The sequence below is a fragment of the Streptomyces griseoflavus genome, assembly GCF_014649995.1.
Taxonomy (GTDB): Bacteria; Actinomycetota; Actinomycetes; order Streptomycetales; family Streptomycetaceae; genus Streptomyces; species Streptomyces griseoflavus.
Genome location: NZ_BMUC01000017.1, coordinates 110,099 through 150,928, shown reverse-complemented (window position 1 = coordinate 150,928; position 40,830 = coordinate 110,099). Strand labels below are relative to the sequence as shown.

Genomic DNA, 40,830 nt, shown 5'->3' with positions numbered 1-40,830 from the left:
CACCCCGCGACCCCGAGGACGGCACCACGCCGCCCCCGGGGTCGCCGTGTCGCCGAGGGACGGGCGGAGGTCAGGCCCCGGACGCGTACGGGACGAACGCCCCCCAGGTGTCCGGGGCGAAGGCGATGCGGGGACCCTCGGTGTTCTTGGAATCGCGGACGTGGACGGTGCCGGGGGTGAGGGCGAGTTCGACACACGACTCGCCGTCGGTGCCGCCGCTGTAGCTGCTCTTGAACCACACCAGGTCGGATGCATCCCCGGCGGAGACTTTGCTCGTCATGCCTCTCCCAGCAGTTCCTCGATGAAAGCCAGCGACTCCCTTGGCGGGAGGGCCTGCGCCCGGATGGTCCCATACCGCAGCTCAAGGATGCGGAGCTGTTTCGGGTCGGAGACGGGCCGCCCGTTGAACTTACCGTCGGAGCGCCCCACCGCCGTACCGTCCGGGAACTTCAGCAACTCGATCCTGCCGTCAAGCCCCGGATGCGGCTCGGTGTCCGTCGGCATCACCTGAAGCCGGACGTTGTTCAACCGGCCTGTCTCCAGCACGTGTTCGAGCTGCTGCCGCCACACCGTCGTGCCCCCGACCCGTCGACGCAGCGGCGCTTCCTCCAGTACGAAATGGATCGAGGGGGCCGGGTCCCGCTCGAACACCAACTGCCGAGCCAGCCGAGCCGCCACCATGCGCTCCATGTCGTCCGGCGAGTAGGGCGGTTGCGCCGCACCGATCACGGCGCGCGCGTGGTCGGGCGTCTGCAACAACCCGGCGATGATGTTGCACTCGTACACCCCGATCTCGACCGCCCTGCCCTCCAGCTTCCCCAACTGCCGCACCGTCCTCGGGTACCGGACCTTCTTCACGTCCTCCCAGGCCGCCGCGACGAGCCCGCCCGCCTCCAGGACCTCGTCCGCCCGGTCCAGGAACTCCTGACGAGGGATCCGCTTGCCTCCCTCGATCTTGTAGACCATGTCCTCGCCGTACCCGAGGGCCCGGCCGAAGTCGGCGGCCCGCATCCCCGCCGCCTCACGGCGCAGCCTCAGCTGCCGTCCGACGGTGGTGATGACCGCGACGCCCCACTCGTCGTCCGGGTCCACCTCCCAACCGGGTTCGTCCGCCTCTTCCTTGAGCCGCCCCGCCTCCGCCTCGACCGCCGTCATGCCGCACCTCTCCCTCGGAACCGTCCGTGACGCGCCTGGCGCCCTACCCGTGCCAACCGTCGGCACAGCCACGACAGCACCGGACAACCACCGGACAGTGACGACAGGCACGCACAGAGTGACACCACACGGCCCTGCACGGCCCCCCGTACGACGGGGACGACCCGAAAGGCGACGACATCGTCGTCCCCGGCGGCATGGTCACCCATCAGGTCGTCGTACGCGGCGAGCGGGTCTACGTAGTCCAGATCACGTACTCGGGCTTCTGAACGGCGGGCCGTCACCGCCCCGACGGCCCGGGACGTCTTCGACGGCGAGTGAGCGGTGAGGCCGGACCGGCGTCACCCGCCCGGTCCGGCCTCGCCCACAGGCTAGGAGTGCCCCAGTTCCGCCGACGACTCGTCCTCCGTCGCCGGGACCGAGCCGGAGTCCGGGGACGGGCGGAGGGGGAAGGGGTCCACGCGGGTCTCGTCGATGACCGGCGGGGGCGGCTGCGGGGGCTTCGGCATGACCGCGGCCTCCGAGTGGCCGCCGCAGCCGTACCCCAGGGACACGACGTGGCCGTCGGCCGGGGAGAACTCGTTGGCGCACACGCCGAAGGCCTGGCCCAGGGAGCCGCCGATGCGGGCGAGGAAGCCGCACGACATGCAGGAGGCGGGGGCCGCCTGCGCCATGGGGGTCTTCGCGCCGAACGACTCCTCCCAGCGGTCGGCGGCGGAGTGCAGGCCGTAGCGGGACAGGACGCGGGCCCGGCGCAGGCCCAGTTCCTCGGCGACCGCCGCGATCGTGCCGCGGGCGGGGAGGACGGGCTGGTCGGCGGGGGCGCCGGCCGTCACCTCGGCGTCCTCGGCCTCCACCAGGTCGGCCATCTCCTCGGACACCACCGAGTTCGGCGGCGGCTCCTCCTCGCCGGAGTATCCCGGCTCCAGGCGGAGGTCCTCGGCGTCGGTGGGGAGGAGGTCGCCGGGCCCCATGTCGCCGGGGCGCAGCCGCTCGCTCCACGGCACCCACTCCGGGGCGAGGAGCGCGTCGGGGCCGGGCAGCAGCACCGCCTCGTCGACCGTGACGATCTTGGCCCGGGAGGCGCGGGCGACCGTGACGGCCCAGCGCCAGCCGCGGTAGCCGGGCTCACCGCACCCGAAGTAGTGCGTGACGACCCGGTCTCCCTCGGAGACCATCCCCTCGTGCTCGCCCACGATCCCGGGCGCGGCAACCTCCTCGGCTGCGGCGCGGGCGAGGTCGACCGCCTCGGCGCACAGGCGGTCGGGGGTGCGGCTTCGCGTTGTCGCTGCGCTCACAGGTATCGCTTCTCTCCTACGCCGTCTCACGAGTGCGCCACTCCCAGCGCGGGGGGCGGACGGAGCGGACAGTGGGACCGCGTCGACGTCCGCGCCGCAACGTGCTCGGGCGCGCCTCCATCCATTCTGCGGGATGGCTGAGATACGCACGCTACCTGTTCGCGTGCGCTGGGCCTACACCGACGGTTGTTATGGAGTCCCGCGCGCCGGTTTCCGGGCGCGGCGTCCCGCTTCCGGCAGGGTTTTCCCGCCGGCCGTCCGTCGTCGTCGCGTCCGTGCCGGTCAGGGCCCGCGCGGACCCCCCGGTTCCGCCGTACAGCGGCACCCCGAGTGCCATCCGTGGCGGATACGGCACTATGCACCGGCATCTCGGGGCACTATGACGACGTGGCTACCGCGAGGACACCCCAGGGCGCCACCGGGACCGGTGGGCCCAAAGGGGTCAAGGGAAGCGGCCGACGCCTCGGCACGGGCGGGGCGGGCGGCCGCCTCCGCGCGTGCGGACGCGTCCTGCGTCTGCCCGTGACCGGCACCGCCCGCGGGATCCGCCGGGCGACCCACGCGCACGGCGCCGGGGAGTCCGGACTCGGCAAACTCATCGAACTGCACGGCGTGAACGGCGCCGGCGACGTCATGATCACGGTCGCGCTGGCGTCCACCGTCTTCTTCTCCGTACCGACGGACGAGGCCCGCGGGCGTGTCGCCCTCTACCTGGCCATCACCATGGCGCCCTTCACCCTCCTCGCGCCGGTGGTCGGCCCGCTCCTGGACCGGCTCCCGCACGGCCGGCGCGCCGCCATGGCCGGCGCGATGCTGGCCCGGGCACTGCTGGCCCTCGTCCTGTCCGGCGCGGTGATCACCGGCGGGCTGGAGCTGTACCCGGCCGCGCTGGGCGTACTGGTCGCCTCCAAGGCCTACGGAGTGGTCAGAAGCGCGGTCGTGCCCCGCCTGCTGCCCCCCTCCTTCTCCCTGGTGAAGGCGAACTCACGGGTCACCCTCGGCGGACTGCTGGCGACCGGCATCGCGGCCCCGATCGGCGCGGGCCTGCACCAGATCGGACCGCGCTGGCCGCTGTACGGGGCGTTCGCGCTGTTCGTGACGGGCATGTTCCTGTCGTTCCGGCTGCCCCCCAAGGTGGACTCCGGCAAGGGCGAGGCGGTGGCCCTGCTCGCCGCCGACGAGCAGCACCTGCACGGCCCGCACCGCAAGGCGGACAAGCGCCCGGGACTGCGCACGGTCGGCCCGGCGGTGACCCACGCCCTGGCCGCCAACGCCTCCATCCGCTGCCTCACCGGCTTCCTCATCTTCTTCCTGGCGTTCCTGCTGCGCGAGCACCCGATGTCCGGTCAGAGCGCCGCGGTGTCGCTCGGCATAGTGGGTGTGGCGGCCGGTGCGGGCAACGCCCTCGGCACGGCGGTCGGGGCGGGCCTCAGGTCACGCGCCCCGGAGATCATCATCGTGACGGTGGTGGCGTGCGTGGTGAGCGCGGCGATCGTGGCGGCGGCGTTCTTCGGCGCGGTCCTCGTGGCGTGTCTCGCCGCGATCGCCGGGTTCGCGCAGGCGCTGGCGAAACTGTCGCTGGACGCGCTGATCCAGCGGGACGTGCCCGAACTCGTCCGCACCTCGGCGTTCGCCCGTTCGGAGACACTGCTGCAGATGTCGTGGGTGCTCGGCGGCGCGGTCGGCATCGCGATGCCGCTCATCGGGCCGCTGGGGCTGGCCGTGGGCGCGGCGATCGTCGCGACGGGCTGGCTGACCACGGTCCGCGGGCTGATCCGCTCGGCCCGCCAGGGGCACGCGGGGCAGGCGCGAGTGGCGTAACGCTCCGGCCACGCCGTACCCCCACGTGGGGGGCCGGGCCGACGCGCCCGATAGCCTTCCGCCATGACCACGCTGCAATCCGCTGTGCGACGCCGCCGCGCCGTCGCCGCCGCCGGCGCCGTATCCGCCGGACTGCTCGTCCTGGCCGCCTGTGACAAGCCGACGCCGATGGCCACCATCACGGTGGGCAGCGACTCGGTGAGCTCCGAGGCGACCTGTGGTGGCGAGGACGAGGCCATCAAGGCCGCCGACCTGAACAAGTGCCTCCAGGACAAGGGCATCGACGAGATCACCGTCGACCCCGACGAGACGGTCCGCTTCGGCGTCGACCCGGACGTCGCCGACAAGGGCTGGACCATCCTGATGAACGGTCAGCCGCTCACCGACTCCAGCACCAAGACCTACCGCACCATCCCGGGCAGCGTGTTCTTCAACGCCCAGTACGGCGCCCAGGGCGACTCGACGCTCGTGTCCATCAAGGAGGGCGAGAAGGACACCACGGCCCTGTGGTCCTTCCGCCTGAAGAAGGACGCCTGATCACGTCGTCCGCACGCGTTCTCGTGGCCACCGCGGTCCCCGCCGAGCGGGATGCGGTGGCCCGGGCGTTCCCGGGCCCGGTGGAGGAGATCGTGCTGCCCGGCACGACGGTGCACCGGGTCACCGGCGCGGCCGACCTCCTCGCCGCCGGGGTCGGTCCGGCGCTCGCCGCCGCGTCCACAGCCGCCGCGCTGACCGCCGCCGCCCTCGACGGCCGGCCCTACCGCCTGGTCGTCTCCGCCGGGATCGGCGGCGGCTTCCCGCCGCGCGCGCCCCTCGGCTCCCTCGTCGTCGCCGACGAGATCACCGCGGCCGACCTGGGCGCCGAGACACCCGACGGTTTCCTGCCCGTCACCGACCTCGGCTTCGGCACCGTCACCCACCGCCCGCCCGCCGCCCTGGTCCGGGAGGCCGCCGCCGCGTCCGGCGCGCGCACCGGGACCGTGCTCACCGTGTCGACGGTGACCGGGACCGCCGCCCGGGCCGACGCGCTCCACGCCCGTCACCCGCGGGCCCTCGCCGAGGCGATGGAGGGCTTCGGCGTCGCCGAGGCCGCCGCCGCGCACGGTGTGCCGGTGCTGGAGGTGCGGGCGGTGTCGAACCCCGTCGGCCCGCGCGACCGCGCCGCCTGGCGCATCGGCGACGCCCTGACCGCCCTCACCGAGGGCTTCGGGAAGCTCGCGCCCGTCCTGGAGAGTTGGAATCAGCATGACCAGCATGACCACCAGTGAGCACACCGGCGACCGGCAGCGGCTGCGGATCGCCTACTCCCCCTGCCCGAACGACACCTTCGTCTTCGACGCCCTCGCCCACGGCCGCGTCCCGGACGCGGCCGCCCTCGACGTCACCTTCGCCGACATCGACCTCACCAACGGCATGGCCGAGCGCGGCGAACTGGACGTGCTGAAGGTGTCGTACGCGGTGCTGCCGTACGTCCTCGACGAGTACGCGCTGCTGCCGTGCGGGGGTGCGCTGGGGCGCGGCTGCGGGCCGCTGGTGCTCACCCGGGAGGCGGGCGCGGACCTGACCGGCCGCACCGTCGCCGTGCCGAGCGAGAGGTCGACGGCGTACCTGCTGTTCCGGCTGTGGGCGGCCGATGTCCTGCCCGGCGGGGTCGGCCGGATCGTGGTGATGCCGTTCCACGAGATCATGCCCGCCGTGCGGGACGGGAAGGTCGACGCGGGCCTCGTCATCCACGAGGCGCGCTTCACCTACCAGGACTACGGGCTGCACAAGCTCGCCGACATGGGCGAGCACTGGGAGCGGACTACGGGCCTGCCCATCCCGCTGGGCGCGATCATCGCCAGGAGGTCGCTGGGCGAGGAGACGCTGACCCGGCTCGCCGCCTCGATCCGCACCTCCGTACGGGCCGCCTGGGACGACCCCGAGGCGTCCCGGCCGTACGTCATGGAGCACGCGCAGGAGATGGACCCGGCCGTCGCCGACCAGCACATCGGGCTGTACGTCAACGAGTTCACCGCCGACCTCGGCGAGGACGGCTACGCGGCCGTCCGCGGACTGCTCACCCGCGCCGCGGCCGAGGGACTCGTGCCGCCCCTCGGCCCGGACGCGCTGCGGTTCCCGTAGGTGCCGGGGTCCTAGACGTCGAGCTGGTCGGCGACCGCGCGGAGCAGGCCGGCGATCTTCTTGCCGGCCGCCCGCTCGGGGTAGCGGCCGCGCTCCAGCGACGGCGTGATGTTCTCCAGCAGGGTCGTCAGGTCCTGGACGATGGAGGCCAGCTCGTCCGGCTTCTTGCGCTGGGCCGCCGCGACCGACGGGGTCGGGTCGAGGATGGTCAGGGACAGCGCCTGGTCACCGCGCTGTCCGGCGACCACACCGAACTCCACGCGCTGGCCCGGCTTGAGGGCCTCGACTCCGGCGGGGAGGACCGAGGAATGCACGAAGACGTCGCCGCCGTCGTCACGGGAGAGAAAGCCGAAGCCCTTCTCACTGTTGAACCATTTGACCTTGCCGGTGGGCACGTCTGTCCTCGTCCTCGTACTCGTCGGGAAAACTGCTTCGGAAAACGGCTCGTGATAGCACTCGGGCGGGCCCGATGACCCGCCGGTTCCAAGGCTAATGGTCTTCGGGCCGGTGACAAGACGTCACCGGGTCGTTCCTCTCGCGCAGGAACTACCCTGGTCGGGTGCGTGACAAAACCCAAGCGAATTCCGCAGCGCCCGGCGACGGTCTGGTTCGTGCCGGTGCCCTGGTGTTCATCGTCGGCGCCGTGGCCACTCTGGTCACGGTGGCCCCGCTGTTCCTCGGTACGACGCCCTTTCCGACGTACATGTTCGTCCTGAGCATGCTGATGGGTGTCGGATTCCTGATGGCGGGGGCGGGGGTACTCCGTTCGGTCGCGGCGGGGCGGCGGACGGCGCGGGCGGCCGGTCAGGTGTCCGAGGGATAGTCGGTCAGGTGCCCGAGGGGGAGCCGGTGCGGTAGTCGGAAAACCATCGCGGGAATTCGGTGAGGTCGGTGAGCACCACGTCGGCGCCGGCCTCCCGCAGCTCGGTGGCGTCGCAGGGGCCGCCGGCCACCGCGACGGACAGGGCGCCGGCGGTCCGCGCGCCGCGCACGTCGCCCACGTGGTCGCCGACGTAGACGGCGGCCTCGTGCTCGCGCAGCGCCAGCGCCTTCTGCTCGGCCCACAGCCCGCCGATCACCGCGTCCGGCTCGATGCCGAGGTGGGCCAGGTGCAGCTTGGCGTTGGGTTCGTACTTCGCCGTGACGACGATCGCCCGCCCGCCCGCCTCCCGTACCGCCGCTATCGCCTCACGGGCGCCGGGGAGCGCGAGGGTGGGCGTGATGGCGTACGCCGGGTACATCTCCCGGTACAGGTCGGCGACCTCGTCGACGCGGTCGGCCGGGAACCAGTTGATCAGCTCGTCGCCCAGGGGCGGGCCGAGGCGGCTGACCGCGAGGTCGGCGTCGATGTACGTACCCGTCCGCTCGGCCAGGGCCAGGTAGCAGGCGTGGATGCCGGGGCGGGAGTCGATGAGCGTCATGTCGAGGTCGAAGCCGACGGTGGGCGGGAGGGGCGTCGTGGAGGCCATGCCCGCCATTGTGCCGGGGGCTGCTCGCAGCACGGCCGCGCCGCCCCTTCCCGTCCCCCCCGGGGGCTCCGCCCCGGACCCCGCTCCTCGAACGCCGGAGGGGCTGGAATGCGGCGGAGGGGCTGATCAGCCCAGGTCGGTGGGGGGAGTCAGGGGCGGGGGCGTTGGGAGCGCCAGATCAGGAAGAGGGCCGAGGCGATGGCGGCGCCTCGGATGACCCACGGCCACGTCTCGGTGAGCGCGGCGTTCATGTGGCCCTCGGCGATCGGCTCGCCCCAGCGTCCCTGCGTCCTCCCCCACAGCCACAGCACCCCGCCCGTGAGCGCGAGCCCGGGAATGACGACGACCGCCGCCTTCGACTCCGCCGCGGTGAGCCGCCGTGAGGCGTAGGCGATGAGCCAGCCGAGGATCAGGGCGAACCACTTGCCGAGCACCGCGCCCACGACCAGCAGGCCGGCGGCGAGCAGCAGCAGGGGGTTGCTCCAGCGGCGGGAGGGCAGCCGCAGGAGGCGACGGCGGCGCGGCACCTCGGCCGCCTCCGCCTCCGGCACGTCCGCGGGCTCGGCGGCACGCTCCGGTTCGTCCCTCTCCTTCGCCGCCGGGGGCCGCAGCAGCTCGGGGATCTCCACACCCCCCACGAAGCCGGGCACCTCGTCCCCGACACCGAACGCGCTGGTGTCGACGCGCCACCAGTCGGGCTGGGAGGCGCTGTCCCCGAGTTCGTCCGTACCGGCGCGGTGCGGCGGGGACGGCACGGCGGTCGGCGCGGGGTCCGCCGGCTCGGCCGGGCGGGGCCGCGGCACCACCTTGCGCAGGACACCCTTCGGCCGCTCACCGCGCTCGCGCTGCACCGGCACGACGGCGGGCGCCTCGGGGACGGCGGGAGCCGTGCCGGAGCCGTCCTCCGCCGCCGTGACGACCTCGGTCGGCGTCCCGATGCGGGAGATGATGCGGCGCACCGCGGCCGGCGAGTCGACCACGGCCTTCGCCCGCCGCCGGTCGATCTCGTCGCGCAGCTCGGCGACCAGCCGCATGCGGGCCGCCGACGGCAGCTGCCGCTGCTGCGCGACATCGCCGACGCGGCTCAGATATTCGTAGACGACCCGGTCACTCTCGATACCCACGAAGTCCCCTCCGGGACGGATGCGTTGGGACACCGTCGCCCGACGGTACCGCGAGCGGGGCCGGCCGGCCCAACTCCCGGCACCCCGTGGACGCGGCCAACCGCTAACGTGAACCGGATGAGCACCGAGGAGAAGCCCGCGGCGGCCCCCCGATCCCTCGCCGAGGCCCTTCGGGGGCGGGACGACGTCTCGCTGGCCGCGCTGCTGCGCGGCCGGCCGGACCTCGTCACGCCCGTGCCCACGGATCTCACCCAGCTCGCCACCCGTGCCGGCACCCGCGCCTCGGTGGTGCGCGCCCTGGAGCGGCTGGACCGGTTCACGCTGCAGACCGCGCAGGCACTGGCCGTGGCGCCGGACCCGGCGACGTACGGCGAACTGCTCACGCTGCTCGCGGGGGACGACGGCGCGGGCGGCGCCGCCGACCCGGCGGTGTCCGCCGCGCTGCCGCGCGCGCTCGGTGTGCTGCGCGAGCAAGCCCTGGTGTGGGGCGGTGACGACCGGTTGCGGCTGGTCCGCACGGCGCGTGAGCTGCTGGCGCCGTCGCCGCAGCACCCGTCGCCGACCGGGCTCGGCCCGACGGTGCGGGAGGCGACGGCGGGGATGTCGCCGGGTCGTATCCAGGAAATCGTGGCGACGGCGGGACTGCCGTCCACGCACGACTCGGTGTCCGCGGTGACGGCGCTGACCGCCCTGTTCAGCGACCCGGTGCGGATGTCGGCGCTGCTCGACGAGGCGCCCGCGGAGTCCGTGGAGGTGCTGGAGCGGCTGGTGTGGGGGCCGCCGTACGGGCAGGTGACCGCCGATCCGGCGCCCCGGCTGCGCTGGCTGCTGGACCGGGGGCTGCTGCTGCCGACGGCGCCCGGGACGGTCGTCCTGCCGCGCGAGGTGGCGCTGCGGCTGCGGGCGGGGCGTGCGCACCGGACGCCGGAGCCGGTGCCACCGCCGGTCGAGGCGGCCGCCACGCACCGTCCCCAGGTGGTGGACGCGACGGCGGCCGGGCAGGCCCACACGGCGCTGGCGACGGTCGAGGAGTTGCTGAAGGACTGGCACGAGGGCGGTCCGGCGGTGCTGCGGGCGGGCGGGCTGAGCGTGCGCGACCTGAAGCGGACCGCCGCGGCCCTCGACGTGACCGAGCCGGTGGCCGCGTTCTGGGTGGAACTGGCCTACGCGGCCGGGCTGCTGGCCTCCGACGGGGGTGGGGGTACCTCCCACGCCGTCAAGGCAGTGGGGGACGACGAGCGGTACGCGGCGACACCGGCGTACGACGAGTGGCTGGAGCGGCCGGACGCGGAGCGGTGGGCCCACCTGGCCACGGCGTGGCTGGCGGCGACCCGGTCGGCGGGGCTGGTCGGCGGGCGGGACGCGAAGGACCACAGTCTGTCGGCGCTGGGCCCGGGCCTGGACCGGTCGGCCGCCCCGGAGGTGCGGCACCGGGTGCTGACGCTGCTGGCCGCCCTGCCGGAGGGAGCCGCGCCGGCCACCGGGTCGGTACTGGACCGTCTGCGGTGGGAACGGCCGCCGCGGGGCGGGCGGGGAGGTGCCGTGCCGGCGGAGGGCGGCGCTCGCGGCGCGGTGGGACAGCCCGGCGACGGCGGGCGCGGCGCGCCGGCCGCCGGGGAGGGCGGGGACGACCTGCGGACCCTGCTGGCGCGGTGGGCGCTGTCCGAGGCGGAGATGCTCGGGGTGACCGGGCGGGGTGCCCTGTCCTCGCACGGGCGGGCGCTGATCGGCGCGCCCGCGCCCCGGCGGGCGCAGGAGGCGGAGCCGGCCGGGCCCGGTGACAAGCTGCCCGTCCACCACCGGCCCGCCGCGCCCGCGTCCGTGCCCGCGCCGCTCTCCCCGCCCGAGCGGGCCACCGCCGCCGCCGCGGCCGCCCGGCTGCTCGCGCCGCTGCTGCCCGAGCCGCTGGACCACGTGCTGCTCCAGGCCGATCTGACGGCGGTGGCGCCGGGCCCGCTGGAGCGGCCGCTCGCCGAGACGCTGGGGGTCCTGGCGGACGTGGAGTCGAAGGGTGGGGCGACGGTCTACCGGTTCACGCCCGGCTCGGTACGGCGCGCCCTCGACGCCGGGCGGACCGCCTCCGACCTGCACGCCTTCCTCGCCGCGCACTCCCGTACGCCCGTCCCGCAGCCGCTCGCGTACCTGATCGACGACGTCGCCCGCCGGCACGGGCACCTGCGGGTCGGTGCGGCCTCGGCGTACGTCCGCTGCGACGACGACGCGATGCTGGGCGAGATCCTCGCCGACAAACGCGCCGCCACGCTGGGGCTGCGGCGACTCGCGCCGACCGTGCTGGCCGCGCAGGCCGGCCCGGCCGGGCTGCTGGAGGGGCTGCGCGCGATGGGTTTCGCGCCGGCCGCGGAGTCCGCCGAGGGTGATGTCCTCATCACCCGCGCCGACGCCCGCCGCACCCCGCCCCGCACGCCTCCCGAGCCGGTCCCGGACGGGCCGCCCGTCCCCGACGACACGTTGCTGCACGCGGCGGTGCGGGCCGTCCGCGCCGGCGACCTCGCCGCCACCGCACCGCGCAGACCGGCCGCCGGTGACCGCTCCGGCGGCGGCGAGCCGCCGCGGACGACCGCGGCCGAGACCCTGGCCACCGTGCAGGCCGCCGTCCTCACCGGTGAGGCCCTGTGGATCGGCTACGTCAACGCCGAGGGCGCGGCGAGCCAGCGCGTGATCGCCCCGGTGCGCGTCGAGGGCGGCTTCGTCACGGCGTACGACCACACCGCCGAGGAGGTCCGGACGTATCCGCTGCACCGGATCACGGGCGTGGCGGAGCTGGCGGACGAACGGGACTGACCCGGCCGGTCCGCGGCCGTCCGGGCGCACCGCGCCCGCGCCGGGCCCCGGTCGGTGAACAAGCTCACGCCGTCCCCGTCGAAGCGGCTCGGGCCGCCCGGGGCACCGGTGGCGTGCGATCAGGCAAACTGGACGTTTGGCCGTGCAGTGCCGGCCGCGTCCGTCGCCGAGCCGCAGAAAGGCAGCCGCGCGTGAATGGTCCGCTCATCGTCCAGTCCGACAAGACCCTCCTCCTCGAGGTCGACCACGAGCAGGCCGACGACTGCCGGCGGGTCATCGCGCCCTTCGCCGAACTGGAGCGCGCTCCCGAGCACATCCACACCTACCGGGTGACGCCGCTGGGTCTGTGGAACGCGCGGGCGGCCGGGCACGACGCCGAGCAGGTCGTGGACGCGCTGGTGCAGTACAGCCGCTACCCGGTGCCGCACGCGCTGCTCGTCGACATCGCCGACACCATGGACCGCTACGGCCGGCTCAGCCTGGTCAAGCACCCGGCGCACGGTCTCGTGCTGACCAGCACCGACCGGCCCGTGCTGGAGGAGGTGCTGCGCTCCAAGCGGATCGCGCCGCTCGTCGGCGCCCGGATCGACCCCGACACGGTGATCGTGCACCCCTCGGAGCGCGGGCAGATCAAGCAGACGCTGCTGAAGCTGGGCTGGCCGGCCGAGGACCTCGCCGGTTACGTGGACGGCGAGGCGCACCCCATCGAGCTGGTCGAGGACGGGTGGGCGCTGCGCCCGTACCAGAAGCAGGCCGTGGAGAACTTCTGGCACGGCGGCTCCGGTGTGGTCGTCCTCCCCTGCGGCGCGGGCAAGACACTGGTCGGCGCGGGCTCGATGGCGCAGGCGAAGTCGACCACGCTGATCCTGGTCACCAACACCGTCTCGGCCCGTCAGTGGAAGCACGAGCTGGTGAAGCGGACCTCGCTGACCGAGGACGAGATCGGCGAGTACAGCGGGACGCGCAAGGAGATCCGGCCCGTCACCATCGCCACCTACCAGGTGCTGACGACGAAGCGGAAGGGCGTCTACCCGCACCTGGAGCTGTTCGACTCCCGGGACTGGGGCCTGATCCTCTACGACGAGGTGCACCTGCTGCCCGCGCCCGTCTTCAAGTTCACCGCCGACCTCCAGGCCCGGCGGCGGCTCGGCCTGACGGCGACCCTGGTCCGTGAGGACGGCCGCGAGTCGGACGTGTTCTCGCTGATCGGCCCGAAGCGGTTCGACGCGCCGTGGAAGGAGATCGAGGCGCAGGGCTACATCGCCCCGGCCGACTGCGTGGAGGTCCGGGTCGGTCTCACCGAGTCCGAGCGGCTGGCGTACGCGACGGCGGAGCAGGAGGAGAAGTACCGGTTCTGCTCGACGACGGCGACCAAGCAGAAGGTGACGGAGGCGATCGTCCGGCGGTTCGCGGGCCAGCAGATCCTCGTCATCGGTCAGTACATCGACCAGCTCGACGAACTGGGCGAGCACCTGAACGCGCCGGTGATCAAGGGCGAGACGTCGAACGCCCAGCGGGAGAAGCTGTTCGACGCGTTCCGGGAGGGCGAGATCAGCGTCCTGGTCGTGTCCAAGGTCGCGAACTTCTCCATCGACCTGCCGGAGGCGACGGTCGCGATCCAGGTGTCGGGCACCTTCGGCTCCCGGCAGGAGGAGGCGCAGCGGCTCGGCCGGGTGCTGCGGCCGAAGGCGGACGGGCACAAGGCGCACTTCTACTCCGTGGTCGCCCGGGACACCATCGACCAGGACTTCGCGGCGCACCGCCAGCGGTTCCTCGCCGAGCAGGGGTACGCCTACCGGATCATGGACGCGGACGAGTTGCTGGCCGGGAACTGAGCGGGCGCGTCACCCCTCGGGCAGGTTGAACACCAGGGCCAGGACGACCAGCCAGGGCAGTAGGGAGAGCCCGGCCAGCCAGATACGCGGCACCGACCAGCGGCGGGTCCGGGGCAGCAGCCAGGAGGTGAGCCAGGCGCCGGCCGCGAGGATGCCGCCGAAGAAGAGGGTCCCGAAGATCACGTCCAGGGCGGTCGTCAGTGCCTGCGAGCAGTGGTCGGGTCCGCAGCTGTCGGTCGCCATCACGGACATCGCGCCGAGCAGCACGGCCGCCGGTGCCAGCAGCGCCCCGAGCCCGGTGGCGACGGCGGGTGCCACCCAGGCGCGCGGGTCCCGCTCGGTCCGGTACCGCCGGGCCGGCGACACGGGTGCGGTGTGCTCGTTCTTCATACGGTCAGTGAAGCGGCCCGGTGGGGGGCGGCGCACCGGCGCGGGTACTCAGCGGGGCGCGTGCGCGTACTCAGACGCCGGCGGGGCGGCGTACTCCGACGCGGTGTCGGAGCACGCCGCCCCGGGGGCGGGACACACGGTGCTTTCCTTGCGGGTTCCTCGCAGGTTCCTGGCAGGGCCTCACCGCGGGTCCCGGGCGAACCTGGCGGCCGACCAGAAGTAGCCGAGCACCGCCAGGACCAGGCACCAGGCCACGGCCAGCCAGCCGTGGTGGCCGATCTCCGTGCCGAGCAGCAGGCCGCGCAGTGTCTCGATGGCCGGGGTGAAGGGCTGGTACTCGGCGATCGGCCGGAACCAGCCCGGCATCCCGTCGAGCGGGACGAAGGCGCTGGACAGGAGCGGCAGCAGGATCAGCGGCATCGCGTTGTTGCCGGCCGCCTCGGCGTTGGGGCTGACCAGGCCCATGCCGACGGCGATCCAAGTGAGCGCCAGGGCGAACAGGACCAGCAGTCCGAACGCGGCCAGCCACTCCAGGACCGTGGCGTCCGTGGAGCGGAAGCCGACGGCCACGCCCACGGCGCCGACGAGGATCACGCTCGCGACCGACTGGAGCACGCTGCCGATGACGTGTCCGACGAGCACGGAGCCCCGGTGGATGGCCATCGTGCGGAAACGGGCGATGATGCCCTCGGTCATGTCCATGGAGACGGACACGGCGGTGCCGATCGTGGTGGAGCCGATGGTCATCAGCAGCACGCCCGGCACGAGGTAGGCGACGTACACGGAGCGGTCCGCTCCGCCCATGCCCGCGCTCATCACGCCTCCGAAGACGTAGACGAAGAGCAGCAGCAGCATGACGGGCGTGAGCAGCAGGTTCAGGGTGAGGGAGGGGTAGCGGCGCGCGTGCAGGAGGTTGCGGCGCAGCATCGTGGACGAGTCGCGTACGGCCAGGGCGAGGGTGCTCATCGGGCGGCCTCCGTGGGCTGGTGGGGGACGGCGGCGCCGCCGGTGAGGGCGAAGAAGACGTCGTCGAGGTCGGGGGTGTGCACGGTGAGTTCGTCGGCCTCGACGCCGGCGGAGTCCAGCCGGTCGAGGAGGGAGCGCAGTTCGCGCTGGCTGCCGCCGCTGGGGATCCGGAGGGCGAGGGCCTCGTCGTCCCGGGCCGCCTCGCGCAGGGCGTCGGCGGCGGACCGGTAGCCGGCCGGGTCGGTGAAGCGGAGCCGGACGTGCCCGCCGGGGACGAGCCGCTTGAGTTCGTCGGCGGTGCCCTCGGCGGCGATCCGGCCGTCGTGGAGCACGGCGATGCGGTGGGCGAGTTCGTCGGCCTCCTCCAGGTACTGGGTGGTGAGGAAGACGGTGACACCGCCCGAGACCAGTTCCCGGATGATCTGCCACATGCTGTGGCGGGAGCGCGGGTCGAGGCCGGTGGTCGGCTCGTCGAGGAAGATGATCCGCGGGGCGCCGACGAGGGTCATGGCGAGGTCGAGGCGGCGCTTCATGCCGCCGGAGTAGGTCGAGGCGGGCTTCTTCGCCGCCTCGGTGAGGTCGAACCGTTCCAGCAGTTCGGCGGCGACCCGCCGCCCCTCGCGCCGGGACAGGTGGTGCAGGTCGGCCATCAGCAGCATGTTCTCCTCGCCGGTGATCAGGCCGTCGACGGCGGAGAACTGTCCGGTGACGCCGATCGCCGCCCGGACGGCCTGGGGGTCGGTGGCGAGGTCGTGGCCGCCGACCCGCAGGTCACCGGCGTCCGCGGTGACGAGGGTGGAGAGGATCTTGACGGCGGTGGTCTTGCCGGCGCCGTTCGGGCCGAGCAGGGAGAAGATCGTGCCTTCCGGGACGGACAGGTCGACGCCGTCGAGCACGACCTTGTCGCCGTAGGACTTCCGCAGCCCGTCGGCCACGATGGCCGCACTCCGGGCGGGGGTGTCGCAGTGCATCGTGCGCCCCTTCGGGTCGTTGTTTCTGACACCGGAAACGCTACGTTGCGTTCATGGTTTGGGCAACGCACTTGTTGCACTGTAAATTCGTTTATGCAGTTCAGCGCACGCTTTTCGTTGCAACTACTCTGCACTCTAATGCAACAACGGATGCTCGACCGTTGCAATGAAGTGGGAGTGAACGCTAGGCTGGAGACCTCACGGACCCAGAAGGAGACCGCGGTGCCAGGAGGCAGGCTCACCCAGCAGGAACGCCAGCGGATCGCCCTGGGGCTGGCCGACGGGCTCGCGTACGCGGAGATCGCCAGACGTCTCGACCGCCCCACCTCCACGGTCACGCGCGAGGTGATGCGCAACGGCGGCCCCACCGCCTACCGTGCGGACCTGGCCCACCGCGCCACCGAACGCCGCGCCCACCGGCGCAGACGGCCGGCCGCACCCGGGGAGGCACACGCGCGCCCCGGGGACCACGGACGCGACGCGGAGGCCGTGCGCGCGTACGAGGAGACCCTCACCACGGTCTTCATGGCGTCGGGCACGCCGAGGATGATGGCCCGCATCATGGCGTGCCTCACCCTCACCGACAGCGGCAGCCTCACGGCCGCCGAACTCGCCCGGCACCTCCAGGTCAGCCCGGCGTCCATCTCCAAGGCGATCACGTACCTGGAGAGCCAGGACCTCGTCCGCCGGGAACGCGGTGAGGGCCGCCGCGAGCGCTACGGCTTCGACGAGGACATCTGGTACCAGTCGATGATGGCGAGCGCCCGGTCCACCGCGCAGATCGCCGAGACCTCACGGCAGGGAGTGGACATCATGGGACCCGGCACACCGGCCGCCGTCCGCCTGGAGCACGCCGCCCGCTTCCTCGACTACACCGCCGAGACCCTCGTCCGCGCGGCCGAGCAGGCGCGTGACATCCTCCGCGAACACCCCGGGGCCACCTCGGACGACGGCACGGATCCGCGCCCGGGGCAGGGGTGACCGGCCCGGCCGGTCAGAGGGCGCGCCTACTTGTGGCGGACGCCCGCTTCCTCGCCGTACTCGCCGAGGACGACCACGTCGAAGGCGGCGCCGAGGAACACCCTGACGGCACGCAGGGCGTCACCGAGGCGGTGCGGATGGCTGCCCCCGACCGGGGTCGCGCCGGTCGGCCGGACCGGCGGTGCGGTGGGGTGGAGGGTCGCTGCGCTCATGTCTCCATGGTTGCGCTCCGGCCCCCGGACGGGCATCGGTCGAAGGGACCGATCCGCGGGCTCCCCCCGTACGCCTCCGGGACGACCCGTCCCCCTCAGGCGGGACGGGCCGTCCCCTAGGGGTGCCGGCCCCCATGGGGCAGGCGGTCAGCGGCCGATCGCGTCGAGCTCGGCGAGGTCCTCCCCGGACAGCGTGAGGCCGGCGCCGGTGATGTTCTCCCGCAGGTGCGCCAGCGACGACGTGCCGGGGATGAGCAGGATGTTGGGCGAGCGGTGCAGCAGCCAGGCCAGGGCGAGGGGCATCGGACGGGTGCCGAGCCGGGCGGCCACGGCGGACAGCGCCGAGGACTGCAACGGGCTGAAGCCGCCCAGCGGGAAGAAGGGCACATAGGCGATGCCCTGCTCGGCGAGCCGGTCGACGAGGTCGTCGTCCTGACGGTGCGCCAGGTTGTACAGGTTCTGCACGCAGACGAACGGGGCGATGGTCTCCGCCTCGGCGATTTGCTCGGCGGTGGCGTTGCTCAGGCCGAGGTGCCGGATCAGACCCTGCTGCTGGAGTTCGACGAGCGTCCCGTAGGACCTGGCGAGCGAGCCGGGCCGCGGGCCCTGCGCGTCGCCGAGCCGGAGGTTGACGAGGTCCAGCGACTCCACGCCGAGGTTCTCCAGGTTGCTGTGGACGGCCCGGCGCAGGTCGTCCGGCTCCCGGGCCGGGGGCCAGCCGCCCTGCGCGTCGCGGACCGCGCCCACCTTGGTCACGACGTGCACGGACTCGGGGTAGGGGTGCAGGGCCTCGCGGATCAGCCGGTTGGTGACGTGCGGCCCGTAGGCGTCGGCGGTGTCGATGTGGGTGATGCCGAGACGTACGGCCTCGCGCAGCACCGCGAGCGCCCCGTCGTGGTCGGCCGGCGGTCCCATCACGCCGGGACCGGCCAGCTGCATGGCGCCGTAGCCGAAGCGGCTGACGGTCAGGTCGCCCATCGTCCAGGTGCCGCCGGGAAGGGATGTGGTCGAAGTACTCATGCCCCCACCGTCCGTGCCGCCGGCCGGTCCGCCCAGGTCCCTGCCGTTCCTGGGAGTGACAGGGACAGGGACGGGCGGCCCCGCGCGCCTACCATGAGGCACATGCCTGAGGAGAACCTGCTCGGTGACTACCTCCGGGCGCGCCGGGAGCTGGTGACACCCGAGGACATCGGACTGCCGGCCCACGGGATGCGCCGGGTGCCGGGGCTGCGCCGCGAGGAGGTGGCCATGCTCGCCGGCATCAGCTCCGACTACTACCTGCGGCTGGAGCAGGGCCGCGACCGCAACCCGTCCGTCCAGGTCCTCGACGCGCTCGCCCGGGTGCTCCGGCTCGACGACACCGCCACCGGCTACCTCCACCAGCTCGCCGCGCCGCGCCCCCGCAGCCACCGCCGGCCCCGGCGGCGAGCCGTTCCGCCGGCCACGGCACAGCTGCTCGACGCGATCGGGCTGCCGGCCTTCGTGACGGACCGGACCCTCGACGTGATCGCGGCCAACCCGCTCGCCACCGCCCTGGCCCCGGGCCTGCGGGTGGGGGAGAACCGGCTCCGGTCGTTCTTCCTCGACCCCGCCGAACAGGCACTGCACACCGACTGGGCCCACACGGCGGCCCGCTGCGTCGCCGCCTTCCGCCGCCGGCTCGGGTCCGACGTCGACGACCCGCGGGTCGTCCGGATCGTCGGTGAACTCTCCCTGGCCAGCGACGAGTTCCGCAAGGTGTGGGCGCGCCACGACGTGCGGCCACCGGGCGACGGGCCGATCGGGATGGACCATCCCCAGGTCGGACGCCTGAACCTCACCATGTCGAAACTCGACGTCGACGGCCCCGACGGGATGACGCTCGCGGTCTACCACGCCGAGCCGGGAAGCGAGGACGCCGAACGGCTCGCCCTGCTCGCCTCGCTGACCACGGAACCGGCGCGGCGGCGGACCGACGCGACGGGCGCGCGGCGGGCGGACGACGCACCCGGTGCGCGGGAAGCGGACGACGCGACGCCCCCGCACTGACCGGCGCGGCCACCGGCGGGCCGCCTCGCCCCGCCCACCGCCCCACCCCCGCTCACCGCCCCGTCCGGCGCACAAACCGTTTGGACCGCACCGGCCGCGCGTCCTAGAATCTCCGCTCTTGCCCGCCTCCCCTCACGGAGCGCCGCCGTCCGGACGGAAACCGGCCGGTATTCCGCACCACCCCACCAGCAGGCACCCCGGAGGCACCCCCTTGTCCGCGTCCACGCCCGTCGACGAGCCCACGAGCACCCACGAGGACGACCCGCTCGCCCGCGAACGCTCCCACCTCTCCGCGTCCCGCTCCGCGCTGCGCGCCATGCGCGAGGACGTGGAGGCCCTCGACATCAGCGACGTCACCGCGAACTGGGTCAACGCCGCCGTCCTGCAGCAGCAGATCGAGGACCGCGTCAAGGCACTGGCCGACCTCAGCGACACCCCGCTCTTCTTCGGCCGCCTCGACTACCTGCACTCCCCCGGCGCCGAGCGGGCCGAGGGCGCGCGGGGGGAGCAGTTCTACATCGGACGCCGCCATGTGCACGACGCGGACGGCGACCCGATGGTGATCGACTGGCGTGCACCGGTGTCGCAGCCGTTCTACCGGGCGTCGAAGAAGGACCCGAGGGACGTCGCGCTGCGGCGCCGCTTCGGCTACACCGGCGGCGACCTCACCGCCTACGAGGACGAACACCTCTCCGACCCGGCCGAGGCGGCCACCACCAGCAAGCTGCTCCAGCGGGAGATCGAGCGTCCGCGCGTCGGCCCGATGCGGGACATCGTCGCCACCATCCAGCCCGAGCAGGACGAGATCGTACGGTCCGGCCTGTCCGGCAGCGTGTGCGTGCAGGGAGGCCCCGGCACCGGGAAGACGGCCGTCGGCCTGCACCGGGTCGCCTACCTTCTCTACGCCCACCGCGAGCGGCTGGCCCGCACCGGCACGCTGGTCGTCGGGCCGAACCGGTCGTTCCTGCACTACATCGAGCAGGTGCTGCCCGCGCTCGGTGAGCTGGCGGTCGCCCAGGCCACGGTGGACGACCTGGTGGCGCACGTCGAGGTGCGCGGCGAGGACGAGGCGCCGGCCGCGGTCGTCAAGGGCGACGCCCGGATGGCCGAGGTCCTGCGCCGGGCCCTCTACTCCCACGTCACGATGCCCACCGAACCGGTCACGGTCGTGCGCGGATCGCGCCGCTGGCGCGTCCCCGCGTACGAACTGGAGGAACTGGTGCGGCAGTTGCTGGACCGCGGCATCCGCTACGGCGCCGCCCGCGAAGCCCTCCCGCAGCGCATCGCGCACGCCGTGCTGGTGCAGATGGAGCGGGCCGGCGAGGCGCCGGACGACCGGGTGCAGGACGCGGTGGCGCGCAACGCGGCGGTGAAGGCGGCGGTGAAGACGGTCTGGCCGGCCGTCGACCCGGCGAAACTGGTGCTGCGGCTGCTGGGCGACCCCGACTTCCTCGCCGAGCACGCGGCGGGCCTGCTCGACGAGCGGGAGCAGAAGACGATCCTGTGGGCGAAGCCCGCCCGCTCGGTGAAGTCGGCGAAGTGGTCGTCCGCGGACGCGGTGCTGATCGACGAGGCGGCCGACCTGGTCCGGCGCACGCACTCCCTCGGGCACGTGGTGCTCGACGAGGCGCAGGACCTGTCCCCCATGCAGTACCGGGCGGTGGGCCGCCGCTGCACGACCGGTTCGGCGACGGTCCTCGGCGACCTGGCCCAGGGCACCACCCCGTGGGCCACGCGCAGTTGGGAGGAGGCCCTGCTCCACCTGGGCAAGCGGGACGCCGTCATCGAGGAACTGACGGCCGGTTTCCGCGTCCCGACGGACGTCATCACCTACGCGTCGCGGCTCCTCCCGCACATCGCGCCGGGCCTCACCCCGGTGGCGTCGATCCGCGAGAACCCGGGCTTCTTCGAGGTCCGCCCGTCCCGGGGGACGGACGACGTGGTCGCCGCCTGCCGCGAACTCCTGCGCAACGAGGGCTCGGTGGGCCTGATCGCGGCGGACGCCGGCATCCCGGAACTGGCGAAGGCCCTGACGGCGGCGGACATCACCTACGTCGCCCCCGGCGAGGAGACGACCCGGGCCACCCGCCTGACCCTGGTGCCGGCCTCCCTGGCGAAGGGCCTCGAATACGACTACGTGCTCCTCGACGAACCCCGCGCGGTGGTCGACGCCGAACCCGACGAACGCACCGGTCTCCGCCGCCTGTACGTCACCCTCACCCGAGCGGTCTCCGGCCTGACCATCACCCACACGGCCCCGCTGCCCGACCAGCTGACCTGACCACCACCGCTCCCCGCTCGTCACGGTTGGTCGTGCGGCACGGGTGGGCGGCGGGGGAGGCGTCCCGTGAACGCCGGGCCGCGCGACCCGTCCCCGTCCGGCCCCGGCGCCCGCCGACGAAGGAGCGAACGCTCAGCCCCCCAGCACCCGCCGCCACTCCCCCACGGCCTCCGCCGACACCGGACCGTCCCAGCCGCCCGGCCGGGCGGCCCCGCCGATGTGGAACCCGTCGATCCCCGCCGCCAGCAGCACCGGCACGTGCTCCAGGCGCAGCCCGCCACCCACCAGCAGCTGCTGCTCGTACCCCGGCTCACCCCGGCGCTCCGCCTCCGCGAGCAGCGTCGGCAGACCGGCGTCCACACCCGCGGCCGCCCCGGCCGTCAGATACGTGTCCAGCCCGGGGAAGTCCGCGAGCTGCTTCCGCAGCGCACCCCGGTCGGCGGCGCGGTCGATGGCCCGGTGGAACGTCCACCGGCACCCCTCCAGCGCCCCCGCGACCCGCTCCACCGCCCCCAGGTCCACGCCCCCGTCCGCGTCGAGGAACCCGAGCACGAACTCCTCCGCCCCGGCCTCCCGCATCTCGCCCGCCGCGGCCACCAGCCGCGAGGCGTCCCCCGCGGCGAACCCGTCGGCGAGCCGCAGCATCACCCGCACCGGGATGTCCACGGCCGCCCGGATCGCCGCGACGGTCGTGGCCGCCGGCGTGAGCCCGTCGGCGGCCATGTCCGTCACCAGCTCGAGGCGGTCCGCACCTCCGGCCTGGGCGGCCACCGCGTCCTCGGCATCGAGGGCGATCACCTCCAGGACTGCACGCTTGCTCATGGGACCCCATTCCTCGGGCTCGGTCGTGGCTCGGTCGGCTGCTACAGGACAGACCTGTCCACTACAGGTCTAGTCCAATCCAACCCTACGCCCCGCTCCCCGCCCGACGGCCCCCGGTCGGGCCGCCGCTCAGTCCCCGAAGATGTTCAGCTCCGCCGCCTCCGCCCCCGCCAGCTCGTACGAGGCCCCGTCCACGGGGCGCCCCGCGTACAGCCGGACGAGCGTCGGACCGTCCCCGATGAAGCGGGCCGGGGGGCGCTCCCCCGAGGTGCCGCCCAGCCGCAGCGGCTCGTCGGCGTCGTCGAGATCGGCGTGGAGGGAGAGGTGGCCCTTGAGGCAGGTGACCTGCGCCAGCAGCTCCAGCGCGTACGGCAGCCCCGCGCCCGCGTACGCGCCCTGCTCACCGAGCGCGACCCGCACGTCCCCGGTGTGCACCCACTCGCCCAGCGCGAGGACGTCCAGGACCCCGCCCGCCTTGGCGATCAGCGGCCCGGCCTCGGTCATCCCGCGCTCCAGCTCGTCCACGACCCGGGCGTTCGTCCACTCCGCGCGCTCCGCGATGTCCCGCTCGTTGCTCTCGGGCGAGAACACCCCCCTCTCGAACCGGCTCTCCACCACCCGCGACAGGGCCGCCGAGCAGTGCGCCAGCACATCCCGCACCGTCCAGCCGGGACACGCCGCCACCGGCAGCGCGAAGTCCGCGTCGGCCCGCTGCCGCAACAGCGGGACGAACGCGTCCCGCTCGACGGCCAGCAGCCGCCCGGGCAGTTCCGGGTCTCGCACGTCGTGCACATCCGCAGGAGTCGTCATGTCCAACACGCTAGTGCGAGGAAGGGCTTGCCGGTGCCCCCCGGCACCGGCAAGCCCTCTTCCTTCACCGGAGGCCGGAGGCCGGCGGCGGGCCGCGCGCGCCCGGCGTCGCGAGCCGGTCCGGACGTCCGGAACCGGCGACGGTTCCGGTTCCGCTCATGACGATCACGCCGTCGTGCCCGCCCGCGCTCCGGCCGCCCAGGTGAGGCACCTGGGCTGTCTACGGATACGCAGTCAACGTCCGCCGCTGCTCGGCCGGCCGGGACCCGTGACCCCTCCCGGGGACGGAGGGGCCGAGGGGACAATGGGGCCATGGCCGACACCGAAGCCCTCCGTGCCCGTTTCGCCCGCGCCCTGGAAGGGGCCCGCGGGCCCGGCGGCGGCCCCGACCCGCTGCCGTACGCGGACGACCTGCTCGGGCGCTGGCGGGAACCGCAGCGGCACTACCACACGCTCACCCACCTCACGGCGGTCCTCGACCACGTCGACGAGCTGGCGGACCACGCGGCGGACCCGGACGTCGTACGGCTCGCCGCCTGGTTCCACGACGCCGTGTACCTGCCGGAGCGGTCGGAGAACGAGGAGCGGTCCGCCCGGCTCGCCGAGCGGGCGCTCCCCGAGGCCGGGGTGTCCGCGGACAGGACCGCCGAAGTGGCCCGGCTGGTGCGGCTCACCGTCACGCACGACCCGGCCGACGACGACCGCGACGGCCAGGTGCTGTGCGACGCCGACCTGGCGATCCTCGCCGCGCCGCCGTCGTCGTACGCCGCCTACACCGCCGCCGTCCGCGAGGAGTACGCCTTCGTGCCGAACGACGCGTTCCGTGCCGGCCGGTCCGACGTGCTGCGGCAACTCCTCGCCCTGCCACGGCTGTTCCGCACCCCGCACGGGCAGGAGCACTGGGAGGCCACCGCCCGCTACAACCTGCGCGGCGAGCTGGAAATGCTGTCGACCCCGGCGGCGCCGCCCGCCTAGCCTGCCCCGCATGCGTGCTGTGGGAGCGGAACAGGTGGAGGAAGCCGTCGCGTACTGCGTGACGGCGCTGGGGGCGGTCACCGACCGGAACTGGGAAGAGGTGAGGGCCGGGCGGCTGGAGTGGAGCTGCCGGAGGACGGCGGAGCACATCGCGAGCGACCTCGTCGCCTACGCGGCACAGCTCGCCGGCCGGGCGCAGGACGCCTACGTGCCCTTCGGCTTCGGACTCGACGAGGACACCGGCAACACCGGCGTCCTCCAGGTGATCACCACGACCGGCGCCCTGCTCGCCGCCGCCGTCCGCACCACACCCCGCCCGGTCCGCGCCTTCCACCCGCACCCCTTCGGGCACGCGAACCGTGAGGGCTTCGCCGCGATGGGGGTGGCCGAGGTGCTGCTGCACACCCACGACATCGCCGAAGGGCTGGGCATCGACCACGAACCGCCCGCCGGACTCGCCTCCTTCGTGCTGACCCGGATCTTCCCCCGGGTCCGGCCCGGCCGGGAGCCGTGGCCGACCCTGCTGTGGGCCACCGGGCGCGGCGACCTGCCGGGCCGGGAGCCGGTCACCGGGTGGAAGTGGAGCAACAACCCGGTGCTCGGCGCGGAACGGCTCACCCTGGAGGGCGTCACCCCGGCCACCGCCGCCGATCTGTCCCTCGCGGGCGACGGCGGGTACGACTGGATCGGCGGGGCCGCCGCCGAGGGCACCCGCGAGGGCGCCGGGATCACGGTGAAGCAGTACGAGGAAGGCGCGTTCCACCCCGAGTGGGGCATGTACGTGCTGGTCCGGCGCGAGGACGACCGCGCGGTGGGCGCGATGGGCTTCCACGGCGTCCCCGACGCCGACGGCCGGGTCGAGATCGGCTACGACCTCGTCCCCGGAGCACGCGGCAACGGCTACGCCACCGAGGCGCTGCGCACGCTGTCGCACTGGGCGCTGGATCAGGACGGCGTGCGGACGGTGGTCGCCGTCGTCGAGCGGGAGAACGTGCCCTCGCGGAACGTCGTGGCCCGCGCCGGCTTCACCCGGGCCGGCGAGGACGCGGGGCAGATCACCTACGCACTCCGCGGCTGAGCCGCCGCCGTTCCCTTGCGCCGCCGCAGGCCCGCCGCGTGCAGCAGCCGCACCACCTCGCGGCTGCTGACCTCGACCGCCCCCGCCCGCACCGCGTCGGCGTACCGGTGCCGGGGGATGTCGTAGTGGTCGCGTTCGAAGGCGCGCCGCGGAACGCCCAGCCCGTCGGCGAACAGGTGCAGCTCCGCGTACGAGACGTCGCTCACCAGATGCGACCAGAGCCGGCCGTGGCCCGGCCAGGTGGGCGGGTCGATGTACACCGTCACCGGGCCACCGCTCCGCCCAGTCCGCCGACCGCCGCGACCCTGACGCCCGCCTTGTGGCACACCCAGTGCGGATCGGGGCCTAGTTCCGGCTCCACCTCCAGCGCGTGCGGGTCGCCCGTGCCGCACACCGGGCACAGCGGCCAGCGCCCGTACCGCTCCAGCAGGGCGTCCTGCACGTCCTGGGCGACCAGCCCGGCGAGGAACCCGGCACCCTCCGGCCACTGTTCGACCCACCAGCGCCGGTGCGACACGGAGTCCTCGACCAGGGACACCACGTCCGCCTCGGCGACCTCCCGCGCGACCAGATCGGCCAGCACGAGGGCACGCGCCGCGTGCAAGGCTTGTTCGAGGGTGCCGACCGGGTGGGCGCCGGGTTCGCCGTGGTGCTCGGGGTCCATGCCCCCTATTGTGCGCACTCTTGACCACAGGGCCGGATGAAAATATCTTTCATTTCGTGACCGATGACGTGAAGGAAATTTTCGGAAGCGGCGGCACCGCTCCCGCGCCGCCCGCGCCCGCCGCCCTCGCGGCCAAGGTGCGCACGCTGGCGCCGTCGATGACCCGCTCCATGCAGCGGGTCGCCGAGGCCGTCGCCGACGACCCGGCCGGCTGCGCCGCCCTCACGGTCACCAAACTCGCCGAGCTCACCGGCACCAGCGAGGCCACCGTCGTCCGCACCGCCCGCCTGCTCGGCTACCCCGGCTACCGCGACCTGCGCCTGGCGCTGGCCGGTCTCGCCGCCCAGCAGCAGTCCGGGCGCGCGCCCGCCATCACCACCGACATCGCGGTGGACGACCCGATAGCCGACGTCGTGGCCAAGCTCGCCTACGACGAGCAGCAGACCCTCGCCGACACGGCGGCCGGACTGGACACCGTGCAGCTCGCCGCGGCCGTGACCGCCCTGGCCGGCGCCCGCCGCACCGATGTGTACGGTGTCGGCGCGTCCGGTCTCGTCGCCCAGGACCTCACCCAGAAGCTGCTGCGCATAGGCCTGCTGGCGCACGCCCACAGCGACCCGCACCTCGCCGTCACCAACGCGGTGCAGCTCCGCCCGGGTGACGTGGCGATCGCCGTCACCCACTCCGGGACCACCGGGGACGTCATAGAACCGCTCCGGGTGGCCTTCGAGCACGGGGCGACCACCGTCGCGGTCACCGGCCGCCCGGACAGTCCCGTCACCCAGTACGCCGACCACGTCCTGACCACGTCCACGGCCCGCGAGAGCGAACTGCGCCCCGCCGCGATGTCCTCCCGGACGGGTCAGCTGCTGGTCGTGGACTGCCTGTTCGTGGGGGTCGCCCAGCGGACGTACGACGCGGCGGCGCCGGCGCTGGCCGCGTCGTACGAGGCGCTGGCGCACCGGCACCGGGCGGCTCGCAGGGGCCCGTAGGGCCCGCGCCGTCGTGGTCGTCCGAGTTCGTCCGCGGCCGTCGGCGCCCCACCAGGCGGAGCCGCGTGCCGGCACAGTCCCACGCCCCGGGTCCCGAGCCCCACCCCGAACCGGAAAGTCACCCATGCCTGCTGCCTCCCACCACCGCGACGTCCGCTCCCAGCTGGAGACGCTGACGACCGAGGCGTACCGGCCGGAACTGGCGGACGTCGACCGGCTGCCCACCCTCGACATCGCCCGCCTGATGAACGGCGAGGACGCCGCCGTGGCCGGCGCCGTGGCCGGGCAGGTACCGGTGATCGCCGCCGCCATCGACGCCGTCGCCGAGCGGATGGCCCGCGGCGGGCGGCTGGTGTACGCCGGCGCGGGCACCGCCGGGCGGCTGGGCGTGCTGGACGCCTCCGAGTGCCCGCCGACCTTCAACACCGACCCGGACCAGGTCGTCGGCCTGATCGCCGGCGGCCCGGGCGCCCTGGTCACCTCCGTCGAGGGCGCCGAGGACTCCGAGGAGCTCGCCGCGGCCGACCTCGCCGCGCTGGAGCTGACCGCCGACGACACGGTGGTCGGGATCTCCGCCTCCGGGCGCACCCCGTACGCGATCGGCGCCGTCGCGTACGCCCGCGGACGCGGCGCCCTCACCGTCGGACTGTCCTGCAACCAGGGGAGCGCGCTGGCGGCGGCGGCCGACCACGGCATCGAGGTGGTCGTCGGCCCGGAGTTCCTCACCGGCTCCACCCGCCTCAAGGCCGGCACGGCCCAGAAGCTCGTGCTGAACATGCTGTCGACGATCACGATGATCCGGCTGGGCAAGACGTACGGGAACCTGATGGTCGACGTCCGCGCCTCGAACGAGAAGCTGCGCGCCCGCTCCCGGCGGATCGTCGCCCAGGTGACGGGAGCGGACGACGACGCCGTGGAGCGGGCCCTGGCCGCCACGGACGGCGAGGTGAAACCCGCGATCCTGGTCGTCCTGGCCGGAGTGGACGGCCCCACCGCGGCCCGGCTCCTCACCGAGTCCGGCGGCCACCTGCGCGCGGCGCTGGCGGCGGCGGCCGGCTGACGCGGGCCACGCCGGGATGGATACTGGAGCAGTCCCCCACCCGGAGAACCCACCATGAACCACGCGCAGCTCAAAGTCCTGGGCCGAGCCCTGCGTGTCCTGGGTGAGCACGGCGAGGCACTGTCCGCCGACACCTCGGACACCCGGCTGCACGAAGTGAAGGACGACCTGCGGCGGGCCCTGGACCTGCTGGAGGAGAGCGTCACCACGGCCGCGCCCAGCACCCGCTGCGCCGAGCACCCCACGGGGCCGGTCGACAAGAGCGCCCCCGACCTGTGCCTGCTCTGCGAGACCCGGCGCCGTGCCGCCCGCCGCGCCGAGTTCAACGGCCCCGCACCGCAGGCCCGGCCCGCCGAGCCCGCGCCGTCCCGGTACGGGGTGCGCGGGGACCGGCCGCAGCCGCAGCAGCGCTGGCTGCCGGAGCTGTGGAACGGACAGACGTGGCAGTTGTGCGGGACCCCGCGCCGGGACCGGCGCGAGGCCGAGCTGTTCATCGCGGCGCAGCGGCGCGGGCCCCGCGCCGCCATGGCGTACCGCATCGTGCACGAGTTCACCGACTACGAGGTGCTGCGCGTGTGGGGGACGCCGGTGCGGGTCGACATCGAGCCGATGGGCGGCCTCTGACCCGGCCGGCGGGCTCGGCGCTCTCTCTCGCCCCTCACCGTCCGGCCGGCGAACGGCCGGCGACGAACCGCCGGGACGACGAACGGCCGCCGTACCGGGAAGCCCGGTACAGCGGCCGTCGGCACAGCGGCGGGACCTACACCTTGGAGGCCTCGGCGACCGTCCCGGGCACGTCCCCGCCGGCCGCGGGCGTCGCCGCGACGCGCTGCCGCGGGATGAACGCGGCGATGGCGAAGCCGATCAGCGCGGCCGCCGCGCCGAGCGCCAGCACGGTCCGGAAGCCGTCCTCACTGGGCAGCGCGTACGGGCCGAACCGCGTGGTCATCTGCGCCAGGACGACACCGGCGACGGCGCTGGCCACGGACGTGCCGATGGAACGCATCAGGGTGTTGAGGCTGTTGGCGGCGCCGGTCTCGGAGGCGGGCACCGCGCCCATGATCAGCGCGGGCATCGCACCGTAGGTGAAGCCGATGCCGGCGCCGATGACGCAGGACGCCAGCACGAAGTGCCAGACCTCGTCCATCAGCAGGACGTTCAGGCCGTAGCCGGCGGCGACGACGAGGGCACCGATCATCAGCGTGACCTTCGGGCCCTTGGCGCGGGAGACGAGCGCGGACACGGGGGCCAGCGCCATCATCACCAGCCCCGACGGCGCCATGACCAGGCCGGCCGAGAGCAGGGACTGACCGAGGCCGTAGCCGGTCCGCTCGGGCAGCTGGAGCAGCTGCGGGATGACCAGGGACATCGAGAACATGGCGAAGCCGATCGCCACCGAGGCGAGGTTGGTGACCAGCACCTGAGGGCGGGCGGTGCTGCGCAGGTCCACCAGCGGCTGGTCGACGCGCAGTTCGAAGAAGCCCCAGACGACCAGGACGACCGCGGCCGCCGCGAACAGGCCGAGGGTGGTGCCGCTCGCCCAGCCCCAGTCGGCGCCCTTGGAGATCGCCAGCAGCAGGCATATCAGCCCGGTGGCCATGCCGGCCGCGCCCACGACGTCGAACCGCCCGCCGGTGCGCACCTTCGACTCGGGCACGAGGACCGCCACCAGGACCAGCGCGACGACGCCCAGCGCGGCGGAGGTCCAGAAGAGCGCGTGCCAGTCGAAGTTGTCCGCGATCAGCGCGGCGGTGGGCAGACCGAGGGCGCCGCCGACCCCGAGGGACGCGCTGATCACGGCGGTCGCCGAGCCCAGCCGCTCCGCGGGCAGTTCGTCGCGCAGGATGCTGATGCCGAGCGGGATCACGCCGGAGGACAGGCCCTGCAGGGCACGGCCGACGATCATCGGGACCAGGGAGTCGCTGAGTCCGGCGACGACGGAGCCGACGACCAGCATGGTCATGCTGACCAGCAGCATGCGGCGCTTGCCGTACATGTCGCCGAGCCGGCCCATGACCGGGGTGGCGACGGCGGCGGCGAGCAGGGTGGCGGTGACGGCCCAGGCGGCGTCCGACGCGGAGGCGTTCAGGTACTGCGGCAGCTGCCCCACGATCGGGATCACCAGGGTCTGCATCAGCGAGACCACGATGCCGGCGAAGGCGAGTACGGGCACCACGGCGGCGGGCTTCGGCGGCGGGGCGGTCCCGGCGACGGCGGAGCGGTCGGGCGAGTCGGACATGAAGGGGGGTCTCCGTGATGACGGGGGCCTACTTGACTCAGGCAACTTTATGGAGATTGATTGACTTAAGCAAGTTCAAACCGGGAATGCGGCGCGGACCCCGCACGCCGAAGGGCGGCACCCCCTGTCGGAACAGGGGATGCCGCCCTCGGTCACGCTACGGACGGATCCGATCCTCGGGAGGATCAGAAGTCCATGTCACCGCCCGGCATGCCGCCGCCGGCCGGGGCCGCGGCCTTCTCCGGCTTGTCGGCGATGACGGCCTCGGTGGTGAGGAACAGCGCGGCGATGGAGGCGGCGTTCTGCAGGGCAGAGCGGGTCACCTTCGCCGGGTCGATGATGCCCTCGGCGATCATGTCGACGTACTCACCGGTCGCGGCGTTCAGGCCGTGGCCAACCTGGAGGTTGCGGACCTTCTCCACGACGACGCCGCCCTCGAGACCACCGTTGACGGCGATCTGCTTCAGCGGGGCCTCCAGCGCGAGCTTCACGGCGTTGGCGCCGGTCGCCTCGTCACCGTCGAGCTCCAGCTTCTCGAAGACCTGGGAGGCCTGCAGCAGGGCCACGCCACCACCGGCGACGATGCCCTCCTCGACGGCCGCCTTGGCGTTGCGCACGGCGTCCTCGATGCGGTGCTTGCGCTCCTTGAGCTCCACCTCGGTGGCGGCACCGGCCTTGATGACCGCGACACCGCCGGCGAGCTTCGCCAGGCGCTCCTGCAGCTTCTCGCGGTCGTAGTCCGAGTCGCTGTTGTCGATCTCGGCGCGGATCTGGTTCACGCGGCCCTGGACCTGGTCGGCCGAGCCGGCACCGTCGACGATGGTGGTCTCGTCCTTGGTGATGACGACCTTGCGGGCCTTGCCCAGCAGGTCGATCGTCGCGTTCTCCAGCTTGAGGCCGACCTCCTCGGAGATGACCTCGCCGCCCGTGAGGATGGCGATGTCGCCGAGCATGGCCTTGCGGCGGTCGCCGAAGCCCGGGGCCTTGACGGCGACGGACTTGAAGGTGCCGCGGATCTTGTTGACCACCAGGGTCGACAGGGCCTCGCCCTCGACGTCCTCGGCGATGATCAGCAGCGGCTTGCCCGACTGCATGACCTTCTCCAGGAGCGGGAGCAGGTCCTTGACGTTGGAGATCTTGGAGTTCGCGATCAGGATGTACGGGTCGTCGAGGACGGCCTCCATACGCTCCATGTCGGTGGCGAAGTACGCCGAGATGTAGCCCTTGTCGAAGCGCATACCCTCGGTGAGCTCCAGCTCCAGACCGAAGGTCTGGGACTCCTCGACGGTGATGACGCCTTCCTTGCCGACCTTGTCCATGGCCTCGGCGATGAGCTCGCCGATCTGGGTGTCGGCGGCGGAGATGGAGGCCGTGGAGGCGATCTGCTCCTTGGTCTCGACATCCTTCGCCTGCTCCAGCAGGGCGCCGGAGACGGCCTCGACGGCCTTCTCGATGCCACGCTTGAGGGCCATCGGGTTGGCGCCGGCGGCTACGTTGCGCAGGCCCTCCTTGACCAGGGCCTGGGCGAGAACGGTGGCGGTGGTCGTACCGTCGCCGGCGACGTCGTCCGTCTTCTTGGCGACTTCCTTGACCAGCTCGGCGCCGATCTTCTCGTACGGGTCCTCGAGCTCGATCTCCTTGGCGATGGACACACCATCGTTGGTGATCGTGGGGGCGCCCCACTTCTTCTCGAGGACGACGTTGCGGCCCTTGGGGCCGAGCGTCACCTTGACGGCGTCCGCGAGCTGGTTCATGCCGCGCTCGAGGCCGCGCCGCGCCTCCTCGTCGAACGCGATGATCTTGGCCATGTGAAGTGGTCCCTCCAGGACTGGGGGTGATTCCTTCGGACCGCGCCCGCGCCCGCGACGGACGGCTCGCCGGCCCCGTGGTTCCTTGCCCCACGCGACCCGCGGGCCTCACCGACCCGGTCCTTCGTTGTCACTCTCACCTTCAGAGTGCTAACGCCAATGATTAGCACTCGACCCATGCGAGTGCAAGCGCCTGAGGGGAGTACCCGGGGGTACTCAGCCGCGCGCGAACACGACGGGGCGCCGGGCACGGCGAAGGGCCCGCACTCCCGGGGGAGGTGCGGGCCCTTCGTCGGCAGAAGATGCTTGCGGCAGGTAGCGCGTTCAGGCGCTGAGACGAACCATGTCGGCCTGCGGGCCCTTCTGACCCTGCGAGATCTCGAACTCGACCCGCTGGCCTTCTTCGAGGGTGCGGTAGCCGTCCATCTGGATCGCGCTGTAGTGGACGAAAACATCCGCACCACCGTCGACCGCGATGAAGCCGTACCCCTTCTCCGCGTTGAACCACTTGACGGTGCCCTGAGCCATGCCTAACTCCCCTATTACTGGCCCTTGCACAGATCCACACTTCGCGGACCCGGGTCAGACCTCACCCCCCAAACGGTTGGGGGCGTGCGCCGGAACGCGTCGACCGCGGCTGAATGTATCTGTCCAACTGCCGTCTGCAACAGGTCAATCGGACGAGAAATCTGGACGACACCGGTCCGGAATGTGGCGAGAATTCGCCCGATTTCAGGGCAAGTCGGGCCGGACAAAGGTCACAAATGCCGCGAAGAGTGCCCACACTTTGGCTACATCCGGTCGGACCCGCGGCAGGAATTCAGTGTGCTCGATCAGTGGATCGGGAGCGCGTTCCCCAACCCTACCGCGCTCAATCCCATGGAATTGCCCCCTCCGGATCTCTCACGGAGGGGGCAATGGGCCAAACGCTCGGTAACCGTCATTACCGAAGGTAATGATCAGCCTCCGGCGACCGCCGGAATGATCGACACGCCGGCCCCGTCCGGAGTGACCGTGTCGAGTCCCTGCTCGAACCGCACGTCGTCGTCGTTGACGTACACGTTGACGAACCGGCGCAGCTTGCCCTGGTCGTCCAGCACCCGGGCGGCGATCCCGGTGTGGTTCTTCTCCAGGTCCGAGATGACCTCGCCGAGGGTCGCCCCGTCGGCGCTCACCTCGGCCTTGCCGCCGGTGTAGGTGCGCAGGATGGTCGGGATACGAACGGTGACGCTCACTTCAGAACCTCCGGTCAGGTGACTTACCAGGGGCGCGGGGAACTGCGCGACGAGTCCCCGCCGACCCGCGGACGACAACGGTGGGACAGCGCTCAGGCGAGTCCGGCTTCGCGGAACGACTCCAGGCTGGGCCGGATCGTCGCGGTCAGCCCCGTACCCGCCACCGCGTCCAGCGTCTTCAGGCCGTCCCCGGTGTTGAGCACCACGGTGGTCAGCGACGGGTCGAGCGCCCCGCTCTCCAGGAGCTTCCTGGTGACCCCCACGGTCACGCCCCCCGCGGTCTCCGCGAAGATGCCCTCGGTCCGCGCCAGCAGCTTGATCGCGTCGACCACCTGCGCGTCGTTCACGTCCTCCACCGCACCGCCGGTACGCCGCGCGATGTCCAGCACGTACGGCCCGTCCGCCGGGTTCCCGATCGCCAGCGACTTGGCGATGGTGTCCGGCTTCTGCGGCCGTACCACGTCGTGGCCCGCCTTGAACGCGGTGGACACCGGCGAGCACCCCTCCGCCTGCGCACCGAAGATCTTGTACGGCCGGTCCTCGACGAGCCCGAGTTCGATCAGCTCCCGCAGCCCCTTGTCGATCTTCGTGAGCTGCGATCCGGAGGCGATCGGGACGACGATCTGGTCGGGCAGCCGCCAGCCGAGCTGCTCGCAGATCTCGTACGCGAGGGTCTTGGACCCCTCCGCGTAGTACGGGCGCAGGTTGACGTTGACGAAGCCCCAGCCCTCGCCGGCCGGGTCGCCGATCAGCTCGGAGCAGAAGCGGTTCACGTCGTCGTAGTTGCCCTCGATGCCGACGAGTTCGCCCCCGTAGACGGCGGCCATGACGACCTTGCCCTGCTCCAGGTCGTGCGGGATGAACACGCACGAGCGCAGGCCCGCCCGGGCGGCGGCGGCACCGACCGCGCCGGCCAGGTTGCCGGTGGAGGAGCAGGAGAGGGTGGTGAAGCCGAAGGCGCGGGCGGCTTCGAGGGCCTGGGCGACGACCCGGTCCTTGAAGGAGTGCGTGGGGTTGCCGGAGTCGTCCTTGACGAAGAGCTTGCCGGGGTCGACGCCCAGCTCGCGGGCCAGGTTGTCGGCCTGGACGAGCTTGGTCCAGCCCGGGTTCAGGTTCGGCTTGTCCGCCACGTCCGCCGGGACGGGCAGCAGGGGCGCGTAGCGCCAGATGTTCGCGGGTCCCGCTTCGATCCGGCTCCGCAGTTCCTCGGTGTCGTGGGCCGAGAAGTCGTAGGCGATCTCCAGCGGGCCGAAACACTCCTCGCAGGCGAAGACGGGGCCGAGGGGCACGCGGTGGCCGCATTCGCGGCAGGAGAGCGCGGCGGCGGGGCCCAGGTCGACGGCGTTCGCGGTGACGGAGTCGGTGGTGCTTGCAAAAGTCTGCACAGCCATGTGAGGCGAGGCCCTTTCTCCTCATCTTCCTCACGACGCATCTCGCCGTGAGACGGATTTGGCACCTTCCCTAGCCGGGAGCCTCGCCACGTCCGCGTGACAGGAACCGACTGGAGGGTTGCCGGGGCTTCATCGGGCCGTATCCCTCTGCCCCTCTGGATGAGCGGTGTTCAGTTGTTCGCGCGGCGACCCCGGCATGCGGTGGTCGTCGGCGTTGTTCAAGACTGTAACCGAAGGCCTGGATGGTTGAGATAGTCGTCCGAACCGCGAGATGGATCACCAGGTCAGTGAGGAGCCCGGGACCGTGCTGGAAGAAGTCGAGCGCTGGCTGAGCGACCGTTCCTGGTCCGTGGCCGACCGCCCGCTCCACCGGATCCTGGCCGCGAAGCGGGCCACCGGCCAGACGGTGAGCGTGGTGCTGCCGGCGCTGAACGAGGAGGCGACGGTCGGCGAGATCGTGTCGGTGATCCGGCGCGATCTGGTGCTCCGGGCCCCGCTGGTCGACGAGGTGGTGGTGGTCGACTCGGGCTCGACCGACCGCACGGCCGAGACGGCGGCGGCCGCCGGCGCGACGGTGGTGCACCGGGACGCGATCCTGCCCCGGATACCGGCGGTGCCCGGCAAGGGCGAGGTGCTGTGGCGGTCGCTGCTGGTCACCCGGGGTGACGTCGTGTGCTTCGTCGACGCCGACCTCAGGGAGTTCTCCTCCGACTTCGTCTCCGGCATCGTCGGCCCGCTGCTCACCGATCCGGCGGTGCACCTGGTCAAGGCCATGTACGACCGTCCCCTCGGGGCCGCCGCCGGGCAGGGCGGCCGGGTCACCGAGCTGATGGCCCGGCCGCTGCTGAACATGCACTGGCCGCAGCTGGCCGGCTTCGTCCAGCCGCTGGGCGGCGAGTACGCGGCCCGCCGCTCCCTCCTCGAACGGCTCCCCTTCCCCGTCGGGTACGGCGTCGAGCTCGGCATGCTGGTCGACGCCCTGCACCTGGTGGGTCTGGACGCGCTGGCCCAGGTCGACGTCGGGGTGCGCAAGCACCGGCACCAGGACGGGCAGGCCCTCGGCCGGATGGCCGCCGCGATCTACCGCACCGCCCAACTGCGCCTGGCCCGCGGCCATCTGGTCCGTCCGTCGCTCACTCAGTTCGAGCGCGCGGGCGCCGGCTTCGAGCCGCGGACGTACTCCGTCGACACCGAGGAGCGGCCGCCGATGGCGGGCGTCGCGGAGTACCGGGCGCGCCGGGTGGCCTGACCCGCCGGACGACGGGCCGGGAGGCGGGCCGTCAGCCGGCGACGCCGTCCGACCAGCGCCACCTGCCGCCGGAGTCGAGGGAGCAGGTCAGGTACTCGCCGCCCCGGCCGTGGGTGCTCATCCCCCGGTGCTTCGCGGCGCAGAACTGGCCGTCGGCGTAGCAGTTGCCGGCCGGGCTGGTGAGTTCGCAGCCGGTGGTGCCGCCTCCGCCGGTGCCGCCGCTGCCGCCCGTGTCCCGGGTCCGCGCCGGCTGCGGGGTCGGGGTGGGTTTGGGGGTGTGGAGCAGGCGTCCGCCGCAGTCGCGGCCGTCGCGCGGGACGGTGAAGGTCACGCCGTCGGATCCGCCGGTCTGTTCGCAGACCTTCTCGCCCTCGCCCCAGGAGGAGGCCGTCCGGCCGGTGCCCTCCAGGCGGACGGTGTAGCCGAGGCCGGCCTTCTCCGCCGCGGCGACGGCCGTCCCGACGCGTCCGCCGGTGTGGTCGGACAGCGTGACGGGAGCCGGGGTGGGCGTCGGAGTGGGCGTCGGGCTCTCCGTGGTGGGGGACGGTTCCGGGGTGGGACTGACGCTCCGGGTCGCCGTGGTGGCCACCGTGGACGGTGCCGCCGCGCCCTCCGTGCCGCTGTCCCCGCCGCCGCAGCCGGCCAGGGCCAGCGCGCAGGCCGCGATCACCGCCGCCGTACCGGTCAGTCCGCGAACGCCCTTGGGCATGCGTGTGCGCATCGCGCCCACCCCCCGAATAGTTGAAATGTGCACGGCACATCTTCATACCGTTCACAACTTCTCCACAAGACGTGTGACCGAATCGCAGCCGAGGTGACGCGGTGACACGTTTGAGGTTCCGGGGGCCGGGCTAGGTTGAGGCGTATGGCTTCAAGCTTCGGTGCTGCTCAGGTACTGGTCGCCTCCAACCGGGGGCCGGTCTCGTACGAGGTCGCGGACGACGGGTCGCTGCGGGCCAAACGGGGCGGCGGCGGACTGGTGTCCGGGCTGTCGGCGATCGGCCCCGAGGCCGGCGCGCTGTGGGTGTGCTCGGCACTGTCCGACGGCGACCGCGAGGCCGTGCGGCGCGGGGTCGGCGAGGACGGCGTGCGGATGCTGGACATTCCGGCGGACGTGCACGCGGGCGCGTACAACGGCATCGCCAACTCGGTGCTCTGGTTCGTGCACCACATGCTGTACCAGACCCCGGTGGAACCGGTCTTCGACGCGGAGTTCCGCCGCCAGTGGGCGTCGTACGAGGCCTACAACCGCGCGTTCGCCGAGGCGCTGGCCGAGGAGGCCGCGCGGGGCGCGGCGGTCCTGGTGCAGGACTACCACCTGACCCTCGTCCCCGGGATGCTCCGCGAGCTCCGCCCCGACCTGCGCATCGGGCACTTCTCGCACACCCCGTGGGCGCCCCCGGAGTACTTCGCGATGCTGCCCGACGACATCGCGCGTCAGGTGCTGCGCGGCATGCTCGGCGCCGACCGGCTCGGCTTCCTCACCCACCGCTGGGCCGACGCGTTCACCGCGTGCTGCGAGCGGTTCGCGGGCGGGACCGGGGACACGGAGATCGGGGTGCACGGCCTCGGCGCCGACGCGGACTTCCTGCGCGCCCGCTCCCACGAGGCGGACGTCGAGGAGCGGATCGCCACGCTCCGGGAGGAGATCGGGGAAGGGCGCCGGACGATCGTCCGGGTCGACCGCACCGAACTGTCGAAGAACATCGTGCGCGGACTGCTGGCCTACCGGCAGCTCCTCGACGACCACCCCGAGTGGCGCGAACGCGTGGTGCACCTCGCGTTCGCCTACCCCTCCCGGCAGGACCTCGCCGTGTACCGCGACTACACCGCCGAGGTGCAACGGGTCGCCGAGGAGATCAACGAACGGTACGGCACCCCGGACTGGCGGCCGGTCGTACTCCACGTCAGGGACGACTTCGCACGCTCGCTCGCCGCGTACCGGCTGGCGGACGTGGCCCTGGTCAACCCCATCCGCGACGGCATGAACCTGGTCGCCAAGGAGGTCCCGGTGGTCTCCGACGCGGGCTGCGTGCTGGTCCTGTCGCGGGAGGCGGGCGCCCACGAGGAACTGGGCGAGGACGCGATCACGGTCAACCCCTACGACGTCGTGGACACCGCCCGTGCCCTGCACGAGGCCCTGACGATGGGCCCGGACGAACGCACCGACCGCACCAAGCGCCTGGCCGCGTCGGCGACCGCGCTCCCCCCGGCCCGCTGGTTCCTGGACCAGCTGAACGCGCTGCGGGACGGTCCGGCGCCCGCCTGACCGGTATGGCCGGTCAGACAGGCGTGCGAGGGGGCGACCGCGGATAGGTTGGGCGTATGGCCAGCCACACGGATCCCACCGACCCGAGCACCCTGCCGACGCCCGCCTCACCGGCCGGGCGGGAGGGTCTCGAGGCGCTCCTCTCGCACCCGGACAAGGCGCTGATCGGGCTCGACTTCGACGGGACGCTCGCGCCGATCGTGTCCGACCCGGAGCAGGCCCGCGCGCACCCCGACGCGGTGCCCGCGCTCGCCGCGCTCGCCCCGAAGGTGGCCGCGGTCGCGGTCGTCACCGGCCGGCCGGCGGGCGTCGCGGTCCGCAACGGCGGCTTCGCGGGCGTCCCCGGACTGGAACACCTCGTCGTCCTAGGCCACTACGGGGCCGAACGCTGGGACGCCGTGACGGGCACGGTCACCGCGCCCGCCCCGCATCCCGGCGTCGCCACCGCCCGCGCCGAGCTGCCGGGACTGCTCGACCGGTTCGGCGCGTGGCGGGGCACCTGGATCGAGGAGAAGGGCGGCCGGGCGGTCGCCGTCCACACCCGCAGGGCCGCCGATCCGCAGGCCGCCTTCGAGGCCCTGCGCGAGCCGCTCACCGACCTCGCCACCCGGCACGGTCTCGTCGTCGAGCCCGGCCGCATGGTCCTGGAACTGCGCCCGCCCGGCATGGACAAGGGCGTCGCCCTGATGGAGTACGCCCGGGAGATCGGCGCCGGCGCGGTCCTCTACGCCGGTGACGACCTGGGCGACCTCGCCGCCTTCACGGCCGTCGACAAACTCCGCACCGCCGGCACCCCCGGCCTCCTCGTCTGCAGCGGCAGCGAGGAGGTGACGGAACTGCGCGAACGCGCGGACATCGTCACCGACGGCCCACCCGGCGTCGTCCGCCTCCTGCACACCCTGGCAAACCGCATGCCCCCACTCAGCCCGTCCGGCATGTGAGAACGAGGCCCGTCCAGGGCCGACAGGGGGCCCGGGGCGCAGCCCTCACTCAGCCCGTCCGGCGTTTGAGGACGAGGCCCGTCCAGGGCCGACAGGGGGTCCGGGGCGCAGCCCCGGGGACGGGACGGGAAGGGGCGGCGGGGGCGAAACACCCCTCGGCCGCCCCGGGCAACCACCCTCACCGCTCCGCGCGCCGCTGCTCCCGTATCCGTCGCAGACGGTTGACCGTCACCGGGTCGTGGGCCAGCGCCCGCGGATCGTCCAGCAGCGCGTTCAGCAACTGGAAGTACCGCACCGGCGCCAGCCCCAACTCCTCCCGGATCACCCGCTCCTTCGCACCGGGCCCGGCGAACCCCCGCCGCTCCAGCGCGAGAATGTCCCGCTCCCGCCGTCCCAGCACACCCGCGCCCTCGTCCCCCAGCTCCATGCCCCGCAGGCTACTCCGCCCGCTCCCCGCTCTCCGCCCGCGAGGCCGCCGCCTGGAGCCCGCCCAGCACCCCCGCGGGGCTGCCGCCGGGCGCCACCGCCTTGCCGATCTGCTTCTTGACCGCCGCGTTGACCGACGCCCAGGACGTGTTCCCGACCGGATAGAGCTCCGAGGTCGGCAGCTGCTCCAGGAACGGCTCGAGGTCCTTGTCCCGCCCCTCGGCGGCCATCGCCCGGGACGCGGATCCGGTGACCGGCAGCAGGTCGTACCGGCGGGAGAAGGCGAGGACGTTCTCCTCGCTGTAGACGAAGTCGAGGAAGTCGCCGATCTGGTCGCGGTGGCCGTTCTCGTTGAAGGCCATCATCCAGTCGGCGACACCGAGCGTGGACCCGCTCGCGCCGTCCGCTCCGGGCGTCGGCACCATGCCGTACTTCACGCCCTTCTTCCCGGCCGCCTCCATCAGCGAGGGGTGCCCGTTGAGCATGCCGACCTCGCCTTCGGCGAACGCCTCGAACGCCTCGGCCCGGTCGAGCTTGCCGGGTTCGACGGGACCGGTGAGGCCCTTGCCGACCAGTTCGTCCCGCAGCCAGGTGAAGGTCGCGACGTTCTCCGTGGAGTCGATGCCGTAGGTGCCGCCGAGGTCGGTGTAGCCGCCGTCGCCGCTGAGCATCCACTGCAGGGTCTCCGCCTGCGCCTCCTCGGGGCCGAGCGGCAGCGCGTACGGGTACGTCACGCCCTCCGCGTCGAGCGCCTCGGCGTTCTCGGCGATGTCCTGCCAGGTGGTCGGCGGCGTGATGCCGGCCTTGGCGAACAGGTCCTTGTTGTAGAACAGCATGCGCGTGGACGCGGCGAACGGCATGCCGTACTGCACGCTGTCGACCTGGCCCGCTTCGGCGAGCTGGGAGAGGAAGTCGGCCTGGACGGGTATGGAGAGCAGGTCGCCTGCCTTGTAGAGCCTGCCCTCGGCCGCGTAGTCGGCGTACGCGCCGATCTGCGCCATGTCCGGCGCGTCACCGGCGTCGACCATCTCCTTGACTTCGCGGTCGACGTCGTTCCAGGAGTGGACGCTGACCTCGATGCTCACTCCGGGGTGGTCGGACTCGTACCGCTCGACCAGGTCGGCCCAGTACTTCTCGGAGCTGTCGGCCGCGCCGGTGCCGTAGTCGGCGGCGACGAGGGTCAGCGTCACCTCGGACGAACCGCCGCCGGCTCCGCATCCGCCGAGGACTCCCGTCAGCCCCAGCGCGGACACCGCCGCGATCGTCCTCGTCCTGACCCGCCGCTGCACGTGCCCTGCCCCTGCCCCGGCGCCCCGCGCCGTCCGAAACTTTTCGATAATCGGAATAAGGTCTACACCATGTAAGTGGACTAGACCTGTTGTGGGTCTCCGGTCCACACTGTTTCCCGTGAAAC

42 protein-coding genes and 1 riboswitch (1 of these 43 running past the window's edge) are annotated in these 40,830 nt (G+C 73.1%); of the genes, 19 read left to right on the top strand and 23 right to left on the bottom strand.

The window, feature by feature from the left end:
* Positions 1-70: 70 nt before the first annotated feature.
* From IE172_RS29065 to IE172_RS29055, 3 genes are all read right to left on the bottom strand, one after another.
* The gene (locus tag IE172_RS29065; RefSeq protein ID WP_190100297.1) at positions 71-280 is read right to left on the bottom strand and encodes a DUF397 domain-containing protein; all 210 of its coding nucleotides are present in this window, start codon (positions 278-280) and stop codon (positions 71-73) included.
* On the bottom strand, positions 277-1,155 hold the full coding sequence (locus IE172_RS29060) for a helix-turn-helix domain-containing protein (RefSeq protein WP_190100296.1): 879 nt from the start codon (positions 1,153-1,155) through the stop codon (positions 277-279). Before IE172_RS29060 ends, IE172_RS29065 begins: the two co-directional genes overlap by 4 nt.
* 371 nt (positions 1,156-1,526) lie before the next feature.
* Positions 1,527-2,453: a DUF3027 domain-containing protein gene (locus tag IE172_RS29055; RefSeq protein ID WP_190100295.1), complete on the bottom strand. Its 927-nt coding sequence runs from the start codon at positions 2,451-2,453 to the stop codon at positions 1,527-1,529.
* 387 nt (positions 2,454-2,840) lie between these two features.
* On the opposite strand from IE172_RS29055, the gene IE172_RS29050 reads away from it, so the two are divergent.
* The 4 genes from IE172_RS29050 to IE172_RS29035 all read left to right on the top strand — a co-directional run bounded on the left by IE172_RS29050 (position 2,841) and on the right by IE172_RS29035 (position 6,398).
* Positions 2,841-4,274: an MFS transporter gene (locus tag IE172_RS29050; RefSeq protein ID WP_190100294.1), complete on the top strand. Its 1,434-nt coding sequence runs from the start codon at positions 2,841-2,843 to the stop codon at positions 4,272-4,274.
* Between the two features lie 63 nt (positions 4,275-4,337).
* Positions 4,338-4,811, top strand: coding sequence for a DUF2703 domain-containing protein (locus tag IE172_RS29045; protein WP_229886522.1), 474 nt, complete (start codon positions 4,338-4,340; stop codon positions 4,809-4,811).
* Positions 4,781-5,542 carry a futalosine hydrolase gene (locus tag IE172_RS29040; protein ID WP_229886520.1) on the top strand — a complete coding sequence of 254 codons (762 nt, stop codon included), beginning with the start codon at positions 4,781-4,783 and terminating at the stop codon, positions 5,540-5,542. The genes IE172_RS29045 and IE172_RS29040 overlap by 31 nt, the downstream gene beginning before the upstream one ends.
* The gene (locus tag IE172_RS29035; RefSeq protein WP_190100293.1) at positions 5,529-6,398 is read left to right on the top strand and encodes a 1,4-dihydroxy-6-naphtoate synthase; all 870 of its coding nucleotides are present in this window, start codon (positions 5,529-5,531) and stop codon (positions 6,396-6,398) included. Before IE172_RS29040 ends, IE172_RS29035 begins: the two co-directional genes overlap by 14 nt.
* A gap of 11 nt (positions 6,399-6,409) precedes the next feature.
* Here the strand turns inward: IE172_RS29035 and IE172_RS35295 are convergent, their stop codons facing one another.
* Positions 6,410-6,793 (bottom strand): cold-shock protein, encoded by a 384-nt coding sequence (locus IE172_RS35295; protein WP_004929962.1) that lies wholly within the window; start codon positions 6,791-6,793, stop codon positions 6,410-6,412.
* A 164-nt stretch (positions 6,794-6,957) separates the two neighbouring features.
* Here IE172_RS35295 and IE172_RS29025 point away from each other — a divergent pair, with 164 nt between their 5' ends.
* Positions 6,958-7,221 (top strand): hypothetical protein, encoded by a 264-nt coding sequence (locus IE172_RS29025; protein WP_190100292.1) that lies wholly within the window; start codon positions 6,958-6,960, stop codon positions 7,219-7,221.
* Between the two features lie 4 nt (positions 7,222-7,225).
* Here IE172_RS29025 and IE172_RS29020 read toward each other — a convergent pair whose 3' ends face one another.
* Positions 7,226-7,867: an HAD family hydrolase gene (locus IE172_RS29020; RefSeq protein ID WP_190100291.1), complete on the bottom strand. Its 642-nt coding sequence runs from the start codon at positions 7,865-7,867 to the stop codon at positions 7,226-7,228.
* Between the two features lie 149 nt (positions 7,868-8,016).
* Entirely contained in the window at positions 8,017-8,991 is a 975-nt protein-coding gene (locus IE172_RS29015) for a hypothetical protein (protein WP_190100290.1), read from the bottom strand.
* Between the two features lie 117 nt (positions 8,992-9,108).
* On the opposite strand from IE172_RS29015, the gene IE172_RS29010 reads away from it, so the two are divergent.
* A complete protein-coding gene (locus IE172_RS29010) occupies positions 9,109-11,793 on the top strand; it encodes a helicase C-terminal domain-containing protein (RefSeq protein ID WP_190100289.1) in 2,685 nt (894 codons plus the stop codon).
* A 191-nt stretch (positions 11,794-11,984) separates the two neighbouring features.
* On the top strand, positions 11,985-13,628 hold the full coding sequence (locus IE172_RS29005; RefSeq protein WP_190100288.1) for a DNA repair helicase XPB: 1,644 nt from the start codon (positions 11,985-11,987) through the stop codon (positions 13,626-13,628).
* A 9-nt stretch (positions 13,629-13,637) separates the two neighbouring features.
* Here the strand turns inward: IE172_RS29005 and IE172_RS29000 are convergent, their stop codons facing one another.
* The 3 genes from IE172_RS29000 to IE172_RS28990 form a co-directional block, all read right to left on the bottom strand.
* The gene (locus IE172_RS29000) at positions 13,638-14,018 is read right to left on the bottom strand and encodes a hypothetical protein (RefSeq protein WP_190100287.1); all 381 of its coding nucleotides are present in this window, start codon (positions 14,016-14,018) and stop codon (positions 13,638-13,640) included.
* A 180-nt stretch (positions 14,019-14,198) separates the two neighbouring features.
* Positions 14,199-14,984 (bottom strand): ABC transporter permease, encoded by a 786-nt coding sequence (locus tag IE172_RS28995; RefSeq protein WP_190100286.1) that lies wholly within the window; start codon positions 14,982-14,984, stop codon positions 14,199-14,201.
* Positions 14,981-15,955, bottom strand: a complete 975-nt coding sequence (locus tag IE172_RS28990; RefSeq protein WP_190100285.1) for an ATP-binding cassette domain-containing protein — start codon at positions 15,953-15,955, stop codon at positions 14,981-14,983. Before IE172_RS28990 ends, IE172_RS28995 begins: the two co-directional genes overlap by 4 nt.
* Positions 15,956-16,177: 222 nt before the next feature.
* On the opposite strand from IE172_RS28990, the gene IE172_RS35185 reads away from it, so the two are divergent.
* Entirely contained in the window at positions 16,178-16,936 is a 759-nt protein-coding gene (locus IE172_RS35185) for a helix-turn-helix domain-containing protein (RefSeq protein ID WP_190100284.1), read from the top strand.
* A 26-nt stretch (positions 16,937-16,962) separates the two neighbouring features.
* Here IE172_RS35185 and IE172_RS28980 read toward each other — a convergent pair whose 3' ends face one another.
* Both IE172_RS28980 and IE172_RS28975 read right to left on the bottom strand, forming a co-directional pair.
* Positions 16,963-17,148, bottom strand: a complete 186-nt coding sequence (locus tag IE172_RS28980) for a hypothetical protein (RefSeq protein ID WP_190100283.1) — start codon at positions 17,146-17,148, stop codon at positions 16,963-16,965.
* A gap of 147 nt (positions 17,149-17,295) precedes the next feature.
* Positions 17,296-18,168, bottom strand: coding sequence for an aldo/keto reductase family oxidoreductase (locus IE172_RS28975; protein ID WP_190100282.1), 873 nt, complete (start codon positions 18,166-18,168; stop codon positions 17,296-17,298).
* Between the two features lie 93 nt (positions 18,169-18,261).
* On the opposite strand from IE172_RS28975, the gene IE172_RS28970 reads away from it, so the two are divergent.
* Together IE172_RS28970 and IE172_RS28965 are read left to right on the top strand one after the other, a co-directional pair.
* Entirely contained in the window at positions 18,262-19,176 is a 915-nt protein-coding gene (locus IE172_RS28970) for a helix-turn-helix domain-containing protein (RefSeq protein ID WP_190100281.1), read from the top strand.
* A gap of 211 nt (positions 19,177-19,387) precedes the next feature.
* Positions 19,388-21,457, top strand: a complete 2,070-nt coding sequence (locus IE172_RS28965) for a HelD family protein (RefSeq protein ID WP_190100280.1) — start codon at positions 19,388-19,390, stop codon at positions 21,455-21,457.
* Positions 21,458-21,589: 132 nt separating this feature from the next.
* On the opposite strand, the gene IE172_RS28960 is transcribed toward IE172_RS28965, so the two are convergent.
* Positions 21,590-22,279: a copper homeostasis protein CutC gene (locus tag IE172_RS28960; protein WP_190100279.1), complete on the bottom strand. Its 690-nt coding sequence runs from the start codon at positions 22,277-22,279 to the stop codon at positions 21,590-21,592.
* Between the two features lie 129 nt (positions 22,280-22,408).
* Positions 22,409-23,089, bottom strand: coding sequence for a maleylpyruvate isomerase family mycothiol-dependent enzyme (locus tag IE172_RS28955; RefSeq protein WP_190100278.1), 681 nt, complete (start codon positions 23,087-23,089; stop codon positions 22,409-22,411).
* A 312-nt stretch (positions 23,090-23,401) separates the two neighbouring features.
* Here IE172_RS28955 and IE172_RS28950 point away from each other — a divergent pair, with 312 nt between their 5' ends.
* Both IE172_RS28950 and IE172_RS28945 read left to right on the top strand, forming a co-directional pair.
* A complete protein-coding gene (locus IE172_RS28950; protein ID WP_190100277.1) occupies positions 23,402-24,064 on the top strand; it encodes an HD domain-containing protein in 663 nt (220 codons plus the stop codon).
* A 10-nt stretch (positions 24,065-24,074) separates the two neighbouring features.
* The gene (locus tag IE172_RS28945) at positions 24,075-25,142 is read left to right on the top strand and encodes a GNAT family N-acetyltransferase (protein ID WP_229886518.1); all 1,068 of its coding nucleotides are present in this window, start codon (positions 24,075-24,077) and stop codon (positions 25,140-25,142) included.
* Here IE172_RS28945 and IE172_RS28940 read toward each other — a convergent pair.
* Entirely contained in the window at positions 25,124-25,408 is a 285-nt protein-coding gene (locus IE172_RS28940; protein WP_190100276.1) for a DUF4031 domain-containing protein, read from the bottom strand. The two genes, IE172_RS28945 and IE172_RS28940, sit on opposite strands and share 19 nt — an antisense overlap.
* Positions 25,405-25,806, bottom strand: coding sequence for a DUF8819 family protein (locus IE172_RS28935; protein WP_190100275.1), 402 nt, complete (start codon positions 25,804-25,806; stop codon positions 25,405-25,407). Before IE172_RS28935 ends, IE172_RS28940 begins: the two co-directional genes overlap by 4 nt.
* A 56-nt stretch (positions 25,807-25,862) precedes the next feature.
* On the opposite strand from IE172_RS28935, the gene IE172_RS28930 reads away from it, so the two are divergent.
* The 3 genes from IE172_RS28930 (at position 25,863) to IE172_RS28920 (ending at position 28,482) form a co-directional block, all read left to right on the top strand.
* A complete protein-coding gene (locus IE172_RS28930) occupies positions 25,863-26,798 on the top strand; it encodes a MurR/RpiR family transcriptional regulator (RefSeq protein WP_190100274.1) in 936 nt (311 codons plus the stop codon).
* A gap of 124 nt (positions 26,799-26,922) precedes the next feature.
* Complete coding sequence (gene murQ, locus IE172_RS28925; RefSeq protein ID WP_190100273.1) at positions 26,923-27,858, top strand: N-acetylmuramic acid 6-phosphate etherase; 936 nt, start codon at positions 26,923-26,925, stop codon at positions 27,856-27,858.
* A gap of 54 nt (positions 27,859-27,912) precedes the next feature.
* On the top strand, positions 27,913-28,482 hold the full coding sequence (locus tag IE172_RS28920; RefSeq protein WP_190100272.1) for a hypothetical protein: 570 nt from the start codon (positions 27,913-27,915) through the stop codon (positions 28,480-28,482).
* Positions 28,483-28,618: 136 nt separating this feature from the next.
* Here IE172_RS28920 and IE172_RS28915 read toward each other — a convergent pair whose 3' ends face one another.
* The 5 genes from IE172_RS28915 to thrC form a co-directional block, all read right to left on the bottom strand.
* Positions 28,619-30,097: an MFS transporter gene (locus IE172_RS28915; RefSeq protein ID WP_190100271.1), complete on the bottom strand. Its 1,479-nt coding sequence runs from the start codon at positions 30,095-30,097 to the stop codon at positions 28,619-28,621.
* Positions 30,098-30,282: 185 nt separating this feature from the next.
* Complete coding sequence (groL, locus tag IE172_RS28910) at positions 30,283-31,905, bottom strand: chaperonin GroEL (RefSeq protein WP_189560975.1); 1,623 nt, start codon at positions 31,903-31,905, stop codon at positions 30,283-30,285.
* 324 nt (positions 31,906-32,229) lie between these two features.
* Complete coding sequence (locus IE172_RS28905; protein ID WP_004929928.1) at positions 32,230-32,433, bottom strand: cold-shock protein; 204 nt, start codon at positions 32,431-32,433, stop codon at positions 32,230-32,232.
* A 431-nt stretch (positions 32,434-32,864) separates the two neighbouring features.
* Positions 32,865-33,140, bottom strand: coding sequence for a MoaD/ThiS family protein (locus IE172_RS28900; protein WP_190100270.1), 276 nt, complete (start codon positions 33,138-33,140; stop codon positions 32,865-32,867).
* Between the two features lie 92 nt (positions 33,141-33,232).
* Positions 33,233-34,531: a threonine synthase gene (gene thrC, locus IE172_RS28895; protein WP_190100269.1), complete on the bottom strand. Its 1,299-nt coding sequence runs from the start codon at positions 34,529-34,531 to the stop codon at positions 33,233-33,235.
* An 18-nt stretch (positions 34,532-34,549) separates the two neighbouring features.
* A riboswitch (SAM riboswitch) is annotated at positions 34,550-34,697 on the bottom strand.
* A gap of 138 nt (positions 34,698-34,835) precedes the next feature.
* Between thrC and IE172_RS28890 the strand changes: the two genes are divergently transcribed.
* Positions 34,836-35,780, top strand: coding sequence for a glucosyl-3-phosphoglycerate synthase (locus tag IE172_RS28890; RefSeq protein ID WP_190100268.1), 945 nt, complete (start codon positions 34,836-34,838; stop codon positions 35,778-35,780).
* Positions 35,781-35,811: 31 nt separating this feature from the next.
* Here the strand turns inward: IE172_RS28890 and IE172_RS28885 are convergent, their stop codons facing one another.
* On the bottom strand, positions 35,812-36,501 hold the full coding sequence (locus tag IE172_RS28885) for a hypothetical protein (protein ID WP_190100267.1): 690 nt from the start codon (positions 36,499-36,501) through the stop codon (positions 35,812-35,814).
* 144 nt (positions 36,502-36,645) lie between these two features.
* On the opposite strand from IE172_RS28885, the gene IE172_RS28880 reads away from it, so the two are divergent.
* Both IE172_RS28880 and otsB read left to right on the top strand, forming a co-directional pair.
* Positions 36,646-38,049 carry an alpha,alpha-trehalose-phosphate synthase (UDP-forming) gene (locus IE172_RS28880; RefSeq protein ID WP_190100266.1) on the top strand — a complete coding sequence of 468 codons (1,404 nt, stop codon included), beginning with the start codon at positions 36,646-36,648 and terminating at the stop codon, positions 38,047-38,049.
* 56 nt (positions 38,050-38,105) lie between these two features.
* Complete coding sequence (otsB, locus tag IE172_RS28875; protein WP_190100265.1) at positions 38,106-38,990, top strand: trehalose-phosphatase; 885 nt, start codon at positions 38,106-38,108, stop codon at positions 38,988-38,990.
* 178 nt (positions 38,991-39,168) lie between these two features.
* Here the strand turns inward: otsB and IE172_RS28870 are convergent, their stop codons facing one another.
* Together IE172_RS28870 and IE172_RS28865 are read right to left on the bottom strand one after the other, a co-directional pair.
* The gene (locus tag IE172_RS28870; protein WP_190100264.1) at positions 39,169-39,417 is read right to left on the bottom strand and encodes a DUF3263 domain-containing protein; all 249 of its coding nucleotides are present in this window, start codon (positions 39,415-39,417) and stop codon (positions 39,169-39,171) included.
* Between the two features lie 10 nt (positions 39,418-39,427).
* A complete protein-coding gene (locus tag IE172_RS28865; RefSeq protein ID WP_498067192.1) occupies positions 39,428-40,705 on the bottom strand; it encodes an extracellular solute-binding protein in 1,278 nt (425 codons plus the stop codon).
* 118 nt (positions 40,706-40,823) lie between these two features.
* Here IE172_RS28865 and IE172_RS28860 point away from each other — a divergent pair, with 118 nt between their 5' ends.
* Positions 40,824-40,830: the start of an ROK family protein gene (locus tag IE172_RS28860; RefSeq protein WP_190100262.1), read on the top strand. Its footprint extends 986 nt past the window's final position; the window shows 7 of its 993 coding nt (coding positions 1-7); its start codon is at positions 40,824-40,826; its stop codon lies beyond the right edge, outside the window.

Coding starts and splice junctions, on each gene's coding strand:
- IE172_RS29065 (WP_190100297.1), bottom strand. CDS start 280: ATGACGAGCAAAGTCTCCGCCGGGGATGCATCCGACCTGGTGTGGTTC.
- IE172_RS29060 (WP_190100296.1), bottom strand. CDS start 1,155: ATGACGGCGGTCGAGGCGGAGGCGGGGCGGCTCAAGGAAGAGGCGGAC.
- IE172_RS29045 (WP_229886522.1), top strand. CDS start 4,338: ATGACCACGCTGCAATCCGCTGTGCGACGCCGCCGCGCCGTCGCCGCC.
- IE172_RS29035 (WP_190100293.1), top strand. CDS start 5,529: ATGACCACCAGTGAGCACACCGGCGACCGGCAGCGGCTGCGGATCGCC.
- IE172_RS29020 (WP_190100291.1), bottom strand. CDS start 7,867: ATGGCCTCCACGACGCCCCTCCCGCCCACCGTCGGCTTCGACCTCGAC.
- IE172_RS29010 (WP_190100289.1), top strand. CDS start 9,109: ATGAGCACCGAGGAGAAGCCCGCGGCGGCCCCCCGATCCCTCGCCGAG.
- IE172_RS29000 (WP_190100287.1), bottom strand. CDS start 14,018: ATGAAGAACGAGCACACCGCACCCGTGTCGCCGGCCCGGCGGTACCGG.
- IE172_RS28995 (WP_190100286.1), bottom strand. CDS start 14,984: ATGAGCACCCTCGCCCTGGCCGTACGCGACTCGTCCACGATGCTGCGC.
- IE172_RS28990 (WP_190100285.1), bottom strand. CDS start 15,955: ATGCACTGCGACACCCCCGCCCGGAGTGCGGCCATCGTGGCCGACGGG.
- IE172_RS28980 (WP_190100283.1), bottom strand. CDS start 17,148: ATGAGCGCAGCGACCCTCCACCCCACCGCACCGCCGGTCCGGCCGACC.
- IE172_RS28975 (WP_190100282.1), bottom strand. CDS start 18,168: ATGAGTACTTCGACCACATCCCTTCCCGGCGGCACCTGGACGATGGGC.
- IE172_RS28970 (WP_190100281.1), top strand. CDS start 18,262: ATGAGGCACATGCCTGAGGAGAACCTGCTCGGTGACTACCTCCGGGCG.
- IE172_RS28960 (WP_190100279.1), bottom strand. CDS start 22,279: ATGAGCAAGCGTGCAGTCCTGGAGGTGATCGCCCTCGATGCCGAGGAC.
- IE172_RS28955 (WP_190100278.1), bottom strand. CDS start 23,089: ATGACGACTCCTGCGGATGTGCACGACGTGCGAGACCCGGAACTGCCC.
- IE172_RS28950 (WP_190100277.1), top strand. CDS start 23,402: ATGGCCGACACCGAAGCCCTCCGTGCCCGTTTCGCCCGCGCCCTGGAA.
- IE172_RS28945 (WP_229886518.1), top strand. CDS start 24,075: ATGCGTGCTGTGGGAGCGGAACAGGTGGAGGAAGCCGTCGCGTACTGC.
- IE172_RS28935 (WP_190100275.1), bottom strand. CDS start 25,806: ATGGACCCCGAGCACCACGGCGAACCCGGCGCCCACCCGGTCGGCACC.
- murQ (WP_190100273.1), top strand. CDS start 26,923: ATGCCTGCTGCCTCCCACCACCGCGACGTCCGCTCCCAGCTGGAGACG.
- IE172_RS28920 (WP_190100272.1), top strand. CDS start 27,913: ATGAACCACGCGCAGCTCAAAGTCCTGGGCCGAGCCCTGCGTGTCCTG.
- IE172_RS28915 (WP_190100271.1), bottom strand. CDS start 30,097: ATGTCCGACTCGCCCGACCGCTCCGCCGTCGCCGGGACCGCCCCGCCG.
- groL (WP_189560975.1), bottom strand. CDS start 31,905: ATGGCCAAGATCATCGCGTTCGACGAGGAGGCGCGGCGCGGCCTCGAG.
- IE172_RS28905 (WP_004929928.1), bottom strand. CDS start 32,433: ATGGCTCAGGGCACCGTCAAGTGGTTCAACGCGGAGAAGGGGTACGGC.
- thrC (WP_190100269.1), bottom strand. CDS start 34,531: ATGGCTGTGCAGACTTTTGCAAGCACCACCGACTCCGTCACCGCGAAC.
- IE172_RS28885 (WP_190100267.1), bottom strand. CDS start 36,501: ATGCGCACACGCATGCCCAAGGGCGTTCGCGGACTGACCGGTACGGCG.
- IE172_RS28880 (WP_190100266.1), top strand. CDS start 36,646: ATGGCTTCAAGCTTCGGTGCTGCTCAGGTACTGGTCGCCTCCAACCGG.
- otsB (WP_190100265.1), top strand. CDS start 38,106: ATGGCCAGCCACACGGATCCCACCGACCCGAGCACCCTGCCGACGCCC.
- IE172_RS28870 (WP_190100264.1), bottom strand. CDS start 39,417: ATGGAGCTGGGGGACGAGGGCGCGGGTGTGCTGGGACGGCGGGAGCGG.